The sequence below is a fragment of the Nostoc sp. ChiSLP03a genome (assembly GCF_034531215.2).
In the GTDB taxonomy this organism is placed as follows: domain Bacteria; phylum Cyanobacteriota; class Cyanobacteriia; order Cyanobacteriales; family Nostocaceae; genus Nostoc.
Window position 1 is genome coordinate 1 of record NZ_JAVRBQ020000153.1, and the last position, 57,671, is coordinate 57,671.

At 41.1% G+C, this 57,671-nt stretch carries 40 protein-coding genes (1 of these 40 running past the window's edge); 19 read left to right on the plus strand and 21 right to left on the minus strand.

The window, feature by feature from the left end; genetic code table 11:
• Window positions 1–453: 453 nt before the first annotated feature.
• On the plus strand, window positions 454–2,205 hold the full coding sequence (locus tag RMY32_RS25775) for a serine/threonine-protein kinase (protein ID WP_322710754.1): 1,752 nt from the start codon (window positions 454–456) through the stop codon (window positions 2,203–2,205).
• A 180-nt stretch (window positions 2,206–2,385) separates the two neighbouring features.
• On the opposite strand, the gene RMY32_RS25780 is transcribed toward RMY32_RS25775, so the two are convergent.
• The gene (locus tag RMY32_RS25780; RefSeq protein WP_322710755.1) at window positions 2,386–3,126 is read right to left on the minus strand and encodes an SDR family oxidoreductase; all 741 of its coding nucleotides are present in this window, start codon (window positions 3,124–3,126) and stop codon (window positions 2,386–2,388) included.
• A 324-nt stretch (window positions 3,127–3,450) separates the two neighbouring features.
• On the opposite strand from RMY32_RS25780, the gene RMY32_RS25785 reads away from it, so the two are divergent.
• On the plus strand, window positions 3,451–4,407 hold the full coding sequence (locus RMY32_RS25785; RefSeq protein WP_322710756.1) for an aldo/keto reductase: 957 nt from the start codon (window positions 3,451–3,453) through the stop codon (window positions 4,405–4,407).
• A gap of 59 nt (window positions 4,408–4,466) precedes the next feature.
• Here RMY32_RS25785 and RMY32_RS25790 read toward each other — a convergent pair whose 3' ends face one another.
• Window positions 4,467–5,123, minus strand: a complete 657-nt coding sequence (locus RMY32_RS25790; RefSeq protein ID WP_322710757.1) for a class I SAM-dependent methyltransferase — start codon at window positions 5,121–5,123, stop codon at window positions 4,467–4,469.
• A 402-nt stretch (window positions 5,124–5,525) separates the two neighbouring features.
• Here RMY32_RS25790 and RMY32_RS25795 point away from each other — a divergent pair, with 402 nt between their 5' ends.
• Both RMY32_RS25795 and ftsH4 read left to right on the plus strand, forming a co-directional pair.
• Window positions 5,526–6,608: a peptidoglycan-binding protein gene (locus RMY32_RS25795; protein WP_322710758.1), complete on the plus strand. Its 1,083-nt coding sequence runs from the start codon at window positions 5,526–5,528 to the stop codon at window positions 6,606–6,608.
• A gap of 644 nt (window positions 6,609–7,252) precedes the next feature.
• Entirely contained in the window at window positions 7,253–9,118 is a 1,866-nt protein-coding gene (gene ftsH4, locus RMY32_RS25800; protein ID WP_322710759.1) for an ATP-dependent zinc metalloprotease FtsH4, read from the plus strand.
• An 84-nt stretch (window positions 9,119–9,202) separates the two neighbouring features.
• Here ftsH4 and RMY32_RS25805 read toward each other — a convergent pair whose 3' ends face one another.
• The 3 genes from RMY32_RS25805 to RMY32_RS25815 form a co-directional block, all read right to left on the minus strand.
• Entirely contained in the window at window positions 9,203–10,402 is a 1,200-nt protein-coding gene (locus tag RMY32_RS25805; protein WP_322710807.1) for an MFS transporter, read from the minus strand.
• 184 nt (window positions 10,403–10,586) lie between these two features.
• Window positions 10,587–11,759: a molybdopterin-synthase adenylyltransferase MoeB gene (gene moeB, locus RMY32_RS25810; RefSeq protein ID WP_322710760.1), complete on the minus strand. Its 1,173-nt coding sequence runs from the start codon at window positions 11,757–11,759 to the stop codon at window positions 10,587–10,589.
• 141 nt (window positions 11,760–11,900) lie between these two features.
• The gene (locus RMY32_RS25815) at window positions 11,901–12,359 is read right to left on the minus strand and encodes a M67 family metallopeptidase (protein ID WP_322710761.1); all 459 of its coding nucleotides are present in this window, start codon (window positions 12,357–12,359) and stop codon (window positions 11,901–11,903) included.
• A gap of 288 nt (window positions 12,360–12,647) precedes the next feature.
• On the opposite strand from RMY32_RS25815, the gene RMY32_RS25820 reads away from it, so the two are divergent.
• From RMY32_RS25820 to ptsP, 4 genes are all read left to right on the plus strand, one after another.
• On the plus strand, window positions 12,648–16,547 hold the full coding sequence (locus RMY32_RS25820; RefSeq protein WP_322710762.1) for a calcium-binding protein: 3,900 nt from the start codon (window positions 12,648–12,650) through the stop codon (window positions 16,545–16,547).
• A 993-nt stretch (window positions 16,548–17,540) separates the two neighbouring features.
• Window positions 17,541–21,668, plus strand: a complete 4,128-nt coding sequence (locus RMY32_RS25825; RefSeq protein WP_322710763.1) for a calcium-binding protein — start codon at window positions 17,541–17,543, stop codon at window positions 21,666–21,668.
• 635 nt (window positions 21,669–22,303) lie between these two features.
• Window positions 22,304–23,212 (plus strand): phosphodiester glycosidase family protein, encoded by a 909-nt coding sequence (locus RMY32_RS25830; RefSeq protein ID WP_322710764.1) that lies wholly within the window; start codon window positions 22,304–22,306, stop codon window positions 23,210–23,212.
• Between the two features lie 61 nt (window positions 23,213–23,273).
• Window positions 23,274–25,790, plus strand: a complete 2,517-nt coding sequence (gene ptsP, locus RMY32_RS25835; RefSeq protein WP_322710765.1) for a phosphoenolpyruvate--protein phosphotransferase — start codon at window positions 23,274–23,276, stop codon at window positions 25,788–25,790.
• 76 nt (window positions 25,791–25,866) lie between these two features.
• Here the strand turns inward: ptsP and RMY32_RS25840 are convergent, their stop codons facing one another.
• Complete coding sequence (locus RMY32_RS25840) at window positions 25,867–26,256, minus strand: hypothetical protein (RefSeq protein ID WP_322710766.1); 390 nt, start codon at window positions 26,254–26,256, stop codon at window positions 25,867–25,869.
• A gap of 438 nt (window positions 26,257–26,694) precedes the next feature.
• Here RMY32_RS25840 and RMY32_RS25845 point away from each other — a divergent pair, with 438 nt between their 5' ends.
• Window positions 26,695–27,924, plus strand: a complete 1,230-nt coding sequence (locus RMY32_RS25845) for a DUF4336 domain-containing protein (RefSeq protein WP_322710767.1) — start codon at window positions 26,695–26,697, stop codon at window positions 27,922–27,924.
• Window positions 27,925–27,961: 37 nt separating this feature from the next.
• Here RMY32_RS25845 and RMY32_RS25850 read toward each other — a convergent pair whose 3' ends face one another.
• Window positions 27,962–28,612 carry a GNAT family protein gene (locus tag RMY32_RS25850; protein WP_322710768.1) on the minus strand — a complete coding sequence of 217 codons (651 nt, stop codon included), beginning with the start codon at window positions 28,610–28,612 and terminating at the stop codon, window positions 27,962–27,964.
• A gap of 169 nt (window positions 28,613–28,781) precedes the next feature.
• Complete coding sequence (locus tag RMY32_RS25855; RefSeq protein ID WP_322710769.1) at window positions 28,782–30,116, minus strand: 50S ribosome-binding GTPase; 1,335 nt, start codon at window positions 30,114–30,116, stop codon at window positions 28,782–28,784.
• Window positions 30,117–30,340: 224 nt separating this feature from the next.
• Here RMY32_RS25855 and RMY32_RS25860 point away from each other — a divergent pair, with 224 nt between their 5' ends.
• Window positions 30,341–31,210, plus strand: a complete 870-nt coding sequence (locus RMY32_RS25860) for a hypothetical protein (protein WP_322710770.1) — start codon at window positions 30,341–30,343, stop codon at window positions 31,208–31,210.
• 266 nt (window positions 31,211–31,476) lie between these two features.
• Here RMY32_RS25860 and RMY32_RS25865 read toward each other — a convergent pair whose 3' ends face one another.
• From RMY32_RS25865 to RMY32_RS25875, 3 genes are all read right to left on the minus strand, one after another.
• A complete protein-coding gene (locus tag RMY32_RS25865; RefSeq protein WP_322710808.1) occupies window positions 31,477–31,683 on the minus strand; it encodes an addiction module protein in 207 nt (68 codons plus the stop codon).
• Window positions 31,684–31,773: 90 nt separating this feature from the next.
• Window positions 31,774–34,386 (minus strand): PAS domain S-box protein, encoded by a 2,613-nt coding sequence (locus tag RMY32_RS25870; RefSeq protein ID WP_322710771.1) that lies wholly within the window; start codon window positions 34,384–34,386, stop codon window positions 31,774–31,776.
• Between the two features lie 291 nt (window positions 34,387–34,677).
• Entirely contained in the window at window positions 34,678–35,376 is a 699-nt protein-coding gene (locus tag RMY32_RS25875) for a rhomboid family intramembrane serine protease (RefSeq protein ID WP_322710772.1), read from the minus strand.
• A 263-nt stretch (window positions 35,377–35,639) separates the two neighbouring features.
• On the opposite strand from RMY32_RS25875, the gene RMY32_RS25880 reads away from it, so the two are divergent.
• Window positions 35,640–37,772: a tetratricopeptide repeat protein gene (locus RMY32_RS25880; protein WP_322710773.1), complete on the plus strand. Its 2,133-nt coding sequence runs from the start codon at window positions 35,640–35,642 to the stop codon at window positions 37,770–37,772.
• Between the two features lie 121 nt (window positions 37,773–37,893).
• Here the strand turns inward: RMY32_RS25880 and RMY32_RS25885 are convergent, their stop codons facing one another.
• Window positions 37,894–38,685: an ion transporter gene (locus tag RMY32_RS25885; protein ID WP_322688305.1), complete on the minus strand. Its 792-nt coding sequence runs from the start codon at window positions 38,683–38,685 to the stop codon at window positions 37,894–37,896.
• A gap of 88 nt (window positions 38,686–38,773) precedes the next feature.
• On the opposite strand from RMY32_RS25885, the gene RMY32_RS25890 reads away from it, so the two are divergent.
• Complete coding sequence (locus RMY32_RS25890; protein WP_322710809.1) at window positions 38,774–39,199, plus strand: nucleoside deaminase; 426 nt, start codon at window positions 38,774–38,776, stop codon at window positions 39,197–39,199.
• Between the two features lie 135 nt (window positions 39,200–39,334).
• Here RMY32_RS25890 and RMY32_RS25895 read toward each other — a convergent pair whose 3' ends face one another.
• Both RMY32_RS25895 and RMY32_RS25900 read right to left on the minus strand, forming a co-directional pair.
• Window positions 39,335–39,997 (minus strand): response regulator transcription factor, encoded by a 663-nt coding sequence (locus tag RMY32_RS25895; RefSeq protein WP_322710774.1) that lies wholly within the window; start codon window positions 39,995–39,997, stop codon window positions 39,335–39,337.
• Window positions 39,997–41,262 (minus strand): sensor histidine kinase, encoded by a 1,266-nt coding sequence (locus tag RMY32_RS25900; RefSeq protein WP_322710775.1) that lies wholly within the window; start codon window positions 41,260–41,262, stop codon window positions 39,997–39,999. Before RMY32_RS25900 ends, RMY32_RS25895 begins: the two co-directional genes overlap by 1 nt.
• 361 nt (window positions 41,263–41,623) lie before the next feature.
• On the opposite strand from RMY32_RS25900, the gene RMY32_RS25905 reads away from it, so the two are divergent.
• The 3 genes from RMY32_RS25905 (at window position 41,624) to RMY32_RS25915 (ending at window position 43,199) form a co-directional block, all read left to right on the plus strand.
• Window positions 41,624–42,136, plus strand: a complete 513-nt coding sequence (locus RMY32_RS25905) for a P pilus assembly/Cpx signaling pathway, periplasmic inhibitor/zinc-resistance associated protein (protein ID WP_322710776.1) — start codon at window positions 41,624–41,626, stop codon at window positions 42,134–42,136.
• 205 nt (window positions 42,137–42,341) lie between these two features.
• Entirely contained in the window at window positions 42,342–42,584 is a 243-nt protein-coding gene (gene sipA, locus RMY32_RS25910) for a regulatory protein SipA (RefSeq protein WP_322682666.1), read from the plus strand.
• Window positions 42,585–42,641: 57 nt separating this feature from the next.
• Window positions 42,642–43,199, plus strand: coding sequence for a peroxiredoxin (locus RMY32_RS25915; RefSeq protein ID WP_322710777.1), 558 nt, complete (start codon window positions 42,642–42,644; stop codon window positions 43,197–43,199).
• Between the two features lie 282 nt (window positions 43,200–43,481).
• Here RMY32_RS25915 and modA read toward each other — a convergent pair whose 3' ends face one another.
• Together modA and RMY32_RS25925 are read right to left on the minus strand one after the other, a co-directional pair.
• A complete protein-coding gene (gene modA, locus RMY32_RS25920) occupies window positions 43,482–44,291 on the minus strand; it encodes a molybdate ABC transporter substrate-binding protein (RefSeq protein WP_322710778.1) in 810 nt (269 codons plus the stop codon).
• Window positions 44,292–44,451: 160 nt separating this feature from the next.
• Window positions 44,452–45,420, minus strand: coding sequence for a TauD/TfdA dioxygenase family protein (locus tag RMY32_RS25925; protein WP_322710779.1), 969 nt, complete (start codon window positions 45,418–45,420; stop codon window positions 44,452–44,454).
• Between the two features lie 985 nt (window positions 45,421–46,405).
• On the opposite strand from RMY32_RS25925, the gene RMY32_RS25930 reads away from it, so the two are divergent.
• Window positions 46,406–48,019, plus strand: a complete 1,614-nt coding sequence (locus tag RMY32_RS25930) for a glycosyltransferase family 39 protein (RefSeq protein WP_322710780.1) — start codon at window positions 46,406–46,408, stop codon at window positions 48,017–48,019.
• A gap of 188 nt (window positions 48,020–48,207) precedes the next feature.
• The gene (locus RMY32_RS25935) at window positions 48,208–52,140 is read left to right on the plus strand and encodes a DUF2157 domain-containing protein (RefSeq protein ID WP_322710781.1); all 3,933 of its coding nucleotides are present in this window, start codon (window positions 48,208–48,210) and stop codon (window positions 52,138–52,140) included.
• Between the two features lie 171 nt (window positions 52,141–52,311).
• Here RMY32_RS25935 and RMY32_RS25940 read toward each other — a convergent pair whose 3' ends face one another.
• The 4 genes from RMY32_RS25940 to RMY32_RS25955 all read right to left on the minus strand — a co-directional run bounded on the left by RMY32_RS25940 (window position 52,312) and on the right by RMY32_RS25955 (window position 54,602).
• A complete protein-coding gene (locus RMY32_RS25940; RefSeq protein ID WP_322710782.1) occupies window positions 52,312–52,704 on the minus strand; it encodes a hypothetical protein in 393 nt (130 codons plus the stop codon).
• 63 nt (window positions 52,705–52,767) lie between these two features.
• Window positions 52,768–53,823, minus strand: a complete 1,056-nt coding sequence (locus tag RMY32_RS25945) for a hypothetical protein (RefSeq protein WP_322710783.1) — start codon at window positions 53,821–53,823, stop codon at window positions 52,768–52,770.
• Between the two features lie 67 nt (window positions 53,824–53,890).
• Window positions 53,891–54,016, minus strand: a complete 126-nt coding sequence (locus RMY32_RS25950; RefSeq protein WP_322710784.1) for a hypothetical protein — start codon at window positions 54,014–54,016, stop codon at window positions 53,891–53,893.
• A gap of 349 nt (window positions 54,017–54,365) precedes the next feature.
• Window positions 54,366–54,602, minus strand: coding sequence for a hypothetical protein (locus RMY32_RS25955; protein ID WP_322710785.1), 237 nt, complete (start codon window positions 54,600–54,602; stop codon window positions 54,366–54,368).
• A gap of 832 nt (window positions 54,603–55,434) precedes the next feature.
• Between RMY32_RS25955 and RMY32_RS25960 the strand changes: the two genes are divergently transcribed.
• Window positions 55,435–55,818 carry a hypothetical protein gene (locus tag RMY32_RS25960; RefSeq protein ID WP_322710787.1) on the plus strand — a complete coding sequence of 128 codons (384 nt, stop codon included), beginning with the start codon at window positions 55,435–55,437 and terminating at the stop codon, window positions 55,816–55,818.
• Between the two features lie 120 nt (window positions 55,819–55,938).
• Here RMY32_RS25960 and RMY32_RS25965 read toward each other — a convergent pair whose 3' ends face one another.
• Window positions 55,939–56,898: an NAD-dependent epimerase/dehydratase family protein gene (locus tag RMY32_RS25965; RefSeq protein ID WP_322710788.1), complete on the minus strand. Its 960-nt coding sequence runs from the start codon at window positions 56,896–56,898 to the stop codon at window positions 55,939–55,941.
• Between the two features lie 703 nt (window positions 56,899–57,601).
• Here RMY32_RS25965 and purD point away from each other — a divergent pair.
• Window positions 57,602–57,671, plus strand: the 5' portion of a protein-coding gene (gene purD / locus RMY32_RS25970) for a phosphoribosylamine--glycine ligase (protein ID WP_322710789.1). It continues 1,208 nt past the right edge of the window; only the first 70 of its 1,278 coding nucleotides appear in the window; it begins with the start codon at window positions 57,602–57,604; its stop codon lies off the right edge, out of view.

A 57,671-nucleotide genomic window follows, 5' to 3' on the forward strand; every position in this document is an offset into this window, starting at 1 on the left:
CTTTCTTTATCCGGCAAAAACCCTAGCTTTTTGGCAAATACTTTTTCCACGTGATAGATCGTCGATGAAGCTAAAAAAGTAAAACTCCTGTCCTACAAAGGTTTCAGATTAAGCGATCGCGTTGTGAAAAAAATGGATAAAGTCGAGCTAAGATGATGTCTGAAAAGTTATTTTATATACATTTAGCCCTTGGAGATCCCCCTAAATCCCCCTTAAAAAGGGGGACTTTAAGATTCTTATTCCCCCCTTTTTTAAGGGGGGTTAGGGGGGATCAATAAATATTTGATACTTCTCAGACATCCTCTAAAAAAATATTTTTTATACGCAAAAATACTTAAAGAAATTAACTTATATTTTAGTGTCAAAATTCTGGTTATTTATTTCTAAAGTATTCCGGAAATAGGAGGGAATGTCAGAAAAACTAGATAAAAGGACTTACTGAGTAACCAGGTCATGACCCACCACATAATCGGTAAATTACTACAAGGGCGTTACCAAGTTGTCCAAAGCCTCGGTGCAGGGGTGTTTGGGCAAACATACATTGCTGTAGATGTAGATTATCCAGACAATCCCAAATGCGTTATTAAGCAGATTAAAGTTAGCAGTTCCGAATCCGGCTATTTGGAGATGCTGAGGTTACTGTTTCTGACTGAAACCCAAACCCTCAAGCTTCTAGGAAGTCATGACCAAATTCCTGAATTTATCGCCTGTTTTGAAGAAAACGAGCGATTTTATATAGTGCAAGAGTGTATTGAAGGACATGCGCTGACTGCGGAATTGCCCATCGATCGACATTTCGGGTGTCTGTGGAGTGAGAGCGAAGTTGTAGAATTTTTGATAGATGTCTTAGGTATTCTAGAATTTGTCCACTCTCAAGGCGTGATCCATTGCGATATCAAACCGGAAAACTTGATTAGACGTACTGTTGATAACAAGTTAGTTATGATTGACTTTGGCTCAATCCAGTCGATCGATTTTGGCATAGGTGCGGAATTGCCCATTTATAGAATTCCCGTCACTTCATTGGGATACATACCGCCAGAACAATTTATTGGTCAAACACAGCCCAACAGTGATATTTATGCTTTGGGTATGATTGCTATCCAGGCTTTAACAGGGCTAGAACCACTACAATTAAAAACCGATCCTTCTACTAATGAAATTTTTTGGCGTTCTCAAAACACGCCAGTTAACGATTATTTAGCTGCTGTTCTCAGCCAGATGATCCGCTATAATCACCAAGACCGCTTTCAGTCTGCGGGTGAAGTATTGCGAGTACTCAAACAAATAATCTGGGAACCTCAGCCATCAGAAACATTACAGGAAGATTCTCAATTTTCTCTAGAAGTAGCAAAAAATCCTGCGTCTGGAAAATTATCCCCATTATTAACGGGAATGAAAGTAGGGCTAGCAGCTAATTCTTTATTGATGGGATTTGGTGTATATTCTTTAGTTAATACTGCGCCTGCATATTCAGAAACAGATACATTATATAAAGCAACAAAAGAATATCAAGCAGGAGATTTGGAAGAAGCGATCGCACTCGCTAAATCAATTCCTTCTCACAGCAATGTTTATCCAGAAGCGCAAGCCACAATTGAAGAATGGCAAGAACAATGGCAAGTAGCTGCACAGCAATACGAAATAGCACAACTAGCTTTTCAAGAAAACAGATGGTCAGATGTTCTTCATGCTGCTGCCAAAGTTCCAAAGATTGCATATTGGCAATCTAAAACAGATAAAATAGTTCAGCAAGCATCTGTCAACATTGAATTACAGACGCAAGATTTATTAGCAAAAGCTTACGAAAAAGCTGCTGACAAAGATTTTTCTGCCGCCTTACAATATCTACGTCAAATTCCTCAAGAAAGTCGTGCGGGTGCTTTAGTTCAAGACAAGTTAGCTGAATATAATCGAAAGCGGCAGATCAGAGCAGCCTACTTTTTACAGAAAGCCTATAAAAAAGCATCTATTGGTGATTTCGATCGAGCTGTAAAATTTCTCAGAAATATTCCCCAAGATACTCTAGTTTATGCTCAAGCTCAAGTCAAATTGAATGAGTATACTCAAAAACAACGCGCGGTAGCTGACTATCAAAAGATAGCTTCTGCAAAAAGAACAAATTTATTTGTTCCGAAAAAGTCAGTTACTAAGATTGAATCTCTTCAAGAAGTAAATTACTTGCAAGAGGTTAATATTCGGTAGATTTGGTAATTCGTAATGACGCTCCTGCGTCGCTAACGCTTCGCTAACGTAATTTGTAACACTTTGTACGTCCGCGTAGTATGTCGTCGCAAACAGACACTGCACTTAGCTTGCTTTCCCGTAGAGGTACGATGGGATAAGGGAATAAGGGAAAAACCCATGCCCAATGCCCTCTAGTTTTTACCAAGGAACCACACCGTTTTCATCAAAAAATCCTCCGCTAGAACCATCATCAGGTAGAGTAGCGAGTCTTACTGCTGCGATCGCACCCTGTTCAATAGTGCGATACCCTTGGTATTGATTAATGTCAGTTGCTGTAAAACCAGGATCGGCAGCATTGATTTTAATTGGGGTATCTTTAAGTTCGGCAGCCAATAAAACTGTGATTGCATTCACTGCTGTTTTGGATGAGTTATAAGCAAGAAACTTAAAATCAGCGAATTCGTAATTGGGATCGGAGTTCAGAGTCAGAGAACCTAAACCACTTGATAAATTCACTATTCGCCCTGCTTTTGATTTCTTTAAAAATGGCAATAACGCTTTTGTAACTGCAAACACTCCAAATACATTCGTTTCATAAGTATGTCGTAGTGTTTCAATATCAACTTGGCTAGGTGGAAGGCGGTCGCCATCACTCATTATTCCAGCATTGTTCACAAGAATATCAAGTTTTCCAAATTCGCTCTCGATTTGTTTAGCCGCAGAGCCGATTGTTTTTTGGTCGCTCACATCAAGTTGAATTGTTTGGGCATCGATCTGGCTAAGACGAAGTTTATTCGCCGCTTCTTCACCACGTTTTATATCTCTTGAACCAACAAGAACAGTAGCACCTCTAGAACCTAATTGACGGGCAATCTCATATCCAATACCTTTATTTGCGCCTGTGATCAGCGCAACTTTGCCTTTTAAATCTTCTGACATATTACTTCTCTATTTTGATTGACACTGACAACTGTTACTATCTTTGAGCAAGTTTAGTATACAAGTAGTGTGTATCAACACAATATTCAAGAGTAATTGCAATACAGTTCGGTTAAAGAGAAAAGGGAAAAAGATGAATTCAAACCTTTACCCCTTACCCTTTGCCCAAACCACAACGGATATGAAAAGTGCTTATCCGAAGCGTATTGAGAGCGATCGCCTGTTATGTTTGCACCAGTAGTAATTCATACTTAAGATAGCTGTTGAGAGAATATTTGCAGCTTAAAGTAGCAATTGACTCAAAAATTCTTCAAAAAGGTAGATATGCAAACCAAACAGCTGGGCAATTCGGAGCTTAACATTACCCCAATCGGCTTTGGTGCTTGGGCGATTGGTGGCGGTGAATGGGCTTTTGGCTGGGGAGAGCAAGATGATCAAGAATCGATCGCAACGATTAATCGCGCTCTTGACCTCGGCGTTAATTGGATTGACACAGCAGCTATTTATGGTTTAGGGCATTCTGAAGAGGTTGTTGCTAAAGCACTCAAAGGTCGATCTAGTCGCCCTTACATTTTCACGAAATGCTCAATGATTTGGGATGAAAAGGGCGAAATTAGTCGCAGTCTGAAAGCGGATTCTCTGCGGGGGGAGGTTGAAGCCAGTCTGCGCCGACTAGACATTGAAACCATTGACCTCTACCAAATTCACTGGCCCAACCCTGACTCAGAAATCGAAGAAGGCTGGACAACTTTGGCCAAGCTCAAGGATGAGGGTAAGGTTCGCTATATCGGAGTTTCCAATTTCAATGTCGAACAGTTGAAACGTATCCAAGAGATTGCACCAGTTACGTCATTGCAACCGCCTTATTCCCTGGTAAAGCCGGATGTCGAAAAGGAGATTCTGCCTTTTTGTAAGGAAAATAACATCGGTGTGATTGTTTATTCACCTATGCAATCTGGCTTGCTCACAGGAAAGATGACACCTGAACGAGTTGCTAATTTCCCAGATAATGATTGGCGCAAAAACAATAGTCAATTTCAGGAGCCACGTCTATCTCGTAACCTGAAGCTAGTCGAGGTGTTGCAACACATTGGTCAACAACACGATCGCTCTCCAGGCGAAGTAGCGATCGCTTGGACTTTAAATAATCCGGCGGTGACTGCGGCGATCGTTGGCGGACGCAATCCCAAGCAGGTAGAAGGAATCATTGGTGCTGGAGAATTTCGTCTCAATCAGCAGGAACTAAATGATATTGATACTTTCCTGCGCGAGAATCCATAAAATCTCTGGTGGAAAACCTGATAAACCCCACGACTTTAGCCGGGGGTTTATTCATACTTTTATTTTGTTGCTACGCCGATAATATCAGGACTAACAATTGGCAATTGCGCATCAAATCGCTCATAATTGATGCTACTAAAACCAGCCTTTCCTAATGCTATCCAAATTTCTTTATTTGGATGACAACCATCACCTATTGCTTTCCCAATTGGACTAATTGTGTTTTGTACTTGTCGCAATAAACTTCCTTCAGGTGCGGCGACATGTTCAATAAATAAGAAGCGTCCGCCTGGTTTAAGTACTCTTAAAATTGCCTGCAATGTATAATCTATATTCGGCACAGAACACAACAATAATGTACTAACAACAGTATCGATGCTGTTATCTTCGGCATCTAACCATTCAGCATTACCAATGCGGAGGTCAATATTTAAACCCAGTTTTTCTGCATGTTTTTGAAGAGAAGAATGCCTATGTGAATTTGGCTCGATTCCTATCCAATGGATATCTTTAGGATAGTAGGGTAAGTTAGCGCCTATTCTGGGGCCAATTTCTAAAACTTTACCTTGGAGATTAGCAAAAAGAGAACGTTGGCGATCGCTGACAATTTTATCATATTTGCTACTACTTGAAGCCATCATCCAGGCAAAAAAATGTTTACCAAGGTTTGCAAAAATATTATTTTTTGAATCTCCAATAATTTGGTTTACATTCATTATCTACTTCCTAATTTTTGAGCCGAGAAATTGGGGTGCTAAACAACCATTTGATAGCCTCAAGGTACAATACTTGGTGTTTGTTGTACCTCACCCATTAGACTCACCTGATAGGATGAATTTAATTAATGTATTACGCGTAGCATAGGAACCGTAAGATATCACAGAAAGAACAAAAGGATAGAGGCGTTTATATATACGATGATCAGCGATCGCCTGAGAAAAGCTAATATAACTGCGGATGTTATAATCCAAAGTGGGTTTTGCAAAATAGCGTTTATTGAACTCCAATCGCTCTCATGAAGTACGAGATACCAAATTGGCAGCGGTAGTAACTTAAATTATACGACCAATAGTGACAGAGAAATTAACTCAAAAAAATTGTTTCATCCAAGAAAAACTATGAGCTTTAAACTTCAAGCTTTGCAACTTCCGACTCTCCAGAAAAAATCCGAAGGGCCAATTGTAACTGCTTGGCAGAAATTTCTTTTAGATTATGACTTCCCGATTGCTGCCGTTGATGGGGATTTTGGGAATATTACAGCCCAAGCAACGCGTGATTATCAGACTAGTAATGCTTTAACAGTAACGGGAATTGTCGATACTGCTACTTATAAAAAAGCGCTAGAGCAAGGTTTTGCAATTTATTTTGCTATCTACACCGATGCCGCGAATAAATTCTTAACTTATCTTAACTTTGGAGTAAATGAGGTCAAAGATTTACAAAAAAGTTTAACAGCGATCGGTCGTTTAAATCCGCCGTTAGTAGCTGATGGAGACTTTGGCCCCAACAGTACAAAAGGACTAGCCGAAACTTATAAAATCAGAGACGTAAATTTTCGAGCCGAGTTAGCTCAACAGCTTTCTAATACAACAAAAACCAAGCTTGGTATTGATTTGGAGTTGGCTTTAGACAACATCACTGAATACGCCAAAAAATTAAGACAACGACTGAGTGGAAAAGCCTGGGTTAATTTTTTCCCAGACAGCGACTCAATTGATGATTTAGCTTCTCCCTTTCGTCAAAAAGTACAAGCTTTTGAGCAAGCCTTAAAAAATGCCGGAGCTAATATCGATATATCTTCAGTATTTCGCCCTTCAGAACGAGCTTATTTAATGCACTATGCTTTCCGTATTAGCAATAATGAAATTGCTGCCAAAGATGTTCCACCGATGCCTAATGTAGATATTAATTGGCTACATTACACCAATGCTGGTTCTGTCCAAGCTGCTAAAGAAATGGTGTCTGCTTATAATATTGCTTTTCGACCTGTTCTTACCTCTCGTCATACCCAAAGATTAGCAATTGATTGGGAAATTACTTGGTCAGGAACCTTAAATATCAAAAACGCTAACGGAACGACAGTTAGCATTAATCAGCCACGAACGAGTTATGAAAATCCTACTTTATGGCAAGTTGGGCGTTCTTACGGTGTGATTAAATTATCTAGCGATCGCCCCCACTGGTCGCATGATGGACATTAATGGGTAGAGGAACCGCATATATGGAGAACGCAGTTCCAAAGTTCAGAGTAGAATGACTTGATAAAAATTCCAGATTGAAACAAGGAAAACTCCACAAAGGCTTCAAAATAACTCTTTGTGGGGGATTTCTATTTGCGTCTCCCAATCTCTGCATATTTTTTGAGTACGGTAAACCGTATTTGCTCGTTAGTTCACAAAGATTAATTAAATTGTTAAGTTTAGTTACATAAATAAGTAAAAAAATGCTGCAAACATTGCTAAATCGGAGAAATTATGAGAAACAGTAGTATACTTAAAGACCGAGACAAGCCGAACAACTTTGCCTTATTGTTAGCGAGTCTTCTCCCAAAGCAGATGCAAAGCAGATGCAAGAGCTAACGATCATCATGAGCCTTACAGCCCGTCGTAGACATTGCTTAGATTGGGCGAATATATCAGCATTCTTGACCAGTCTTTAATCAAGTTTCTCAAAACCTTAAGGGAAATAAGGAACAGGGGAAGCAGGGGAGCAGGGGAGCAGGGAGATAAACAAAACTCCTAACTCTTAACTCTTAACTCCTAACTCAGCACTCAGCACTCCTAACGCCCAATGCCCCATACACAATTTTCAACTTAGTTTCATTATTTCAGGATTGGTAACATTTATGGGAATTAAAGAACAGCCTAAGTCACCTCGGTTTCGGATCGTTGCTAATATTTTACTGGCAGTATCAGGACTATTCCTGCTCTTGAATTTATTTTTGCCTAATTTATTTGCTTCTGGGCCGACTGGTGTTCCTTATAGCTTATTTATTCATCAAGTACAGGAAGGGGAAGTCAGCCGAGTTTCCGTTGGTCAAAACCAGATTCTTTACCAAACAAAAACAGAAAATTCCCAACCGGGCCAGGTGTTTGCAACGACACCAATCTTTGATTTAGAGTTACCCAAACTGCTAGAAGAAAAGGGAGTTGAATTCGCTGCTACACCGCCACCCAAAAATACTTGGTTTACAACCCTCTTAAGTTGGGTGATTCCACCACTGATTTTCATTGGTATTTGGCAGTTCTTTCTCGCCCGTGGTGGTGGCGGTGGCCCCCAAGGTGCGCTTTCCATTGGTAAGAGCAAAGCTAAGGTTTACGTTGAAGGCGAATCTGCGAAAATCACCTTTGCAGATGTGGCTGGGGTAGAAGAAGCAAAAACTGAGTTAGTAGAAATTGTAGATTTCCTCAAGACTCCGGCACGGTTTACGCAAATCGGCGCTAGGATTCCCAAAGGTGTGTTGTTGGTTGGCCCTCCTGGTACTGGTAAGACACTTTTAGCAAAAGCCGTAGCAGGAGAAGCAGGAGTTCCATTCTTCAGTATCTCTGGTTCCGAATTTGTCGAATTGTTTGTCGGTGTCGGTTCTTCCAGAGTCCGGGATTTGTTTGAGCAAGCTAAAAAACAAGCTCCTTGTATTGTATTCATTGATGAATTGGACGCGATCGGTAAGTCTCGTAGTAGTAATAGCTTCTACGGTGGTAACGATGAGCGAGAACAAACGCTCAACCAATTACTAACAGAGATGGATGGATTTGCAGCTGGGGATGCAACGGTGATTGTGCTAGCAGCTACTAACCGCCCGGAAAGCCTAGACCCGGCATTGCTGCGTCCAGGTCGCTTTGACCGCCAAGTGTTGGTAGACCGTCCCGATTTATCTGGTCGTGAAGCAATTCTCAAGATTCACGCTCAAAAGGTAAAATTAGGAGATGATGTAGATTTAAAAGCGATCGCTACTCGTACCCCCGGTTTTGCTGGTGCAGATTTGGCAAACTTGGTAAACGAAGCCGCATTATTAGCAGCGCGCAATCTGCGTGAAAAGGTTGCTCAAGAAGACTTTGCCGAAGCAATTGAGCGGGTAGTCGCCGGTTTAGAGAAGAAGAGCCGCGTGATGAACGACACTGAGAAAAAGATTGTTGCATACCATGAAGTTGGTCACGCAATGGTCGGAGCGCTGACAACCGGAAACGGTCGTGTAGAAAAGATTTCGATTATTCCTCGTGGGATGGCTGCTTTAGGCTACACTCTGCAATTACCAACTGAAGACCGCTTTTTGCTGAATGAAGATGAATTGCGGGGTCAGATTGCAACTCTGTTAGGTGGACGTTCCGCCGAAGAGGTTGTGTTTAACAGTATTACCACAGGTGCTTCCAACGATTTGCAACGAGCAACTGATTTGGCAGAACGGATGGTAACAGCTTATGGTATGAGCAAAGTCTTAGGGCCATTAGCTTATCAACAAGGACAACAGGCAGCATTTTTGAGCAATGGTGCTACTAATCCTCGGAGATTGGTAAGCGAAGATACAGCGAAAGCGATTGATATCGAAGTCAAAGAAATCGTGGAAACAGCCCACGAGCAAGCCCTAGAGATTCTCAGACAGAATCGAGACTTGCTAGAAGCGATCGCTACTCAACTCTTAGAAACAGAGGTCATTGAAGGCGAAAAACTGCACGATTTGTTAAGTCAAGTTAAACCTGTAACTCATTCGTAATTAAGAAAGTCAGATTTCATCTATACAGGTACGCAGAGAATAACTTTGCGTACCTACCCTGCGGGAAGGCGAAACGCCTATCCGTTAAACCTCTGCGTTCCTCTGCGTTTCAGAAATGCCACTCACCGCAATGCAAACACCAGCCAGGAAAAATGCTAATCCACCTCCAACAGCACCAAAAAAAGGTGTTATTTGTTGCGGTTGAGCAAATATAACGCCAAACAAACTCATCCCTAAAGCAAACCCACCAAAATACATCCCAATTCCTAATCCCGCCCACCGCTGCGGTACTAACCCTAAAGCAAAAGGAATTGCCCCATTGACAATTAAACTAAAGCTGGCAACGATTAATACAATTATCGGAATTTGTGCCCCTAGAGATATCATTATCAATAACGAAGGAATGATTGCACAGATTCCACAAAGCATTGCTTGACGATTACCAATTTTAACGGCGAAGATTCCTGCTGGGATGCTGGCAATTGCTATCGCTATTCCAATCCACACCATCAGCACATCAATATTATCAGTATTGAGTTGGGCTTTCAGCACTTTTCCCAAGACATCCATGAGAAATCGGATACCCCACGCAACGCCGAAACCAGTTCCTAAAATCAAAACCAATTTCTGTAAGGGCAACTTTACCGTTTCTGCTTGATGTTTATCCACTGGTGCTTCTGGGGGATTGACTAACCGCAATACAGCCGCCGCCCCCAGCATCACAAAAGAACCAATTGCAAAGGTATAAACTGGCCCTAAGCTTAGAATAAACTTGTAGCTTATCGGTCTAAAAGCCCCAATCACACCGCCTGTTAAAGTGACAAAACTGACTGCTAAAGGTAACTGGGCTGGTATCGAATACATCCCCAATAGGCACATAACTGGAGAGCGAAATATTGTCATTGCCAATGCCCAAGCTACCAATACTATAGGTAAGAGCGATTTCATCACGGTAGTGGGCGGGATCAAACTTACAACGCATGGTATGGCAATAAACAAAGCCGATGCCAGAATCATACCTACTGAAATAAAAGGAAACCGAGTTCCTACCCAGCGTCTAGCTTGGTCTGAAAGTCCACCCATCACTGGTTCCAGCACCGCACCCAAGGCATTTTCGACTAGCACCAAACCAACTGCTAATGAAGCCGGAAAACCAAACTGAGTCAGAAGTTGCGGCAAATAAATATTATAAATTAACCACGAGAGGGTAATTGCTCCCTGCACTGCTGCCAACACCCAAACTTGCACCCATAAAATATTCAGATGAGATTTTGAGGTAGTCATAAGGAGATGGGCATTGGGAATTCGGCATTGGGCATTGGGCATTGGGCATTGGGCATTGGGCATTGGGAATTCGGCATTGGGAATTCGGCATTGGGCATTGGGCATTCCTGCCCCTCTGCTCCCCTACTCCCTGCTCCCTGCTCCCTGCTCCCTGCTCCCTGCCTTCTGCCTCCTGCCTCTCTTGTTAATACTCGGGAACTGACGGATCGATTTCTTTACTCCAAGCGGTAATTCCGCCTTTAACATTCGTCCCGACAATGCCGGCTTCCTTGAGAATAGCTAGGGCTTTTGCCGATCGCCCGCCCATTTTACAATGAGCAATTAAACGATGACCGTTTAATATTTCCTTCACCTTAGCAACACCATTGCCATTTTCAATGTCTGGTAAGGGCACCAACACTGAACCCGGAATCTTGGCAATGTCGTACTCATGGGGGTTGCGGACATCCAGCAGTACAAAATCCTTTGCACCGCTATCTAACAACTCCTTCAAATCCTTGACGGTCATTTCTTGACTTTCCATCTGCTGTTTTGCCTCCTCTGCCTTAGCTTGTGGAATCCCGCAGAATTCTTCGTAGTCTATCAGCTTTTCAATCACTGGGCGAATCGGGTTCGGACGCAGTTTCAACTCCCGAAATTTCATATCCAAGGCGTTGTATAGCAGCAATCGCCCACTAAGAGTGTTGCCTTGTCCCAGAATGATTTTAACAGCTTCGGTTGCTTGGATTAAACCAATAATTCCTGGCAAAATTCCCAATACACCACCTTCTGCACAAGAAGGAACCATTCCTGGTGGTGGTGGTTCTGGGAAAAGGTCACGATAATTCGGGCCACCTGCGTAATTAAATACAGTAGCTTGCCCTTCAAAGCGTAAAATTGAACCGTAGACGTTGGGCTTATTCAGCAATACGCAGGCATCGTTAACTAGATATCTGGTGGGGAAGTTATCAGTACCATCCACGACGATATCGTAAGGTTGAATAAGTTCTAGGGCGTTTTCGGAAGTCAGACGAGTTTCGTATAAATCAACCTGACAATAGGGGTTAATCTCGTGAATGCGGTTTTTTGCCGATTCAATCTTAGGTTTACCCACCCAGGATGTCCCGTGAATTACTTGACGTTGCAGATTAGAAGTATCGACAACATCAAAATCGACAATTCCGATGCGTCCAATACCCGCCGCCGCCAAATATAAAAGTAGTGGTGAACCGAGTCCACCTGTACCGATACACATTACACTAGCGGCTTTCAGGCGCTTCTGTCCTTCTAGTCCTACTTCCGGTAAAATCAGGTGTCGGGAGTAGCGTTCGTAATCGTCTTTGCTTAACTGGATTTCGTCCAGATTGGGATTGAGCATAGCAGTTATGATGTAGGAAAGCGGAATATTAATCCTATCGAAAAACTGGATCTTATATAGAGATAGGAGTGGGAAAGACGAATTTTCATCTGTGCTGGCGGCTAAAACCGCTACGAGTGACTATCTTTAAACTTAAGTCAGTTATTTTATATTTTCAATTTCCTCTATTTGAAACTGATGAGTATCATCAAGGCTCCAACTTTTGAGTTCTCCAGCTTTGCCGTTTTGGACGGAAACTATTATATACGAGTATCCCTGCCAAGCGTATATGCGATCGCATTCTGAGGGTATAGCAGGATGATCTGGATGAGAGTGAAAAATGCCGATAATGTTCAGTGAGCGATCGCGTGCTTCCCTTTGTGTTTTTAACATAACTTCGGGTGCGATCGTATATTGCCGTCTTTTACTTTCTGTTGTGCGTTCCCCTGGAAATTCAGCCGCCGCTTCTGTATTCCAAGCATTTTCTGTTGGCATGACCTCTACCACAGTTTTGCCCTCATTAGCCAGATAGCCCAAAATTATACCACAGCACTCATCTGGATAGGTGCTTTCGGCATGGGTGCGGATAGTTTGCAAGTGTTCTTGGCTAAGTTGGATCATGTCTGCGTTTGTAATTTTAGCAACTTCTAACAATTCTTGCTTAATGCGTATGCTAGCAAAAACCGCAGGCGATCTTAGATAGTTAAGAGAATAGTTGGATAATTACTACGTAAAAGCCTTGAAATAAGGTGAATCGTAGAGAAATATTACTTTTCTTCAAGAGGGAAGAAATGAAAGTATGCCAAAAATGTCAAATTTCGCTAAATTCTTTGTACCCTAAAAATGTACAAACCGTAGGTTTAGAACTGAAAGTTACTGAAAAAATCGATTTAGATAGGTAGAAAGATTATGGCAAATATTAATGGCACTAACGGTAATGATACTCTCTATGGGACAACGAGTGATGACCTGATTAATGGTTTAGCAGGTGACGATAAACTATATGGTAAGAGAAGCTACGACATCCTCAACGGCGATGCTGGTAACGATTACTTGAATGTTGACTATTCATCAGGCAATACTACCCTCAACGGTGGCACTGGTGATGATACATTAAATGCTGAACATTCATCAGGCAATAACTTGCTCTTTGGAGGCGATGGTAATGATACTTTTTTGACCTCTAACGATATTGTCTCAACCTCTAACTCCTATATTTTCTATGGTAATAACACCCTTAACGGTGGCAATGGGAATGACACCTTTTATTACGATAAGGTAATTAGTTATGTTAATGACTTGACAACTGGTGGCGGCGGCAAGGATAAATTTGTTTACGCTGGCGGCAAGGGCGCTTCTGGTATCATTACCATCACTGATTTCGGTGGCATTGGTAAAAACTCAAACCCCTTAGCATCGGTAATTGCTGAAGCAGATACCTTGCAATTTACAGGAGATGAGCAATTCACTGCCAGAAATTTGCAATTAACTCAAAATGGTAAAAATTTAGAAATCACCTTTGAAGGGAAAGGTGGTGTCAAAGTAGTCTTGCAAAACTTTGCCCTGGAAAACCTAGACAATTTAGCCCAGGTTGGCAATATCGTGTTTGATGGGCAAACTAGTATCACAGACAGCTTTGATGTCTTCAATGCCGACTCTACCCAAAGCACTATCTTTAACAAGAACACAGTCACCTTCCTTAACGACCTCGACAACAATGTCAATGGCTTTGACAACTCAGATGATGTGATTAATGGTCAAGGAGGTGATGACATCATTGACGGTAAAGGTGGCAATGACGTTTTGAGGGGTGGTGTAGCAGGAAATGATACTCTCATTGGTAGTGCTGGTGACGATACCTTGAGTGGTAGCGATTCATCAGGCGATAAGCTACTGAATGGGGGCGATGGCAATGATTTTCTCTCCGTCTCTAGCTCCTCTCCCGATCAGCAATACTCCTTCCCGCAACAAGACTCGGCTGACAAAAACACCCTTAACGGTGGTACTGGTGAAGATACCTTGGATGCTAGCAATTCACCAGCCGATAACCTGCTCTTTGGGGGCGATGGCAATGATTCTCTTTCCGTTTCTGGCGCTTTTGGTAATAATACCCTCAACGGTGGTAATGGCGATGATATCCTCATAGATGGCAATGGCAAAAATATCTTCACAGGTGGCGGTGGTAAAGATAAATTTGTTTACAATTCTTTCCTTTACGACAATAGTAAGATTGCTGATTTCAGTGCCGTAGGTAAAGGGACAAACCCGACAGCAGCAGTCATTGCGGAAGTAGACACCCTAACATTTCAAGGTGTAGGCTTGACTGCCAAAAATCTGCTGTTGACTCAGAATGGCAACAATCTGGAAATCACCTTTTCTGGGGTGTTTGGTAGTCGCAAACTCATCCTGGAAAACTTCGCTCTGGAAAACCTGGATAACCTAAGCTTATCTACAGGAGCCACTGTAGACGTGGGCAATATTCTTTTTTATGGGCAAACTACCATCACAGATAGCTTTGATGTCTTCAATGCCAACTCTACCCAAAGCACTATCTTCAAAAAGAACACTGTCACCTTTCTTAATGACCTCGACAATAATGTTAACGGCTTTGACAACTCAGATGATGTGATTAATGGTCAAGGGGGTGATGACATCATTGATGGCAAAAGTGGCAACGATCTTTTGAGGGGTGGTGCGGGCAATAATACTCTCAACGGTGGTGCTGGTAATGATACCTTGAATGTTGACTATTCACTAGGCGATAATTTGCTCTTTGGGGGCGATGGCAATGATTTTCTCTTTGCCTCTGGCTACCAGTACGACTCCGGCCCCTTGTACGCATACGATCTTCTCTTGTTAGGTAATAATACCCTCAACGGTGGTGCTGGTAACGATACCTTGAGTACTAGGGGTTCAAAGGGCGATAACCTGCTTTCTGGGGGCGATGGTAATGATTATCTTGACATCTCTGGCTATGAGTCTGGAAATGGCGGCGTGTACTACTACACCTCCACTAACTCTGTCTCATCTGGCAATAACACCCTCAACGGTGGCGCTGGTGACGATACCTTGGGTGCTAGCGGTTCAAGAGGCGATAATCTGCTCTCTGGGGGCGATGGCAATGATTTTCTTAACATCTCTGGCAATCAGAGTGGAAGTGGCGACACCTTCACTAACTCTGTCTCATCTGGCAATAACACCCTTAACGGTGGCGCTGGTGATGATACCTTAGATGCTAGCGGTTCGACAGGCGATAATCTGCTCTTCGGGGGCGATGGTGATGATTCTTTCTATCTAAGATTCCCATCCGTAGATTATTATATCCCCTATGATTTAGTGACACAAACGGTAGATGGGGGTAAGGGTAACAATGTATTGTCAGTCAATTTTGGCGATCCTACTAGAGGAATCACAACAACATTCAATGCCACTACTAACATTAGATCGATTACGGCAGGCAAGTATAGCGTTAACTACAAGAATATCGAACGATTAAATATCTCAGGTACAAAGTTCGATGATTTTATTGTGGGGAACGATGGCAACGATACGCTCTCCACAGGCGATGGTGGCAAAGATACGATAGATGGCGGTAAGGGTGACGATTTGTTGTCCGTCGATTACAACTATAATGCTACAGGGGCGATTACAACGACATTCAATGCCAGTACTAACGTTGGTTCAATTACGGCGGGCACTAATAGCGTTAGCTACAAAAATATCGAACGATTAAATATTTCAGATTCACAGTATGATGACAACATTGTGGGGAACGATGGCAACGATAGAATCTCCACCGGCTATGGTGGCAAAGATACGATAGATGGCGGTAAGGGTGATGACCTGTTGTCCGTCAATTACAGGTTTGGGTTTCCTACCAAAGGAATCACTTCGACATTCAATGCCAGTACTAACATTGGCTTAATTACGGCGGGCACGTATAGCATTAGCTACAAGAATATCGAACGATTAAATATTTTAGGTACAGAGTCCGATGACAACATTATGGGGAACGATGGTAACGATAGTCTCTCCACTGGCAGTGGTGGCAATGATACGATAGATGGGGGTAAGGGTGACGATTTATTTTTATTCTCCGAACATTATTATATTGCAGGAGGGATCGCAACAACATTCAATGCTACTACTAACGTTGGATCGATTACTGGATTAACTACCGCAGGCACGTATACGGTTATCTACAAAAATATCGAACGATTAAATATCTTAGGTACAGAGTTCGATGACAACATTGTGGGGAACCGTGGCAACGATACGCTCTCTGGCAATGGTGGCAATGATACAATTATTGGCGGTGCAGGTAATGATAGTTTGAGTGCTGGTGGTTCAAAAGGTAATAACCTACTCTCTGGGGATGATGGCAATGATATCCTCACAGGTAGCAAGGGTAATGATAGCCTTTATGGAGGAGCTGGTACTGATACGTTTGTTTTCAATAGTTATAATGAAGGTGTTGATACTATTTATGACTTCAACGCCACCAATGAAATAATTCAGATATCGGCTGCTGGTTTTGAGAAGGAGTTATCGCAGTCATCGTTATCATTAACATACGGTAGTCCGTTTATAATCGAAACATCTCCAAGGTTCTCAGTAGGTTCACTTTTCGCTAATCAATTTACAATCGGAACATCTGCAACGACAATTAATCAACGATTTATCTATGACAATATTACGGGTGCATTGTACTTTGACGCCGATGGCAATGCGGATGAATTTACTCAGGTAAAATTTGCACAATTTTTGGGTAGTGTGACACTAACCGAAAAGAATTTTGTGGTTGTTTAATCTTAAATTAGCGCTCTAAAATCGCTCTAGGCATCAGATGGGAGATACTTAAAATAATACCTCCCATTCGATTTTTCAATGCAATTAGTACAAACAGAGAGTAGATGTTGGGTTTGGTTCCTTAACTTTCGGCATGAGTGCGGATGGTTTGCAGTATTCTTGGTTAAGTTTGTTTATGTCTGCGTTGATAATTTTTATAACCTATAGCGATTCTTGCACAGATATATATTGGCAGGCGATCGCTCTTATCGTAGTATAAGTTAACCAAGGCGTAGCTAGCAAAAACCACAGGCGATCGCAGCCTTCAAAAATAAATATATGTATTTTTTATCACTTTATAAAATATTTCTCTACTAGGTTCTACTTTCTTATTGCCTAGACACAGAAGAATATGAAGAATATACAAAGCTCAATACTTGTGTATAGATTTTTCAGGAAGTAATGTGAAGAGTATGCAAAGATGAGTATTTAAGTAGAAACATCTAAGTATGATATTGACTGTGTAGTTCTTTTGAGGTTCTTGAGATGTTCTCTATTTTCAAGCTAGACACCCACGGATAACAGCCTACAAGGAAGGCATCAAAATCTTTTTCTCGATTAAGAGTCAACTGTTGATTATTTTATATTCTAGTAAGACTTAGGCGCTGGCAAAAAAAATAAATATGAAGAAAGAATTTTAGGTATTGAAGCTGAATTTTTTGGCACTTAAAAGAGTAATTTTTACTCAAAAAGGATGATAAAAAACCTGAAATGACTAGTTTTCGCAAATTCACACGCTAATTAATTTGTACAGTGCTTAAGACTTAAATAGTTTGAGATAAAAAAGTATGCGTAAAAACCTTTAAATTGGGTAAATTTTCGAGAAATTTACTGTTTTTCAAGGGTGACGTATAAAGTATGGAGATTTCGGTGAATTTTTGCGCCCTTAAACAGCACAATCTACAAATTGACAACTGAAATTACTGAAAAAAATGATTTAGAAAGGTAAAAGTTATGGCAAATATCATTGGAACTAACGGTGATAATATCCTACAGGGTACTTATGATGAAGCGGATACGATTAAGGGTCTTGCAGGCAACGATATCATATATTCTAACGGTGGCAAAGACACCTTAACTGGTGGAAGCGGCAATGATAAATTCGTCTACTACTACAACAGCAACAACAACGATACTGCGATCGTCACCGATTTTGGTGGTGTAGGTAAAGGGACAAACCCGACAGCAGCAGTCATTGCCGAAGTGGATACCCTAGAATTCCAGGGCACTGATGCCATAGCCCAAAATTTGTTGTTGACCCAAAAAGGCAACAATTTGGAAATCAGCTTTGCAGGAGATGCTTATACAAGGTTTTTTGAGAACTCAGTTATCCTGCAAAACTTTGCCCTGGAAAACCTGGAAAACTTGAGCAAATCTACAGGGGCCACTGTAGACTTAGGCAATATCTTATTTAATACACAAACTAGCACCACAGATAGCTTTGATGTGTTCAATGCCAACTCCATTCAAAGCACTATCTTCAATAAGAACACAGTCACTTTTCTTAATGATCTGAACAATAATGTTAATGGCTTTGATAACTCAAATGATGTCATCAATGGTCAGGGTGGGAATGACCTCATTGACGGCTTAAGTGGCAACGACACACTCAGAGGTGGTGCAGGCAACGACTCCCTCATTGGTAGTGCGGGGAATGATATTCTCATAGGCGGTACAGGTAATGACTCTTCCACAGGTAATCACTCCCTCGTGGGTGGTGCGGGCAATGACTCCCTCATTGGTGGTACTGGTAACGATCGCTTAGATGTTGAATTTTCAACAGGCGCTAACACCCTCAAGGGTGGCGTTGGTGATGATACCTTGGATGCTGGGGCAACATCCGGGAATAACTTACTTTTTGGGGGCGATGGTAATGATTCTCTTTCCACTTCTAATGCTTATAGCAGCTTCAGCCCTAACATTTATTACCCCTCCTCAGGTAATAACACCCTAGAAGGAGGTGCTGGTGACGATACCTTGAATGCTCAGTCTCCATCAGGGAATAACTTACTTGCTGGAGGCGATGGCAATGATTCTCTCTCCACCTCTGGAATTACAACTTATAGAGGAGACCCTAATTTTAAGGCATCAGGCAATAACACCCTCAACGGTGGTGCTGGTAACGATACCTTGAATGCTGGCATTTCAACAGGCAATAACTTACTGTCTGGGGGTGATGGTAATGATTCTCTCTCCGTATCTGGCGATGTTATCAACTATAGCGGTCGAGAGTTTTATTACCTTTCTTCAGGCAATAACACCCTTAATGGTGGTGCTGGTGACGATACATTGACTGCTAATTATTCAACAGGCAATAACTCGTTCTCTGGGGGTGATGGCAATGATTCCTTTTATCTAAGCACCACATCCTCAGATACTCCTTCCTCTGATTTAGCAATTCAAACGATAGATGGGGAAGCAGGTGACGATTTTTTATCCGTTGATTACAGTTTCGCTACAGCGGGTATTTCAACGACATTCAATGCCACTACAAATAAGGTAGAAATTACGGCGGGCACATATCGGGTTAATTACAAGAATATCGAACGATTGAATATCTTAGGTACAGCCTATGATGACAATATTGTGGGAAGCAGTGCCAACGATACGCTCTCTGGGGGGTATGATGGCAAAGATACAATCGATGGAGGAGCAGGTGACGATCTGTTGTCCGTTGATTACAGGTACAGTAATCCTACAGGGGCGATCGCAACAACATTTAATGCGACTACAAACCAGGGAGTAATTACCGCGGGCACAAATCAGGTTAACTACAAGAATATCGAACAATTAAATATCTCAGGTACAGCTTTCGACGACAATATTGTTGGCAATAGTGGCAACGATACGCTTTCAACAGGCAATAGTGGCAAAGATACAATCGATGGGGGAGCGGGTGACGATGTATTGTCCGTTGATTACATCTCCAATGTCAATAATAGTACAAAGGGGATCGCAACGACATTCAATGCTACTACTAACATTGGCTCAATTACGGCGGGCACAAATCAAGTTAACTACAAGAATATCGAACGATTAAATATCTCAGGCACAGCTTTCGACGACAACATTCTGGGGAATAGTGGGAACGATACGCTCTTTGGGAGCTATGGCAAAGATACGATTATTGGCGGTGCAGGTAATGATATCTTGGCAGGTGGGAGTGGGAAGGACACCCTAACTGGTGGCACGGGCAATGACAAATTTATTTATAGCTTGAGCGATAGCTCCTATGACGGCACTAACACTGATATTATCACCGATTTCGGTGGCATAGGTAAAGGTTCAAATACCTCAGCAACCGTAATTGCCTCCTTAGACACTTTGCAATTTATAGGTTTTACTGCTCAAAATCTGCAATTAACTCAAAATGGTAACAACTTAGAAATTACCTTTGAAGGTTTCGGTAATGACAGGAAAGTTATTCTACAAAACTTCAAGTTAGAAAACCTGGATAATCTCTCAGCAACTTCTTCACGACCAGCTATTGGCAATATCCTGTTTGATGGACAAACCAGCATCAGCGACAGTTTTGATGTGTTTGATGCTGATTCCACTCAAACTACTGTGTTCAACAGGAACACTGTTACCTTCCTTAATGACCTCGATAACAACATTACGGGTTTTGACAACTCTAATGATGTCATCAATGGTCAGGGGGGTGACGACATCATCGACGGGTTGAGCGGTAATGACTTGCTCAGAGGTGGTGCGGGAAATAACACCCTTGACGGAGGTATTGGTGACGATACCTTGAGTGCTATCAATTCAACAGGCGATAACCTGCTCTTTGGGGACGATGGTAATGATTCTCTTGATATCTCTGGCAGCATATTCAACGACACATTCAGTGGCACATTCGACAAATTCGACTCTCGCTCATTAGGCAATAACACTCTCAACGGAGGTGCAGGTAACGACACGTTGAGTGCTAGCGGTTCAAAAGGTGATAACCTGCTCTCTGGGGGCGATGGCAATGATTCTCTTGACATTTCTGGCAGCTACAGGAATAACTACGGCTACATCTCCGACTCTCGCTCATTAGGCAACAACACTCTCAACGGAGGTGCAGGTAACGACATCTTGAGTGCTGGTGGTTTAAAAGGTGATAACCTGCTTTCTGGGGGCGATGGCAATGATTCTCTTACCATTTTTGGCGGCTACAACGAGAATAATCCCACAGACTCTTCGGACTCTCGCTCATTAGGCAATAACACTCTCAACGGAGGTGCTGGTGACGATCGCTTGAGCGCTGGTGGTTCAAAAGGCGATAACCTGCTTTCTGGGGGTGATGGCAATGATGAGCTTGATATCTCTGGTGACTACTACAGCTACAACTCCAACGACTACTCCGACTCTCGCCCGTCTGGTAATAACACGCTAGAAGGAGGCGCTGGTGACGACAAGTTGAGCTTCAGCAATTCAACAGGTGATAACCTTCTGTCTGGGGGCGATGGCAATGATTCCTTCAATCTAATCATTAACTCCCTAGATCCTGACCTGTCTAATTTAGTGACTCAAACGGTAGATGGGGGTAATGGTGATGATTCGTTGTTGACCATTTACAACTATGCTTCTGGAGGAATCACTTCGACATTCAATGCTACTACTAACACTGGAACAATTACGGTGGGCATGTATCGTGTTAACTACAACAATATTGAGCAATTAAATATCTCAGGTACGAGCTATGATGACAATATTGTTGGGAGCAATGGCAATGATATCCTCCAAGGTGGAAACGGTAATGACAGCCTAATTGGAGGGGATGGGACTGATACCTTTGGTTTCTATAATTACAATGAGGGTGTTGACACTATTTATGACTTCAACGCTACTAATGAACTGATTCAAGTATATGCTAATGGTTTTGGTGGCGGGTTATTAATAGGTTCACTCTCGGATGCTCAGTTCACCATCGGAACATCTGCAACGACAAGCAATCAACGATTTATTTATGATAATTCTACAGGTGGATTGTTCTTTGACCAAGACGGCAGTGCATCTGGGTTTACTCAGGTAAAATTTGCACAACTATCTACTGGACTGTCACTAACCGAAAAGAATTTTGTGCTTGTTTAATCGTCATTAAATTCTCTAATCGTTAAGCGACAAGGGTTATGAGGTGCTTACAAAAGCACCTTGCAAACGATAGTGTTCAATGCAATTACTGTTAACAAAGAGTAGATGTTGAGTTTTATTTCTCAACTTTCGATATGAATCTGGATGGTTTGCAGGTGTTATTGGCTAAATTTGATTATGTCTGCGTTTTTAATTTTAATCGCCGCCGTTGCATATTTGCGAGATAATTTTGTTAATTTTGTGGGATGGGCCAAAAGCCCGTCCTTTGTATTTCAGGGCGCAGGCATCAAAACTCATTAGCCTTAAAGTAATAACAACAACTTATTGTGGGATTGCGATCGCGAGACGATGAATGCTCTAATTAATTTGCTGCTTTTTTTGCTGCCGATTCTGAGTAGCTTTTGGATTGCCCAAACTTTCAACCCTTTATCTTCTTATCAACCTCTCCAAACTGTAGACGGTGCAGCTTTATATAGAAAACAATTAACGAATGGTAACGAAGCCTACTTACAAGTTATCGACCTGGGCAAAATGCATATAGACCAAATTATTGGAGAGGTAGATAATATGGGTCTAAATGAAGGGAAATATTATCAAGGAGAAGGTGAATATTACAGCCCTTTTTCCAAAATAAGTTGTTTTCTGATGTTACAGACGAATATCAAAAACTTTACGCAAACAACGTTTTTTCGACGATCAATTGTTCTTTTTTTGAACAATACCAATCTAGTACTCAATTATCCTTTCCGATTAAACTCAATGGTGTAGTCATCACTGGTGGCACTAGCCCTTATGGCCCAATCAAAGAACCAAAAAATAAATATTATCGTAATATTCGTCTCAAAACCTTAGTCTGGGATGATAAACAGGCGTACATTAACGATTACAACCAAGCTAGTGGTGCGCCTCTTAACCAAAAAATAGTCAAGAATGCGATTGTTACTTACCGATATAGCGATCATCCGGCGAAAGTATTAGCCCAAAACCAAGCGAATAAATATCAAGTCATCGGTACTCTGAACAAAGATGGTGTTAAAGGTGACGAGCTTTTGTTGATTATGACGGTGAACCAAGCAACTCTGGATGAGGCAGCCGATTTATTACGTAAATTAGGAGTCAAAGGCGATATCATTACCGTTGACGGTGGCAGATCGACTTATTTGTTCAATTCCCAAAAAGGAAACATTATTGTTCCCCAACTGTCTAATCTGCAAGAAAATCCTACTTTCCGACATCTACCTCATTATCTGGGATTCCGTAAGAAAAGCACAAATCAGATTGTGCCAAAAATCTTGATCGCTCAACCAGTTGGTAAAGTACTTCCAAAGAAAGATCAGCCTTTTTTAATATTGTGGCGGGATAATTTTGATGGCGATGTCTCGATTAAGTTGTACGATGGGAACAAACTTATCCAAAACATTTCTTCCCGTACTGCTAGCGATGGAGTTTATGAGTGGAAACCACGTATTTCCGTAAAAGAAGGCTATTTTATTCGTATTTCTAGCTGGAAAGACCGGAATATTTTCGGGCAGTTGCAATTCTAGCGGAATGGGAAAATGAAATGGATAACTAGCTAAACGCAAACCTCTTAACAAGGTTGACGGTGTGGCCGCGATCGCAATTGTTATCGTTTCTCACAGTAAACAACTAGCTTTGGGCGTGCGGGAACTCGCCGCGCAGATGGTTCAAGGCCAAGTTCCCATTGCTGTTGCAGCAGGTATTGAAGATCCTGAAAATCCATTGGGTACCGATCCGATTCAGGTTTATGAAGCGATCGCTTCTGTTTTTTCTGATGATGGTGTCTTGGTGTTAATGGATTTGGGTAGTGCTTTGCTGAGTGCAGAAATGGCAATCGAGTTTTTGCCAGAAGCACAGCAGCAGAAAGTGTATTTGTGTGAAGCACCTCTAGTAGAAGGAGCGATCGCTGCTGTAGTAGCGGCGGCGGCTGGTAGAGATATTCACCAAGTTATGGCGGAAGCACGCGGCGCACTCCTCGCCAAAGCAACTCAATTAGGTGTGGTTACTAAGCCGTTGTCTGTTGTCAGCCCAATAACAACCAATATAGAATTGCCAACGCGAGAAATTCGGCTGATTGTGAGCAATCGCTTAGGATTACACGCCCGCCCCGCCGCCCAGTTTGTGGCAACCGCAGCCCGATTTCAATCTCAAATTCTGGTACAAAATTTCACGAGAAATACTGAGCTAGTCAGAGGTGACAGTATTAACCAAGTCACAACTTTAGGAGTGCGTCAAGGACACGAACTGCTGATTACTGCCACTGGTTCTGATGCAGATGAGGCGCTGGCAGTATTGCAAGGATTATTTGCCAATAACTTTGGTGAAGATCGTGTTGTTTCGCAGTCTCCAGCAGCATTTCACCATGAAGTTACACCAACAACTTCCGGCGAACTTTCGGGGATTGCAGCTTCTGGTGGAGTAGCGATCGCACCTGTTGTTCGTTATCAACCCACTCACATTACAATTACGGAATACCACGTAAACGATCCTGATGCAGAGTGGCAACGGTTACAATCAGCGATGAATACTGCCCAACAAGAAATTCAAGCAGTTTTCTCACAAGCATCTCTGCAAATTGGTGATGCTGAAGCCGCCATCTTTGATGCCCAATTACTATTTTTAGAAGATCCAGTACTGTTAGAAGCGGCTCATCAGCGCATTTTAGACAACCATATAAATGCTGAAGCCGCTTGGCAAGCTGTAGTTGATGAAGTAGTTACTTCTTACCACGCTCTTGAGGATTCTTATCTGCAAGAGCGAGTTGACGATGTTGTGGATGTTGGGCAAAGAGTGTTGCGATTACTGGCTGGAAATGCCCCTGCGAACCTGCATCTTGAGTCACCAGCGATTTTGGTGGCGACTGATTTAACTCCCTCAGATACGGCAGGACTAGATCCGACAAAGGTGTTGGGTATTTGTACAACTTCAGGTAGTGCAACTTCTCACAGTGCCATTATCGCCCGGACGTTGGGTATTCCGGCAGTTGTGGGAGTGGATGCCCAGGTGTTGCACTTGGCAGATGGTACAATGATGGCACTTGATGGTGAAAGTGGCAAAGCTTGGGTAGAACCAGAATCAGACATCTTGGATTTACTGGCAGCAAAGCAAGAAGCTTGGCAAACTGCCCAACAGGAAGCACGAGCTACGGCACATCAGCCAGCGATTACTCGTGATGGTCGGCAAGTTAGCGTCTTCGCCAATATTGGTAGTATCAATGATGTGCAAGTTGCGGTGGCTAGCGGTGCAGAAGGTGTGGGACTACTCCGCACTGAGTTTCTGTATTTAGATAGGACAAGCGCCCCGACTGAAGAAGAACAATTAGCAGTCTATCAGGCGATCGCTCAAGTTTTAGATAATCGTCCGCTGATTATTCGTACCTTAGATGTCGGTGGTGATAAGCCGCTTCCCTATATAAAACTAGGGTTAAGAGAAGCTAACCCTTTTTTAGGTTGGCGGGGAATTCGTTTCTGTTTAGATCGTCCCGAACTCTTCAAAACTCAGTTACGGGCAATTTTGAGAGCTAGTGTCGGACACCAAATTAAGATCATGTTGCCGATGATTGCGACTGTAACTGAAGTACGTGCAGCTAAGGTAATTTTGGGTGAAGTGCAGGCTGAACTAAATCAAGCTGGTATCGCATTTGATGTCGCGATGAAAGTAGGAATTATGGTGGAGGTTCCGTCAGCAGTAGCGATTGCCGATCGATTAGCTGCGGAAGTAGACTTCTTTAGTATCGGGACTAACGATCTGAGTCAGTACGTCATGGCTAGCGATCGCACTAATCCCAGCGTGGCAAATTTGGTTGATGCACTACATCCAGCCATATTGCGAATGGTGCAGCAAACTGTCCAAGCTGCCCATGCGGCGGGAATTTCGGTAGGATTATGTGGAGAATTGGCAGCAGATACTTTAGCAACACCAATTTTATTAGGTTTAGGGTTGGATGAATTGAGCGTAAATCCCCAAAGTATACCTGGAGTGAAACAGGCGATCGCTCGCTTAAGTTTAGTTGAAAGTGAAGCGATCGTGGCATCGGCATTACAACAAGATTCCGCAGAGCATGTTAGAGAACTAATCTCAACTTCAATTACTCCCCCTGCATAATGAATTCGCAATTGATAATGACGCTCTCTCGGAGATACTGTGCGAACGTCATTACGAATTACGAATTACGAATTAGTTAAAATCTTATTCCCAGTTGCCCGTTAAAGCCGCGAATAGAATTGTAACCAGCGCCAACAAAAACGTTATTAGTAGCACCTACCTGAACGCCACCTGAAACTGCAACGCCTTTATCCTCTGAATAAAGTCCAATTCCTACATAAGGTGAAATTACAGGTAAATTGATAAATTTTAAAACATCGACTCCCGTAGCACCATCAGCGCCAGTTCCCACTTCAACCCCGAAATTCAAAGCCCTAGCTCCGACAGCATAAGTTATGTCACCATCTTTTCCACCGACTGAAACCCAAGGTTGCGGTATCAGTTGAGCCGATGCTTGACTTGGGGCAAACAAAGTTAATAAACCTATAGATGTAATTAATGTTTTAGCAATAATCGCTATTTTCACGTTATTCTCCAATTAATTGTTTTTAGGACTGATACCAATCCTTTATGAGGACGCATAAAAAGAATCTCAGTGCCTTGGCATCTCCCTTTGGTAATACTATTTCACTTTCAGGTTGATACAAATAGCCAGTAGGGCAGCATGAGGAAAGGTTAAAGGGAAAAGGGTAAAGGTTTTTTCTTTCCCTTTTCCCCAAAACCCAACAAGTATTGAGCTAGGTTATATCATTTGCAAAAAGACATACAGATTCAAAGCTGAAAATCCAGATGAAATCTAACTCCTCTTAATTACGAATTACTACTTACGTAGCTTGCTTCTTGCCTTTGGAGAGTAGTACGAATTACAAATTGGTATTATTATCTCAACAATTTGCTAAACTCCAACTTCGTGGAGAGCAAATAAAAACAATTTGAGTATTGGGAATTTGGAGGGGATTGCAGAGTGGCTGATGAACGCATAGTCAATACACAACAGATTTATCCAAAGGATTTTTCCTGGGGATTATGGCCTGTTGTGCCACTCTACCCCTACGGTAGGCGGCAGACAATTCGTCAAGAAGTGCTTAAAGACACAATCTGGAATTTTGACCAGATTCAAGGCATTTTCTACGTTGTTGTGCCGATTCGCATGACTGTTGTGAGGCTGGAAACCGGGGGTCTTCTCGTCTATGCGCCTGTTGCACCAACGCTAGAGTGCATCAGACTTGTGAATGAGTTGGTGGTGAAATATGGCGAGATTAAGTACATCATTCTGCCAACTATCTCTGGTATAGAACACAAGGTCTTCGTTGGCCCCTTCGCCAGATACTTTCCGACTGCACAGGTGTTTGTAGCTCCCCATCAGTGGAGTTTCCCGCTAAATCTGCCCCTTAGCTGGCTTGGCTTACCCCCAAAACGAACTCAAGTACTTCCAGAAGATAGTAGCAAAACACCTTTTGCTGACGAGTTTGATTATGCAATGCTGGGCCCCATAGGTCTTGGGCCTGGAAGGTTTGCAGAAGTTGCTTTTTTCCACAAGCGATCGCATACTCTTTTAGTCACGGATTCTGTACTTTCGATCCCAGAAGATCCACCTGCGATCGTTCTCTTAGATTCATATCCTTTATTATTCCATGCCAAGGATTATGCTTCTGAGATTGTTGCAGATAGTCAGGTAAATCGCCGTAAAGGTTGGCAGCGTATTTGTCTGTTTGCTTTATACTTTCAACCACAGGCATTAGATATACGCCGATGGAGTCAGGTCTTGCAAGATTCTTTGAAAGCCCCAGAACGCTCAAAAAAAGCTTATTTTGGATTGTATCCCTTTAAATGGCAGTCAGATTGGCAGCGATCGTTTGATGCCCTGCGAGGTGATGGGCGTTTATTTGTCGCACCAATTTTACAAACGTTGATTCTCAATCGCGCACCACAAGAAACCATTGACTGGGCTGATAAAGTTGCAAGTTGGGACTTCGAGTGGATAATTCCCTGCCACTTTGATTCACCAATTAAAGCTAAACCGCATCAGTTTCGCCAAGCTTTCTCTTTTTTAGAAAAGCAGCCTGCTTTCAGTGGAGGTTTCATCGGCAGTAGCAGCTATCCTTTACCAGAGGAGGATTTTAAAGCACTTAGGGAAATCGATGCAGGTTTAAATAAGTTTGGCATCGTGCCAGCAGCAAAGGAGAAGTTGTAAGAGATTTTTAGTAACTGCTGTGTTAAAGAATGTGAAATTAGCTATTGTTTAGTTCCATTAATGAAACATTTTCGTGCGAATAAAGCCATTTTTCAAAATTGCTTTTACAGCGCGACCATTCTTTATCTGTCATTGCGAACCAATCAGTATCTCTGTTTTTTCCACGAACAAACATGTGTTGTCGAAAACGACCTTCATAAATAAATCCCATTCTGGTAGCGGTAGTTCGACTCGCATGGTTGAGGGAATTACATCTCCACTCAACTCGACGATAAGAATGACGATCAAAAAGATGCTGAAGTAGCAAAAACTGTGATTCTGTATTAACTTTACTTTTGTGGACTGCGGGAGTAAACCAGACATTACAGATTTCAGCACGACCATGATTTGGTGAGATACTTCCTAATGCCACAATGCCTACCTGAATATTTGCTGAGTTTTCAAAGACTGTCCAAGCAAGAGGGTCGGAGGATTTACTTACTATGTTTTTTTCCATCCAGTCTTTCATCGTGGAAGGGCTATCAAATGGGCCGTATGGTAGATAATTCCATACAGCTTCTTTTTCAGGAGTGCCGTGTGAAGCTACATACAAGGTTTCCACATCCCTTTCTGGAATCAGGGGTCTGAGTGTTACAAATTGACCATTGAGTTGAAGAAATCCTGGTGGCTGCCAAGTTCGGTCTTGCATGATTTTATTGCTTCCCTACAGACAGATAATCTCTCATCAAAAGCAGACGAGCGTTACTCGCCTTCTCCTCATATACAATTATCATTTTCATGAAAAATATTTTGAGAATTTTAACTGATTGGCAACAGGTGCTTTATCTTTTCTCATTTGTGAAAGGGATTCTTGAGTATTAACGTTTGATTCCCTTAAACCGTTCTTGCGCGGCTTTAAATGCTTCTTGCATCACTAACTGAATTTTTTGGGGATCGGGTTTCTTGCCTCCCATGAGATCGCCAAAGTAAACACAGGCAGCTTCGCCTAGTGCCCAAGTATAGGCGGCTGCCCAAGAAGCGGCGATCGCACTCCCAAAACCTGGGATAAATTTAATTAACTCTCGTGCAATTGCCTGTGCTAAAAAACCACCTGCGATCGCACTCACAACGCCTCCCGCCTGAGATGGAGTAACTGTCTGCCCATATAATTTACCCAACAGTCCCACCATTGATACTTGCAAAGCAGTCAGTACGGGCATTGTGGCAAATGGTAGAGGTACGGCAGCCAGAGTTGCAGACATGATCGCAAATGGCAAAATATAACGGCGTGCAGTATCTCGGTAAAGGTTGCCAATTTGCTTGCCAACTTCTTCTCGATCTAATAGCTGATAAATCGCTTGGGCTTCTGCTTGTGGGAGTAGTTCTGCTAAAGAATCTCGCAGTGCTTCTAAGCCATAAAATACTTGAGTGTAGCCATCTTCTTCTAAGGTAAAGTCAATCAGTACAGAGCGATCTGTTATTCCTGCGAAGGCTTGTTGGATTGCGGCAAATGCGCGGTTGACTTCTTGATAATCTGGCGGATAGGCGGGATGATCGACGGTATCGCCAGGATAAACTTCGTGCAAACAGGTAACTACCAGCAGACAGGGAATGTCTGGATACTTCTGGCGCAGTTGTTGAGCAATTTGTCGTAGGGTATCAGTTGCAAAGTCATTAATTTTAACCGTCAAAAGTAGGATTCTGGCGGAACGAGTTTCCTGTTGTAAATCGCCAACTAACTCCTGAATAATTTTTTGAGTATCTTGTTTGACATCACCCAGCCCCACTGTATCAGTAAAAATCAGTAGCGGTAGGTCATTGGAAGGATAGGCATAGCGCTGGGTGTGTTGCGTGTGTGGGCGAAATCCTTGACCGATAATTTCAGCAGAAACTCCCGTCAATCCCCGTACAATGGAACTTTTTCCGGCTTGGGGTTTACCAATTAAGAGGGCTTCTGTGGTTGGCAGTTCGGCTCGGATTTTTTCTAAAATCTCTGCAACCTGAGTATCGCTCACACTAAACCATTCGACAACTGTCTGTGCCAGTTGTTCTACGGGTAGGTGTTGTGTTAGACGTGTTGTTGCTTTGTTCCATACGCCAGCAATCTGATTTGTCCAGGAATTATCGGCCGACTTGATAATTGTTTTGTCGGTCGGTTCGCTCAATTGCTGAGAATCAGTTGATGGTAAATCAGCATCACGTTGCTCAGTCATTTTCATCCAAATCTAGAAGACCCTTTTTGTCATCTTATAGCGATTCTCAAAGGGATAACTAGTACCTTTAGTAGTGTTCCTGAGCGATCGCGTTTTTTGATTACCTTACTAAATAAAGGTGAAAACAACACTGCCTCTTCACCGTATCTCCATGTTTGAAATCACACGGAAGCTCCGAAGTATTTGTTATGACAGATCATCAATTATGAGTGAGATGTCATTTTATGTTTGGCTTGCTTTGCCTAATTAACATCACTTCGTTTATTGCCTTTGGAGTTGGGTTGATTAGTCCAAAACTGGTGCTTCGTGGAGAAAAACGCACTCGGCGTAAAAGCTCTGAAGTTTATCTGTCCGCGTTTGTGCTTTCCTTTGTTGGAATGATCGTCTTTGTTCCAAAACCTCAGCCAGCAGTGGTAATCGCACCAGCGACAAAACTAAAAACTGAAGTACAGCTAGCGCCTGCCCAAGAGGTAAAATTACCAGCCGCAGATGTAGCAAAACAGGAGGTGAAGCCGTCACCAATTTCTACACCAAAACAGCAGGTAACACCAACTCCAACACCCATAGAAACACCTGCATTCGTCGCTTTTGACCCTAGCGTGTGTAACACAGATGCTTATCTCCCAATTAACGGAGCCAGTATCGCACTGTACACGACCTGCCAGTACATCAAAACCGATTTAATTAAACCTGAATCGGTTTCCGTTGTCACTGGCGCAAACGGTGACAGCAACCCATCAGTACTAGAGTTGCAAGCTGAATCAGGCTTTGAAAAAGTCATGTGGAGAGATTACACTATTGCACCGGAATCAGGAAAAGATGTATGTGTTAACTATAAAGACAAATCCGTATCTTGCTTGGCGTTTTCCAATCCTGACGAGACGGCTGAGGTGCAAGATCAGCCACAAGTTACCACAAACATTCCAACAGGTAGCAAGTGTGACAGCTTTGCCACCCAAGAGGAGGCGCAAAAAGCCCTGCCATCTAACCCACAACTGGATAGAGATGGTAATGGGACAGCCTGTGACTCACTCGTTTCTGGAGGTAGCGGTAGCTCACACTCCTATACAGTCCGTCGCCGTAGAAAAAAGTAGTACCAGCAAATTATTAGACCTCTTGCAAAAATCTCTAACACCCCACCCCCAACCCCTCCCTGCTCTTCGGGAAGGGAGACAAAGCGTAGCTTTGGCGGGGTGGGGTTCTTTCTTATTTTTGATTTATGCAAGAGGTCTATTGTTTCGACTGACAATGCGATTGCATCGGCTTGTATTGTTAACGAATGTCTTGGTCAACAACAGCCTAGCGAGTCACAACTTTCGGCCGTTTATTTATATCAGCTTGGCTTATATTACAGCGATTGCTACTCCAAAAGTTGTCTTACTCTAGCTAACGCTTCCTCTCCAGGAATGGGTGAAACTGCACCGCTACGAACTTCATCTCTACGCTTCTTGGCTTCATCTGTCCACAGTGTTTGAAGTGTTTCGTCTACATCAAATTCAAGACTTTCAATCAGCTTTTCTGCCAACAATGCTCTCGCTGCACTCGGCAAAGTTAAGGCTTCTTTCATGATTTGCTCAACAGAAGTTTTTTTCTGCAACCAAACACTCCGTATGTACCAAAAAACAATGACTAATGACCAATGACCAATGACCAATGACTACTTTATCAAATCAGCGATCGCTTGTACCAATACATCTGGATCTACTGGTTTAGAAATATGCATTTGAAATCCTGCGGCTAATGCTTGCTGTTGATTCATTTCCCCAGCATAAGCTGTCAGAGCGATCGCGGGTACGTTTCCTCCTTGTTCAGGGGATCGCGATCGCACTTCCCGCATCAGCATATAACCGTCTGTTTTTGGCATTCCAATATCACTAATTAAAACATCTGGTATCGACTCAGATAGCGCTTGTAGTGCTTCCTGTGCTGATGATACGGCGGTTACTTGCACGCCGTAGTCTTGTAAAATAAAGGTAACTAAATCGCGGATATCTGGTTCATCGTCCACTACCAAAACTTGAGTGTCTGCAAGCAGCGAGGATTCCGGCTCTGAATATGAAGACTGATTCTTTTCGCCCCAAACCTGTTCGCTTCTCACCAAAAGCGGTAACTCGACAGTGAAGGTTGCACCCAATCCTTCTCCAAGACTTTCGGCTTGAACATTTCCCCCATGCATTTCTACAACCTTACGCACGATCGCTAGTCCTAAACCTAGTCCACCAAATGTGCGTGTACTTGTGCCATCAGCTTGACGAAAGTAATCGAATACATAAGGCAAAAAGTCTAGGCTAATTCCCTTACCTGTATCGCTAACCTGAATTTGAGCCTGATTACCAGCTTCCATGAGTCGAATTTCTACTCGTCCTCCTGTTGGTGTAAATTTTACCGCATTAGAAAGTAAGTTCCACACAACTTGTTGCAGTCGATTGGGGTCGCCCATCACTTGTCCCAAATTGGCATCAAATAAGGTCTGAATTTGAATTGACTTGGCTTGTGCTGCTAGTTTTACCGTTTCTAGTGCTGCTTCAACTACCATTACCAAGCTGACAGGACAGATATTCAAATTTAATTTTCCTTGGAGAATGCGTGACACATCCAACAAATCTTCAATTAGCTGGGTTTGTAACTTGGCGTTGCGTTCAATGGTTTCTAAGGCGTGATGAGTAGTTTTTTCATCAAACTTCCGAGTCCGCAGCATTTTTGACCATCCCAGAATGGAGTTGAGTGGGGTTCGCAGTTCATGGGAGAGAACCGCCAGAAATTCATCTTTAATTTTGTTGGCGATTTCTGCTTGTTGTCGTGCTGTCTTTTCGCGCTCAAGTAGGCGATCGCATTCTTGTTCAGCCAATTTGCGCTCGGTGATGTCCAGTACAAAAGCAACACCATGTTCTTGGGAATCATTCAGCAAAGCTATTCCTAAAACAATGGGTACTCGCTTACCGTTGCGGTGGATATATTCTTTTTCATAAATTTTGGAAACTCCAGTGGTTTGCACCTCCAAAAAGGCGCGATCGTCTAAATCTTGATACTCAACAGGAGTAAGTTCTTTCCAATTAATTCTGCCTAGAATAGCAAACTCATCACGAGTGTAACCAGCTAGTTGCAGAAAGGCATCATTGGCATCAATCACGAAGCCATGCACGTTCCAAAAAGCGACCCCAATCAAGTTAGATTCAAACAAACGCCGAAATCGCGCTTCACTTTCACGTAAAATTTTTTCTGCCCGTTTGTGTTCGGTAATATCACGAGCAACAGTGATTACGCCTTCAATAGTTTGGTTTAAATTCCGTAATGGTGTAAGGATATATTCATAATAATGTAACCCATCGGCGCTAACATATTTACACTCATCTTTAATCGGTTGCCCAGTTTTCATTACAGCAAGTCGTTGATTCTCTACCTGGGTTATTAAGTCGGTGGGGAAATCCATTTCTGGCAAAGTTTTGCCGATAATATCTTGAGGATTTAAATCTAGTATAGTTGCTCCATCACGGCTAACATACTGATAACAACCTTGGCGATTAAAGATATAAATATGATCGACTGAGGCAGTGAGGATGGCATTTAAAATATTTGCCTGCTCTTGGACTTGTGATGTCAGTTCGCGAGTACTTTCTTTTGCTTGCTGACACACAGTAGTTTCCATACAAACGCCGAGCATTCGCACCGCTTGCCCTTGAGCGTTATAGATAAATTTTCCGTTTGCAGAAATCCAATGTGTACTTTGGTCTGAGCGAACTATGCGAAATTCATCATCGTAGTCAGTTTTTTGAGTGAAAGCGTGGGCGATCGCTTGCATCACAGATTGGCTATCTTCAGGATGAACGCATTTTTTAAATGTCTCATAAGGGCTATCAAAACTACTTGGATGTAGACCAAAAAGCAATTCATAATTTTCCGACCAAATGACTTGATTGGTAACAATATTCCAATCCCACAAGCCCATCTGCGATACCTCTAGAGTCAGCCTCAGCCGTTCTTCACTCTCTCTAAGAAATACTTCTAGCTGCTGACGCGCCGCACTTTCTTGTTGAAGTTGCTCTAAAATTACTTCTACCTCTGTTGGCAGATGCACAGATGTTTCTTTAACTTTAATATAAGGCTTTTCTACTTCTACTGCCAGCTTTCTTTTTAGTTCTGTTAATTGTTCTTCAAGTGCTGCTTGTCTTTGTTGATAAAATATCTCTGATTGCTCTAACTCAGCTACCCGCTGCCGCAACACTACTAATTCATCAGTAAGTTGAAAGTTAATTTGATCGGCATTTTGCATATTGTACACCGCTAATATTTAACAATATCGACTTGAAGAGTAGGTTTTTCCTAGTACCGCAAGGCGGAATTAAATAATTAAATAAAAATTAAAATTTCATCCAACAGCGTAAGCGTTTGATTAATTATGCTTGATTAAGCAAAAAAATTTATATATTTCAGTCGAAAGGTATATATGAGTTTCAATAACTGTAGGGTAAGCATTGCCAAAAATATCAAAATTGAGCTTTGCGACACTAGTCAGTTAATAGTGCCCACCCTAGAAATAATAGCTAGATAGCTAAATTCAAATTTATTTCTTTAATCGGATGAAAGCTGCACCAATCAATAATGCCACAACCTGCCCTAAGACGACAACACCCGATTGATTTACGCCAACAGGAGGAATATTTAAACTGCCAATACCATAAAATAATTGTTGTACAAACCACCAAAATATATAGAAAAGGGCTGGTAATTGGATCGGGATATACAAGATTATTAGCGGCAAAACAGTGTCAATTGTAGCTTTAGGAAACTTCATAACGTATACTCCTAAAATAGCAGCGATCGCACCATTTGCCCCAATCAATGGAACTGTCAAACTCGGTTCAAGCAGAATTTGTATTACACCTGTCACTATCCCAGCAGCCAGATAAAATCCTAGATAGCGTCTGTGTCCTAGAAGATTTTCTACAGTTTTCCCAAAAACCCACAAAAATAGTAAATTTCCTAATATTTGACTAAAACTGCCGTGCAGAAATATCCCAAAAAATAGGGTAAATAGCCGCCAAATAACAACTATCCAAGCAGCAGAGTTGAGAAAAAGAGCATTGGTAACTGCTCCACTAATCTGCGCTGGAATCACACCCCAAGTATTCACAAAATAGCCTAATTGACCGCTAAACTCTAGTTGAAGTTCCCATAAAAATATAACCAGGTTAATGGCAATCAACCAGTAATTAATAATTGGTTTATTTCGACAACGAATGTTATCACTAATAGGAATCATATATATTTGTCATTTGTCATTTGTCATTTATCATTTATCATTGGGCATTGGGCATTGGGCATTGGGCATTGGGCATTGAGTATGGGGATTGAATCTTCAATTTTGAATTTTGAATTTTGAATTGATTTCTCCTCTGCTCCAACTCATTACTCATTACTCATTACTCCTCTGCTCCCCTGCCTCCCCTGCTCCCCTGCCTCACTTCTCCTTAACGTGTGGCAAGATTGAAATCAGATCGCATCGCACTTAACTAGGCAAACAAGATGCTAGGAAACACACTTGTAGGAAGATACCAAATTATTAGTAACTTGGGAGGTGGGGGTTTTGGTGAAACTTTTGTGGCTTGTGATACCCAATTACCTGGTTCACCTCTATGTGTTGTGAAAAAACTCAAACCCCAGGCAAGCGATCCGGTAACTTTGGAAACAGCTAGGCGTTTATTTGATACGGAAGCACAAGTTCTGTATAAATTAGGAACTCACGATCGCATTCCCCAACTTTTAGCTTACTTTGAGGAAAATGCCGAATTCTATCTTGTACAGGAATTGATCGAAGGTCATGACCTGAGTAAAGAATTAACATCAGATAAAATCCTCAGTCAAGAAGAAGTCATTTCACTTTTACAAGAACTTTTGACAATCTTAGAATTTGTCCATCAACAGAATGTAATTCATCGTGATGTCAATCCTCACAATATTCTTAGACGCCAACCAGATGGCAAACTAATTTTAATTGATTTTGGTGCAGTTAAACAAATTGCGACTCAAGTTATTACTCCCCAAGGTCAAACTCTTGCAACAGTAGCTATCGGTACGCCGGGATATATTCCTAGCGAACAAGCTCATGGTACGCCAAAATTAAGCAGTGATATCTATGCTGCGGGAATAATTGCTATTCAAGCTCTCACTGGATTATCACCAGAGGAAATAGTAAAAGATGCTGAGACTAATGAAATTATCTGGCACGATAAAGCCACGGTAACACCAGAATTTGCTCAATTCTTAGATAGAATGGTGTGCTACGACTTTCGGCAACGCTATCCTTCGGCAACGGTGGCATTACAAGCGCTGAAGGAGGTAACACGACCATCTGTTCAAACAATAGCGTTAACTCCTTCTCCACCAAAAAATATCAACAAACCTGAACCAAAAAAAGGTATTTTAGGTAAAATTTTACTAACAATATTTTTCTTTGCTGTTGGGGTAATAGCATCAATATTTATTTGGCATTACATTAATTCAAATAATGCTATAGAGTTATCTAAACAAGGAAATACGTTTTTTGATTTACAACGCTATCAAGACGCGCTAGAAGTATATGAAAAAGCCGTTAATCTTAGACCAGATTATGCTCAAGCTTGGAATGGTCAAGGCAAAACACTAAATAAATTAAGAAAATACAAAGACGCATTAGTGGCGTATGATAAAGCAATTCAAATTCAGCCAGATTATTTAGATGCTTGGATTGGACGTGGTACTGTATTGGGAAATTTACAGCGATATCAAGAAGCGATCGCCTCTTTTGACAAAGCCTTAGAATTAAAGAATGACAACTCAGAAGTCTGGAATGCTAGGGGTGAAGCTTTCAGCAATTTAAACCAATATGACCAGGCAATTAAGTCTTATGAAAAGGCAATTGAACTCAAACCAGATAATTACGAAGCTTGGTATAAAAAAGGATTAGCTTTGCAGAATTCTAGGCAATATGAAGAAGCGATCGCCGCTTATCAAAAAGTCGTAGATTTAAAACCAGATTACGAGCAAGCCTGGTATAATTTGGGGAATGCACTAGTCAATTTAAAACGCTATCAAGATGCATTTACAGCTTATGATAAATCGGTGCAATATCAGCCAGATTATTACCAAGCTTGGTTATCTAGAGGTAATATACTGCTGAATTTACGACGTTATCCAGACGCGATTGAATCTTTTAATCAAGTAATTAAATACAGTCCTAAAAACTATCAAGCATGGTATAATTTGGGATGGTCGCTGCATCAAAACCAACGCTATGAAGAAGCAATAAAAGCTTATAATAAAGCGGCAACAATTAAGCAAAATGACTATCAACTCTGGTATAATTTGGGAAATTCACAATACATATTGCAGAAATACGAAGATGCGATCGCGTCTTATAATAAGGCAGTTCGTTATAAACCAGACCATTCCGAAAGCTGGTATAGTAGAGGCAATGCTCTATTAAATTTGAAACGGTTTCAAGATGCGATCGCTTCTTACGATCGAGCAATAAAATACAACCCTAACTACCAACAAGCAATAGAGGGCCGCAATCAAGCCCAAATTCAACTGCAAGGCGAAAAAACAAAGCCTGTACCTGTAATTGTACCAACTCTTCCATTTCCTAATTCCCCCAATCCACCGCAGACGACACCTTAAACTCAACCTGGGTTTTCATCAAGGGAGATATCCTAATAGGAGTTAAAAAGAATGGAGAGACGTAGCAGTGCTACATCTCTCCAAGGATCGTGGATAATAGATATTTAATTTCACCAGATGTTTAATCAATCCTGCGACTAGGTAACTTAGTCCCGCACCTCTGACAAAACCCAGCATTTACATCATGGAAAGCTAAACCACAACCCGAACAAACTATTTCTACCTGATTAGCAGTTTTCACTACTTGCTTAATTAAATCCCCCACTTGCCAAGGAATCAATGCAATTCCGGTAAAAATCATCAATACTGTTAGCAAACGTCCTGATTCCGAAATTGGAATAACGTCACCAAATCCTACAGTTGTCATTGTGACAACAGAGAAGTAAAATGCATCCAAAAATGTACCGTAATTTTCAGGATTAACCGGATGCTCGACTTGATAAATTAAGCCAGAATAAATAAAAACAATTGCAAATAATGTAAATAATATTCGCGCAAAAATCATCCCATCTTCACTGCTGATACTAGCGAATAAAAACTTTCTATCTATAAATCTAATTAATCGTAAAATCCGAAACCATCGTAATAGTCGGATAAAGCTAATATCTACCATACCGAGAAAAAATGGCAGAATCGCCATTAAGTCAATAATCGAATAAAAGCTAAAAATATACTTAATTTTGTTTTCCGCACTCCACAGGCGAAGCAAATATTCCACAGCGAAGATGATGACGATCGCAGTATCAGCTACATTTAACTGAAACCGCATATCATCAGGAATATTATATGTTTCTGCCACAAAAATTCCTGATGATATTAGCACCAAAGAGGCAAGGGTTAAATTAATTGCTTTACCTATTGGTGTTTCTAGGTCTTCTAAGTAAAACTCTGTTTCTTGTCTGCTCAGTAACATATTCGACCATTAAAACATCTTAATTCCCAGTTATAACATTAGAAATACGATATGATTAACCATTATCCTTATGTTAACCTCAGCTTATATGAACCCAGAATCTTTTATGCGTTTAGCATTGGCAGAAGCAAAAAAAGGCGATGCACCCTACGGTGCAGTGATTGTTAAAGATAACGAAATCGTTGCCATAGCTCATAATACTGTAAAGAGAGACAACGATCCATCAGCCCATGCAGAAATCAATGCTATTCGTAATTTAACAGCTAAACTGAAAAACCCCTCTTTAGAAGGTTATAGCATATATACAACTGGCGAACCTTGTCCGATGTGTGCAACAGCTTGTGTTTGGAGTGGTTTATCAGAAATTATATATGGTGCTTCAATTCAAGATTTAATTACTGTAAATCAATCACAAATTAATATATCTTGCGAAGAGGTAATCGATAAGTCATCTCAGAAAATCAAAGTCACAAAATACATTTTAAAAAATGAATGTTTGGAATTATTTAAATAATTTGAATTTAGATTCCTGACTTATTTAAAGTCGGGAATCTACGAGTTGCAATTTTCAACACTAAAATAGAACTACTATAGAGCTTAAAATTACGAATTACGAATTACGAATTACGAATTACGAATTACGAATTATTTAACTAGGTTCATTCAAATACGATAAATATGTATTTGCCCAAATCGCTGCTTGAGTGCGATCGCGCAGATTCAACCTGTTTAAAATATTCGTAACATGATTTTTCACCGTCCCCTCAGAAATGTAGAGTCCCTGAGCAATTTCTCGGTTACTAGCGCCTGTAGCAATTAACCGTAAAACCTCTTTTTCTCTAGGGGTAAGTTCAGTTAAATTAGATGGTACAGGCGGCGAATGAGTTGGTGCAACAGGAGAAAATTGAGTCAACAGCTTTTTAACTATACCTGGGCCTAAGTGAGTATATCCTTTATGAACGGCACGAATAGCAACAGCTAATTCTTCTGATGGTGTATCTTTCAATAAATAACCCATAGCTCCATTCTTTAAAGCTGCTGACACATATTCATCATCATCAAAAGTCGTTAGTACTAAAATCTTAGTTTTAGCAAAACGTTTTTGAATCTCCTTTGTGGCTGCAACTCCATCCATAATCGGCATTCTGATATCTAGCAATATGACATCTGGCTGAAATTCTGCAACTAAATTAATCGCTTGTTCGCCGTTTTCTGCTTCTCCAACTATTTCTAAATCTGGTTCTAATTCCAATAACGCTCTTAATCCTTGGCGAATTAAACTTTGGTCATCTACCAGCAAGACTTTAATCATTATGTTAACCTTGTTAATGGAATATTAACTGTAATTTTGCAGCCAGAGCCAAGAGCGCTATTAATATTAAACTGACCCCCAAGTGCTAAAGTGCGATCGCGCATACTATGAAGTCCAAAACCAGTTGTATTTTGCCCGACATCAAAACCTTTACCATTATCTTGAATTATCAATTGCAAATTGCCTTTAGTCGTAGTGAGTTCCAATTTTACCTCTGTGGCATACGCATATTTAGATATATTAGTTAAAGATTCTTGAGTAATCCGGTAAATCGCAGTATTTATTTCAGGTGGTAGAGAATATTCCAGGTTTATTTTATATATTGGTAATATCCCATTAAAGCGATAAAAATTTTCTGAAAGACTAGCGATCGCATCTTCTAAAGATTGTTCTTGTAATGGATTAGAACGCATAGTAGAAACAGACTGACGAACATCTTTTAGCGCTTTTGAACCTAATTCCTTTGCAGTTGCAAGAAATGTTTCAGCCTTACCTGGATTAGATTGCCATAGTTTTAAAGCAGTTTCTAATTGCAGATTTAAAGCAGTTAGAGAATGTCCTAATGAATCATGAATTTCACGAGCAATGCGGTTACGTTCTTCTAAGGTAGCTTGATTTTCAATTTGCATGGCATATTGACGGAGTTTGTCGTTAGCAAGAGCTAGCTTTTCTCGACTTTGCCGTTCAGACAAAACTGCATTCATCATCAACAACACAAAAACCAAACTTAAGCCAAATACTAACGACGAATTCAAAATCAAAAATCGATATCGCTCTTGTGCCTGCGGCGATGCTTGAAAATTGAATAATTGATATTTTAGTTGTGTAGTAACTAAAAATAAAGCAAATGACAAACTTGTAACAAATAAGCGCCCATTTAACTGAAAAATCAGACAACTACGAGTCACTAAAATTATATATAGAAAAGGAAAAAGCCGAGCAAATCTTTCCCCAAAAAGTCCAATGATTAAAATTAATAAAATTTCAATGACTGTATATATTACCTTAGTTGTCTGATTCTTTCTGGGTAATGTTAAGCCCATTGCCGCAAAAATAATCAGACTATAAATTGATAGTTCTGGCAATATACTACAAACTGACAAGTCTGGAAATGCACCACAAATTGATAGCTCTAGAGGCTTGGGACGAAATCGCCGTAACGGAGGTGGTATAACAGCTGTCAATGCGGTGATTGCCAGTAATGTCCACTCCAGATAAAGCAGAGACGGAAAAGGATGTTTCTTAATTTCAATTGGACGACTCATTAGTCGCGTTGCTCCAGTTAGAAGTGATGAGTTATGAGTTAGAAGTTAGGAATTAGAAGTGAATAATTCCGAAGATTTTAGCAGATGCTTTCACCGCATAATTTGTTCCTTGATTGAGAAATTAAAAGCAAATTCAAAGAACAAATCCGTTAGGTAATCAGCTAAATAATGACTGATAAAATCATCATAATCAAAATTTTCATAATTTATAACTCCTAACTCCTAACTTCTACCTCTTAACTATCTCTTGTCAATCATGACTAAAGTCATGGGTAAAACCATGACTTTCTCCTCATGTAACTGCTGAAGATAAGTTCTTATGATGGTGGCATCCAACCAGGAAAAACCCACCAGATAAGTAATGAAACTCAAAGCATTATCGCTAGTTGCTTCCGCGATCGCTCTCACTTTAACTGCAACCTCCTTTGCTGTTCACGCTCAAACAGCCTCTCCTTCACCTTTGTTACTGGCACAAACTCCACAAAAAGAAAGAGGGCCTTGGAAAGAGTTGGGTCTAACAGATACCCAAAAAGCCCAAATTCAGACGATTCGTCGCGATAGCCGCGCCAAATTTGAAGCAGTTTTGACCCCAGAACAAAAAGCAAAATTAGAGGCAGCGAAACAAGCACGGCGAGCTGAATGGCAAGCGCGTAAAGCTCAAGGGCAAACAGATCAACGGCAACCCGGTCAACGTCGAGGAAAGGGTGGTTTTGCTGACTTAAATCTAACTGAAGCCCAAAAAACCCAAATGCGACAAATCCGCGAGTCTGAGAAACAACAGATTCAAGCAGTCTTAACCGCAGAACAGCGTCAAAAATTAGAGCAATTCCGTCAAAATGCTCCTTCACGCCGTCAACAAGGCAATCCTCAATAATCATCTTTCAAAAAATAATAATTCTGGGGTGGGCAGTACTCGCCCATCTCAATCCCAAAATAGATTATATAGACTTCTTGCAGAAGATGCGGAAAGGGGAAAAACTTCATCCCCTTTCCCTTTCCCTATTTATTCCCCTGCTTAATTTAGTAGACTTTCAAGCTAGTTTTGAGTTATGAGTTAATCAAAACTCCGCTTGATTAAAATGTCAAAAGAATTCGCAATTGGTAGTAAAGTCCGTGTTGTGGCGCTACCAGCTTATGTCAAAACTGCTGAACCTATGCCCATGCTACGCCCCCCTAATGTAATTCACATGGGCGAAGAAGGTATAGTCATTGACCGCAGACCCGGTGGATATTGGGGGATTCGCTTTGCTAGGGGTGTCTTTCTCCTAGATAGTCAATATATCGAAAGTACAGATACCCCTGCCGAATCTCACTTAGAATAAGATTTCTCGCAACCAAGAATTGTAAACTTGTGTAAAGTTGTGATTCTGGTTTACACCATGATTTCCCGCCGTACTTTTTTAAGCATATTATTTGCCAGCTGTATTTCTATCATCAGCTGGCTGAATTTTACCCCTGCTGCTGATGCTATGGGTGGTAAACTTCCGGCAATTAATCAACCCGCACCTGAGTTTACTTTGCCAACCAACACAGGTGATGGCAAAATTTCCCTCTCTGACTTGCGCGGTAAATGGCTAGTCCTGTATTTTTATCCTAAAGACTTTACCTCTGGTTGTACTATAGAGGCTCGTCGTTTTCAGCAAGACTTAGCCCAATACCTCGAAAAAAATGCTCAGATAATTGGCGTTAGTGTTGATGACATTGATTCCCACGCCAAATTTTGTGATTCAGAAGGACTAAAATTTCCCCTGTTGGCTGACACTGATGGTTCAGTGAGCAAAGCTTACGGTTCGTGGCTCGGCTTTTTATCTATGCGCCACAGTTTCATCATCGATCCTCAAGGCGTCTTGCGCGAGACTTTTGTCAAAGTCAACCCAACTATTCACAGTTCAGAAGTGCTGGCACGACTAGAACAATTACAGTCCACAGCTTCTTAAATGAGTAGCCTAAGTTAGGGATTTGTCTCCTTGGCTTAGGCTAACAATAATCAAGCGGTTAATTCAAAATTAGCTATTGGAAGAACTTGCATACATCTAAATTCTCCCCCTTAAAGGCTATTCATTACTTGGATCTTTCTTAAAATTTGTCAGAGCGATCGCTAAAGAAATAGAGTGATACCAATTCAAAATTCAAAATTCAAAATTCAAAATTAAGAAAGCCAGACATCACAAAGGTATGTCCGTATGTATCTGTCGCATTCTTTTTTCAAATTGGTGTGATTATTTTTTATTTCCTTCGGGCACAATAAAACCATATTTTTTGAGTACAGTTTTGACTTCACCGCCAGATAGAAACTGAACAAATTCTTTGGCAGCAGAAGGATTTTTACTGCTTTTAATTATTGCTACCGGATAGACAATTGGGGAATGAAATTTATCATCAGCAGCAACTGCGACTTTTACCTTGTTGGAAATTTTGGCATCAGTGGCATAAACTAAACCCGCTTCGGCGTTACCACTTTCTACTGCTGCTAAAACTTGACGCACATTGTTAGCAAAGACCAATTTCGACTTGAGGCGATCGTAAAGTTTCAATTTCTTCAAAACTTGCTCGCCATATTGACCGGCGGGTACGCTTCTGGGTTCACCGATCGCAATTTTTTTAATCTTACTATCTGTTAAATTGTAGAAGCTATTGATGCCAACAACATCCTGAGCCACAATCAAAACTAGACGGTTATTTGCTAGGTTAGTACGACTACCTGGTAGCAACAGTCCTTTTTGTTCCAAGGCATCCACTTGCTTTTTGCCAGCAGAAATAAAGATATCCGCTGGCGCACCTTGCTCAATTTGTTGCTGCAAAGCACCAGAAGCCCCAAAGTTATAATTAATATTGATATTTGATTTACTTTGTTGGTATAAAGGCTTAATTTCTTCCAGCGCCTCTTTTAAGCTGGCAGCTGCGGACACGAGTATGTTTGTGTTCGACTGTGCTATTACAGGAGAAGGAGTAAACAACGGTAAACCAATTGCTAGCAGCAAGCCAGCGATCGCTATACCCAAAAAGCCAAAAATTTGTCTTCTTTTCATAGAAAAGGCGTTTGAAGGGTTTCTTCCATAAAATTGATGTTAGGTAAAATAGTACCAAAGATACCAATATATAACCAACTATATCGGTAAAAATCTGCTTAGAAAAGCTTCAGTAGGTATGGGCTACGAAGAGCGTAGCCCTTGTTTACCGCTCTGTAGCTTATGAAAGTGCTGATACTGCTTCTAGTTTCTCAGCTTTGTTCTTCAATACAGTTGGTAGTTCGCTGTTGAACGCCTCACCTTCAACCACTTGCGATCGGAAACCATCGGGCCCAACTGGAACATCGCCCGTGATCGTGGTGCGATAGAGAACGCGCTCGACTTCCAGGTGATCCAAGTCTTGAGGGGCCAGATGGGAGGTGGCGCGGTTATCCCAGAATGCAATGTCACCGTTATTCCAGCGGAAGCGGGTGGTGTAGGCGGGCTTGGTAATCTGGTTGAAGAACAACTCAAGCAGCAAGTCGCTTTCTTGTCGTGATACGTCGAGAATGTGCGAGGTGAAGCCAGGGTTGACGTACAATGCGCGTTCACCAGTTTCAGGATGAACCCTTACTACTGGATGGATTGAAACCAAGGGATTGGCTACGATGCGCTGGGCAATCTTGCTGTTGCTGGGCAAATTCAAACGCGCATTGAAACGATGTTCGGCCTTTAATGTGTCTGCTAATGCCCGTAGGGGTGCTGACAGACCCTCATAGGCTGCAACTAAATTTGTCCATTGTGTGTCACCACCGAAGCTAGGGACATTAACCGCACGCAAAATTGATGCCGCAGGTGGGTTGACAACTGCTGTAACATCGGTGTGCCAACGGCTCTCATAGCTGGAACGACGCAGACCATTGCGCCGCTCGTAACGGCTACGGTCAATGGGCAAGATTTCTGAGAAGCCTTCAATCGGCTCGTCTTCGTGGGGATGTGCGTAAGTCACTTCGCCAAAACGAGCCGTGAATGCAATCTGTGCCGCATGATCGATGTTTTGACCGCGAAAGAACACGACTTTCCATTTCAATAGTGCTTGACGAATTTCTTTGACTGCATCATCGTGCAAAGGACGTGACAAGTCTACGCCGCTGATTTCGGCACCGATGAAACCTGCTATCTGTTTGACTTCAATGTGTTTGTTGCTCATCTCAATTCTCCATAGTTTGATTGATCGGGCGGTGTTCGCACTCGTCCGTTTACTTGAGATATGTTGCTTGCGCTTAATGGCTACATACCAAAGGAAGCGATCGCAATTTTAACATATTACTATAAATTGATCGACTTATCGTAGTATATACTTACCGTATTTTAGACTGCTGTAACAATGGTCGATTTAGTCCGGTAAAGGGTAAGTAAAAATTCGGAACACAGATATTAAAAAGCTTCTCAGAAATCAGTAAGTCGGGGTTAATAATTAATATTTATATTTCTTCATATACATTGCTTTTTTTCTCGCCGACTTAAGCTGTGCCACAAATAAACTTGCATAATTAGGGCGGGCAGGATGCACACCTCACAAGAGTGATATAAATTTTAGATATGCAAACTAGATGTGGTTTAGCTTACTTAGTGTCTCTATGTTATTTGCTACTCACAGGTGTACTTGTAGTTATTTCATATAAAGTTTATTAAATCTTTTTATTTTTCACACAAGTATTTGATTTCTTGATTAATTTATACTGTAGGATGACAAAGAAACAATTATTATAATTACGTGTTGTAAAAAACTGCAAAATCAATATTTAAATAATTATATGAAGTAAAAAAGTTTTAATTAAAATGTTTATAGACAATTTGATACGTAAGAATTCAGAAGGACTAAATAGTTAAAGAATCAGGAAAACATTTGATGACTAAATATACCAATTATTCTAGATTCATGATAAATTCTGGCTCCTGACCGGAGGCGGAGCATCTCCGGCTCCGCTCCTGGGTGCTGAATTCTTACTTTGATACTGGTTAATAAAAAATAAGACCTTGTATTTAATTCGTAAATTAGATAAATTTTAATGTTAATCTACTCTTGTATTCAGAGATACTAATTTGCTTTTTTCATTAAAACAGGCTAATAAAAAATTATCAGTTGATTTTTTACCAAGGTTGATTAAGACCTTGAGGAGATCGAAAACTACATGAAAAAGGAATTACCACAAAAGAAAACGCAGATATCACATAAATGGACTATTTCTAAATATTGGTTACGTTTTTTAATTATAATTTTATTAGTAATAGGTGTATTTTTTCGCTTCGTTAATATTGATAAAAAAATTTATTGGGGTGATGAAGTTTTATCCTCATTACGCATATCTGGCTATACGCAGTCAGAAATGAAGAAGCAATTAGGTAATGGTCGTTTGATTGGCATAGAAGATTTACATAAATACCAGTATCCTAATTCTGAAAAAAATGCAATTGATACAATTAAAGGAGTTATTGTAGAAGACTCCCAGATTTTGCCACTATACATCTTGATGACCCGGTTTTGGGTAGAGTACTTTGGCAATTCGATAGCAGCGATCAGAAGTTTTTCGGCATTTATTAGTCTGCTTACCTTTCCTTGTCTTTATTGGCTATGTCAAGAATTATTTGAGTCTTCACTAGTAGGGTGGATAGCCATCGGGTTGGTAGCTGTTTCACCTATTCATATCGTGTATGCACAAGAAGCGCGATCGTATAGTTTAGCAATAGTAGCCATTTTAATATCGAGCGTAGCCCTGCTGCGAGCTATGCGCCTGAAAACAAATGTTAATTGGTTTATTTATGCAGCAACATTATCAATAGGGTTTTATACTCATCTATTTTTTACCTTGGTTGCTTTTGCACAAGGAATTTATGTAGTTACAATCGAACGCTTCCGATTGAGTAAAACATTAATTTCTTACCTGCTATCATCGCTTGCGGGTTTTATGACTTTTGTACCTTGGATTTGGATTATTATTACCAATCCTCAGCCAGAAGCAGTCACTTGGGCGAATATTAAACAAACAGTATTTATATCAGCTGCAAGGTGGGCTGGTATCTTTAGTCGTGCGTTTCTTGATTTAGGTATTAGTCCTAACGAGCCTGGAAAACTTAAGTTGTTCTTAATTCCTTTTATTTTGATTCTTTTATTTATAATCGGCTACTCAATCTATTTTTTATGTCGAAGAACCTCTAAAAAAGTTTGGTTATTTGTTTTAACCTTGATTGCATCAGTAGGGCTTCCCTTACTGATAATAGATTTCGTCTTTTTAAGACGATATGCTACTAGTCGATATACGCTTCCTTCTGTTTTAGGGATACAGTTAGCTGTTGCTTACCTATTTACCACTAAGATTACGTCTATTTCTACTAAAGCTTGGCAAAAAAAGTTTTGGTCACTTGTAGCATTTATGCTAGTTATAGGCGGGGTTGTATCTTGTATGGTTCACTCTCAACCGCAGATTTGGTGGAACCAATTCCCTGAAAAATACCAAGAATATCCTCACATTGCTCATATTATTAATCAAGCTAAGAAACCGCTTTTAATTAGTGATGAGGATAACATCATTCCACCACTACAAGTACTTAGTAACTTAATCGAGCCAAAAGTGCAATTCCAAATTGTAGGAAAAAATCAGTTACCAGAGATTACTAATGGCTTTAGTGACATATTTTTATTCTTGTTCGAGCCATCTGATTTCTTAAAAGCTGGAATTGAAAAAGTTTATAACTCAAAGTTACAGCAGGTAGACCACTTTCTCTGGAAAATAACAAAAGCTAATTAAACTAAGGATACGGGCACATCTACCGCTTGAGAGACTGCAAGTGGAAACTAAAAGCAGCTAGTTGGCATTTGAATCTCGCTTGGCGGTTAAAAATTAATATCAATTAGCCTGATAAGTTGCACAGTTAGAGCAAAAATATACTTTAATTAAACAAATAATTTAAGTATATACTTGTACTGCTGCCGCTTATGTCATCGCCCCTTGAGCGCCCGCTAAAAATTGAAATCAGACTGCCATCTTCCCATCCTCACTTATTGGAAGGACTGGATATATGGTTGCGTTTAGGTTTGATATCTGATGCCCAAGTCAGGCAGTTATGTAGAGAGTTTCTGGTGTGTGCGGTGGTGTTGCAACCCCAGGCTGAAGCTCACACAAAGGTAGTATTTGCAACTTCCGACCCCGTGCAGCAGTTGCCTGTAGCAGCTTTACAATCTAGTAGCGGTAAACAACCACAACAAAAACCAGCTAAACCCAACTTCATCGGCACAATGTTGCAGTCCTTGGGGGCAGAACTGAGTGTGCGTTGGCTACTTTTTCTAGGGGTTTTTTTGGTAGTTGTATCCTCTGGGGTACTGGCTGCTAGTCAATGGGCGAGGTTTCCGGCTGCTGGACAGTACGGGGTTTTATTTGCTTATACTTTGAGTTTTTGGGGATTAAGCTTTTGGGCAACTAGGCAAAATAACCTCAGATTGACGGCTCAGACATTGCTGATTGCCACTCTTTTGTTGGTGCCAGTGAATTTTTGGGCAATGGATAGCTTTAAATTGTGGCAAAATCCTGTGGATTGGATTGTAGTTGCGATCGCCTGTCCTACCCTGACTGCTATAACTGTTCTACTCTCCAAAAATCGAACTATTTTTACCAATTTACATACTGGCAAATTACCTCTGATAAATATTCTAGGGCTGAGTTATCTGCATTGGGGTTGGCAGTTTCCAGGATTTCCCTTAATTGCTGTTTATCTGGCAACGATCGCCACAACTATCATTACTGTTTATTACAATCTTTTCCAACAGCCTCGTACTGTCAGCGACGATCGCCGTAGGTTAAGTATTAGTTTACCTGCTGCTGTAATTATTTATTCTTTAATAGTATTGTTGGTGCGGGCAATTTTTGTTACCAAGGTAGATGTCGCACTGTTGGGGTTAGCTATTGGCATTTGCGGCTGGTTGATGACTTGGTTAGCAGAGCAGAGGAGCAGGGGAGCAGAGGAAGTAACATTAATATCCTCCTCGTCTCCCTTGTCCCCCTTGTCTCCCTTGTCTCCTTCATCCCTCTTACTCTGGGAAAGACTTGGGGGCGTTTTACTCTTTTTGGGTTGGGTGGTATCGGTAGTAAATTATCCTTGGCAAGCAATAGCTGTCAGTAGTTTGGGTTTGTGGTTTGTGGGGAGTCGCTTGTGGCGTTACAGTTTAAAGCGAGACTTTGCAGGGGCTTTTGTCATCGGCTTAGAGACGATTTTGCTAGGTTGGCGATTAGTACCTGATAACTTACAGAAATTAGCGATCGCCACTACTACCCAACTCACCAATTCTCAAAATGAACCTTGGGCGCTACTGGGTATAGTTTTATTTCCCTACGTAATTTTGATGGTGGCGCTTACAGATAATTTGTATCGCCGCCAAAAACGAGAATTAGCTAAATTTGGCGAACTGCTTACCCTGTTATTTGGAGCTTTTTTAACAACGATCGCTCTTGTAAATCCTCCATTGCGATCGCTAAATCTGCTATTTTCTACCGCCACTCTGGCATTTGTTACTCAACGCCGCTCCCCCTCATCCCTTCCCCTGGTATACCTAACTCATATCATGGGAGTGCTGACATTTTGCTTTACGATTAATTGGTTATTCCCCAGCCTGACTCAACAATGCTGGGCAAGTATTTTATTGGCTCTCATGGTTGCAGAATGGCGATTTAGCTTGCAGGAAGGACTATGGCAACGTAGCGCATGGGATATCGGTTTAGGATTAGCCGCAGCGAGTTTTTTCCTGTTGTGGATGAATTCAGAATCATCTTGGTATGGCATCACTGACGAGCGATCTGATTGGGGAGTTTTATGGCTAGTTACGCCTTTAGCTCTGACGGGTGTTGCCAATGCCGCAATTATAGAGCGACGGCTTACTAGCCGTTACTTGAGTGTCTTGGCTGTAATAATTGCCCAGTTACTAACTTTACAACTACCAGGAATCAGATTAATCGGTTTGGCTGTAGGTGCTGGATTGATGTTTGTAAATACCCGCTATTTGCGCAACCAAGTATCTGCGGTAATTACAAAAGGATTTGTTTTAAGTTTCATTGGCGTGCTGCTGTGGACGGGTGTACCTGGTTTACCTCGGCTAGCGGTAGCTGGTTGGTTTGTTGTCGGAGCGATCGCAACTCTCAGTCTATGGTTAGCGCGGACAGTTTTCAACCGACGCGGTAACGAATTAGCAGTTATCTATGCAGCCGCTAGCGATAAATGGGCGATCGCTTTATGCAGCATTGAATTATTCAGTTTGACGCTGCACTCAGTGTTGATTTACCAAGGGTTTACGACTTCAGGATTTCTGTTCTTAATTGCCACTGTAATTACCTTGGCAGCCATTGTTTATCGCAGTTGGCGCGAACCGACAAATTGGGCATTTTATGGTACTGGTTGGTGTTTGGAATTGTTGATTGCCCAAGGGTTAGGGTTGGGGGAACGTTCAATTGTGAGAATTGCAATTGCAAACATCGCCTTGGGTTTAATTACTCAACTTGTCGGCGAGTGGTGGCGGCGACAACATCAATTAGAAAGGTTTCCTAGCAGTCTGCATATTTTGCCATTAATTTATGGTGCATTTAGTGTATTGCTGCGTTTGAACACCTTCACCGAGTGGACAGGTTTGTATTCCTTGGGTGTAGCTTTAATTATTATTGGCGTAGGGCGACGGCACGAGAGCTTCAAACCCTTGCTGTATTTAGGAATCATTGGCGTATCAATTTCTGCTTATGAACTTTTGTTCTATCAAATGTCACAAGCTTCAGGAGGAGCATTAGGTGATGGATTAATTGCCATGTCTGCCCTTGGCGCGAGTATCATGTATGCTTACCGCATTTTATCGCCAAGGCTAGTCAGCTACTTACACCTAACTCCTCAAGAATTGAAAAGAATTGCTCATATTCACTGGGTTTGGAGTAGCTGTTTATTAATGGCTGCCATTCCTGTTCCCATTGCAGTTAACCGTTTGGTGGGATTGGGAACGGGAGTATTTTTGATTCGCTACGCCGTCTTTCAGGGACGAAATTCACCCACTTCCCCCAGGATCTTAGGAAGAATTACAATCGCCGAGATGTGGGTTTACCTTGGTTTATTAGAGGTAGCCGGGATGAGGATTTATTGGCGAGAGACAGCAGTAGGGCGATTTTGGGCTGGGCCATTAGTTCCTTGGAATGGTGCGATCGCTTGTGTGGTAGCCTACTTTTTGTACATCCTACCTTGGGAAAGTTGGGGTTGGTCTAAAAGACCTTGGCAACAAGCTGCATACATCACACCACTGATAATTTTATGGGAAACCAGACTGCAAACTTACCCCATAACCTTGATAATCGCAGCTGGATTTTACATCTTCTTAGCAAAAGTAGGTGAAAACATCCGTTTCACCTATATTAGTGTGGCGTTGATTGATTGGGCACTTTACCGTTGGTTTGATTCTTTACACCTGACTGATGCTTTATGGTATGTAGCACCAATTGGGTTATCGCTGCTTTATATTGCTCAAGTGGATACCCAACTGAAGCTACCAGAGTACAAAACATCTCGTCATCTTCTGAGAGTGCTAGGGAGTGGCTTAATTTGTGGGTGGGCAATTTTATTTAATCAAAATACAGCTTGGATTCCGGGTGTTTTTAGTCTCATCGCTATTTTTGCTGGATTAGCTTTACGAGTGCGCGCTTTTCTCTACATTGGTACAGCCACTTTTTTAATTACGACAATCTATCAATCGGTAATTTTCAGCTTGCAGTACTCCTTTTTAAAATGGGTTGTTGGCTTGTTAGTTGGCATTTTACTGATTTACATCGCCGCTAATTTTGAAACCCGTCGCGCTCAAATAACTTCCTTAATTCGTAGCGCTATCGATGAATTTCAATCATGGGAATAGTAGAGAATGGCACTACGAAAAGATATAGCCCTTGCCCTGACTGGTTAAGAGCCTAAAGGCTCTTAATCCATTCTGCGAGGCTCCGCCTCCAGTACCTTGACAAGAGGCAGCAACAAAGACGTAAAGTTTGATGCAGAACCCCTATATTACACTCAATATTGCACTTTTACTTTAGGTATTAAGCTGATCACCAATACCTCTAAGTTGTTTAGCTAGATTGCCGATGGTAGCTACACTGCTGTTTGTAATGGCGCTTGGAACAGCTTGCACTAATTGGATTAGGGGACTTAAAATCTCAAAAAACTTCTGGGCATCTTGAATTTTTGCAGCCGCTTTATCAAGAGAATCAGTAGCATTTTTTATTTCTTCGGCTGCTTTCTCCATCTCGGTGAAACGGTCATTAAGTTCTATACTATTAATCTTTTTAGCAAGGTTCAAAATTGTTTGACAGTCATTACTAATTGAAGTCAATTGACTAGGCTTAATTATTTCAGCTTTGCAAAGCTCTTTTGCTCTTTCGTGAAGAGTGGACTGTAGATCTATTATCTGCTTACTCAAGGACATAAACAATAACTCCCCTTTTTTAAATAATGAGTTGGCGATTGGAGACGATTAGATAAAACTTAGTTAGAAAGCCCGATCAACTTGCTCTACTAAAGGTTTAACTGAGGCGACGTATTCATTAAGAATTTTTTGAATACGTTTCATTTTTTCATCATCTATTTTCTTGAATGAAACTTTAGCATTCACCTGACATAATCTTTCAATATCTTGGGGTTTCACTCCTTCTTCAAATTCTTTTCTTAGTTTATTATGAGTTCCGACCGTATTCAAAAGAATTTGATTATAAGCCCTAGCTGCTTGTTCTTTCTCAGCCACTATTTCCAGAGATTTATTGTAGTCTGCTGTTAACCTGTCACCTACTGTAATTTGATCAACAAATAGTTGATAATTACTTTGATTAATTTTTGGAGCATCTAGCTTATTTAAAATAAGAAAATAATCTTCATAGTAATTATTAATTGCATCTGCTTCTATGCGTAAAGTTCCTTTAATATAGTTGTCTTCTACAATAAATGTTAAGCCTCCTGTCGCAGGTTCATAAAGATCAAAACCATTTTGATCGGTTGCTGGAACTGAATTACCAGTCACATATTTATGGATAGGCTCATTGGTACAAACAATCGCTTTTTGGAGAGCATTCCCTCGAATCTTTTTGGTCACTAAATCAGATAATACTTTGAGGATTTGACTGCCTCCCTCCACTACATTCGCATTTGGTTTTTCGCCGCGAATGGAGAAATCTTTGATACTTTGTCCTAAGTTCTCTATTGAGTTATCTAAAGATAAGTCTTTTCCGCTTGCTATAGCGCCTAGAGCCTCCATGTAGTTAATTAAAATACTTACTGCACTTTTGAACTTCTCAGAATCAGGTCGCTCAGTTGTTTCACAACTCTCTCGCAGAGTATTGCGAGTAGAGATCCCATTATTGGCAACTAAGTTGACATATCTAGTACGTCGTAAACAAGATTGATAAATATCTTCAGCAAAATCATTAGAAGCTTGTTCAACTATTTTTCTAGTCTTGCTAAAGTTTTCTACAGACTGAAAATTAGCTCCACAACTTGCTAACAAAACAGCGGCAGGAATAACGATACTGATTAAAGATTTTTTTTTGAACATTTTTACTTACCCTCGCACTATTGGGAAAATCGCTGTTATTTCCTTCTAAACTCCCCAATTAGTCAATTTAGGAATTTTGCGATCGCATTAGAGATTTTTTTCTAAACTCGATATCTTTCACTGGCAGCATCAAGTAATTTATCAACTGCATTGGCATATTCATTTCCTGCTTTGGCAAATTTTTTGTATTCATCAGTTGAGCGACACCCTGTTGTTAGCGTTGCAATTACTGTAAATACAACGACGGTTTGACAAAAAGCCTTTTTTATAAACTAATGATTGTTCGCGTTATTCTTAACTTTGGAGGTGAACGTTAATACCATAAGCTTACCGGAAGCAAAACACTGCTATTTGTGAATAGGAAAAAGCAAATTTGTTTGACATATGCATAAGAGGTTGTTTGAAAAGGGTCGTTTGAGATGATAATTAGTACATCTAGGCATCTGAATATAGGATTAAAACCTTGATTTACCATTGCAGTTGAGGCTAATTATCAGGGCAAAATTATACCTTAGCAGACTTTTCAAACATCCTCTAGTTGATTACGTTAGTTGAATTCCTATCTGATTAGCACGGAGATGAATAATTTGCGCCAGCCTAGTTTGCGTTATTATTGCAGTTTGATCGCCTTGCCATTTTTGGTAATTAGCACGAACTGAGTCTAATTCTTGCTGTAAATTTTCTTTACTAGTCATTGCCATAATTCTGCTTTCAATTGGGTTAGTACTGTTAGGACTGGGATTGGGTTTGCTATTTTCATTCGGAATTAGAAAATTCATAGAGCCTCCAGAAGGATAATATTAGGATTAATTGACACAACTCTCGAATGTGTTTTTACTTACCGTTGCGATATTAGTAAAATCGCTGTTATTTCCTTCTCCACTCCCCAATTAGTCAATTTCGGAATTTTGCGATTGCGTTAGAGATTTTTTTTGAACTCGATGCCTTTTATGAAACCAATCTCAAACACGAGAATGCTTTTACGCCTTCTTCTACCTCCCTTTCAAGGGAAGTCCTTATACTTTGTTAATGCACACTACAAAAGCGGCGATCGCGATCGATTTGTGCAAAATCTTGGACAATCCCTGCAAGATTGGATAATTTATCTGTTGCAAGTCCCTAATATAGCAGGAGGCAGAAGGCAGGAGGCAGGAGGCAGGAGGTGAAAGTATTACTATTCCTAGCCTTGAGGTTTTCAAAATGTCCTAACCTATGTGGCTACGGCTATACATCAAAAAATATTGCTCCAGGGTTGACGTTTCGGTGTTTTGCGCAGTTTGTAGCAGCTTCCGCCTTCCCTGTAAGAACTTCCGCTTTCACGTTTCCGTGTTTTGCGCAAGCTGTAGCAACTTCTGCTTTCACGTTTCCGTGTTTTGCGCAAGCTGTAGCAACTTCCGCTTTCACGTTTCCGTGTTTTGCGCAAGCTGTAGCAACTTCCGCTTTGATGTTATGTCAATTTGTAATTGGTAATTCAGAATTATTAATTACGAATTAGTATAAAGAAAATAAATTTTGGGCTTTTTCAGAAAAATCAACAATTCCACGTATGACAACCTTTTCAATAATTGTCCACTATAGAGTTATAAGAAATTGACAAAATGAGTATTAATTATGGGAAGGCGAAAACGCAATTCACGTACTCTTGGCAAAGCTGAACTACGTCTAGCAAGCGTTAAATATATTAGTCAAACTCTCGATGTTGGAGAGGGGTTAACAGTCAAAGATTACACTGAAAAAATCGAAATGGTGCGGCAATCTCTAGAAGCATACAATACCACCCTCTCTACTATTGATGTCTTACTAACCCAGCTCGTCGAAAATGAACAGGATTTAGCAGACTATTCTGAGAAAATTTTGCGTGGTGTTGCTCATAAATATGGTAATAATAGCCATGAGTATCAGATGGCTGGGGGTACTCGTAAAAGCGATCGCAAGCGTGCTACACGCCAAGGTGTTGTTTTGACTACCAGTTATAGCAACAGTCAAGGTGGTTAGGACATCAACAGACGATAAAACTTAGACACAAAAAGGCTTTTCACCCAGTCCCCAGTCCCCAGTCCCCAGTCCCTTGCTATAAGGACAAAACGGTTAAACAGATAAAGAGAATCAGGAAAATTAGGAAGATAGGGAATACAAAGATTTCACCCACTCCCATTCCTGCGTCAAACCCTCTTTTAGAGAGACTTGCGGTTGATATCGGAGAATTTTCTGTGCTTTAGATACATCAGCAGCCGTGTGGCGCGCGTCTCCCATCGCTTTTTCAATGTGGTTTCTTTTGATTGGCTTCCCAACAATTTCTTCAATCGTATTTAAAACTTCTGCTAAAACCACCCTACTCCCACCACCGATATTAAAGATTTCTCCCACTGCTTGGGATGCGGTAGCGGCGGCTAAATTAGCGGCGACAATATCACTAACAAAGGTAAACTCCCGCGTTTGCTGGCCATCGCCGTAAATAGGAATCGCCTCATCGTGCAAAATGGATTGAAAAAATTTATGAAATGCCATATCTGGGCGCTGTTTGGGGCCATAAACTGTAAAATAGCGCAATGTCACACAGGGCACACCAAAGTTTTTGTAATACAATTCACACAAAAACTCTGCTGCTAGCTTGGTAATGCCGTAAGGAGAAACCGGTTGAGGACAAATTTTCTCGTGGGTAGGTAATGTTTCTGCATCACCATATACACTAGATGAAGAGGCAAACACTAATCTTTTTAGGTCTTTAGCATCCTTAGCTGCTTCCAGCAAAACTTGTGTAGCGTTAACATTTCGTTCTGTATAGCCTCGAAAAGCTTTACCCCAACTTGCTCTGACTCCTGCTTGTGCCGCTTGATGGTAAACTACATCAACATCTTTTAGGAGTTTCTGCCAATCTAAAAACTGCATATCTCCTTCAATTAATGCAAAACTAGGTAAACGATACAAGTGTGCAACATTGTTTCGTTTTAACATCGGATCGTAATAATCATTAAATTCATCAATCCCGATTACTTCGTTTCCTTGTTGTAGCAATGTTTCTGCAAGCTGAGAACCAATAAAGCCTGCGACTCCAGTAACGATAATTTTAGCCATGTTGCCGATTTTTTGTATCCTGATTAACCGCGATATTCACAAGTTAATAATTATAATCAAAAATCGGTTATTAATTGAAGATTATTTGATAAATAGGTTGAATGATATCAGCAGAAAAGATAATTAAAATAATATATTTATGCTAAAAATGTGTTATGAATTTGATGGAGTAATTACTAATAATAAAAACTAAAATTTTACTAATTAGTGAAATTTAATTTTTAAAACAAATGCAGTTGGAATTCAATAACTAAAATAGCTGATTAACCAAAGTTTACCCCACCCTAAGAGGATGTTTGAAAAGTCCTCTTGTCGGTATAAAAAGTTTTAGATACCCCTAAATCCCCCTTAAAAAGGGGGACTTTGACTCCGGCTCCTCCCCTTTTAAGGGGGGTTAGGGGGGATCTAAAGTGCCTAAAGTCACAGCGAAACACTTTTCAAACAACCTCTAACCCTCCCCTTGTAAAGGGGAGGGAACAAGATTTCTTATTTCCCCCCTTTATAAGGGGGGTAAATCCAGGGTTTGTGTGTACACCGTAGCTCAATATATCGGGGGGATTAAGGGGAGTGGAATCTTAGGGACTTTTACAAAAGGTATAATAAATCATCAGAAACTTGCACAAGTGTGAGAATTGATGAAAAAATTGATCCGCGAGAGTCGAATCAGGTATTCTCATTTTGCAAGGAACGCACGAGGAAATCAGTGAAAGTTTTAGTTGTCGGTAATGGAGGGCGCGAACACGCTCTGGCGTGGAAACTGTTGCAATCTAAGC

What these genes read in the sequence shown, in the direction of transcription:
- moeB (WP_322710760.1), bottom strand. Translation starts at nt 11,759, where the DNA reads ATGCTCAATCCCAATCTGGACGAAATCCAGTTAAGCAAAGACGATTAC.
- RMY32_RS25930 (WP_322710780.1), top strand. Translation starts at nt 46,406, where the DNA reads ATGAAAAAGGAATTACCACAAAAGAAAACGCAGATATCACATAAATGG.
- RMY32_RS25905 (WP_322710776.1), top strand. Translation starts at nt 41,624, where the DNA reads ATGAAACTCAAAGCATTATCGCTAGTTGCTTCCGCGATCGCTCTCACT.
- RMY32_RS25885 (WP_322688305.1), bottom strand. Translation starts at nt 38,685, where the DNA reads ATGTTACTGAGCAGACAAGAAACAGAGTTTTACTTAGAAGACCTAGAA.
- RMY32_RS25955 (WP_322710785.1), bottom strand. Translation starts at nt 54,602, where the DNA reads ATGAATTTTCTAATTCCGAATGAAAATAGCAAACCCAATCCCAGTCCT.
- RMY32_RS25940 (WP_322710782.1), bottom strand. Translation starts at nt 52,704, where the DNA reads ATGTCCTTGAGTAAGCAGATAATAGATCTACAGTCCACTCTTCACGAA.
- RMY32_RS25960 (WP_322710787.1), top strand. Translation starts at nt 55,435, where the DNA reads ATGGGAAGGCGAAAACGCAATTCACGTACTCTTGGCAAAGCTGAACTA.
- RMY32_RS25880 (WP_322710773.1), top strand. Translation starts at nt 35,640, where the DNA reads ATGCTAGGAAACACACTTGTAGGAAGATACCAAATTATTAGTAACTTG.
- RMY32_RS25900 (WP_322710775.1), bottom strand. Translation starts at nt 41,262, where the DNA reads ATGAGTCGTCCAATTGAAATTAAGAAACATCCTTTTCCGTCTCTGCTT.
- RMY32_RS25855 (WP_322710769.1), bottom strand. Translation starts at nt 30,116, where the DNA reads ATGACTGAGCAACGTGATGCTGATTTACCATCAACTGATTCTCAGCAA.
- RMY32_RS25950 (WP_322710784.1), bottom strand. Translation starts at nt 54,016, where the DNA reads ATGAATACAAAAAATTTGCCAAAGCAGGAAATGAATATGCCAATGCAG.
- RMY32_RS25790 (WP_322710757.1), bottom strand. Translation starts at nt 5,123, where the DNA reads ATGAATGTAAACCAAATTATTGGAGATTCAAAAAATAATATTTTTGCA.
- RMY32_RS25915 (WP_322710777.1), top strand. Translation starts at nt 42,642, where the DNA reads ATGATTTCCCGCCGTACTTTTTTAAGCATATTATTTGCCAGCTGTATT.
- RMY32_RS25870 (WP_322710771.1), bottom strand. Translation starts at nt 34,386, where the DNA reads ATGCAAAATGCCGATCAAATTAACTTTCAACTTACTGATGAATTAGTA.
- RMY32_RS25875 (WP_322710772.1), bottom strand. Translation starts at nt 35,376, where the DNA reads ATGATTCCTATTAGTGATAACATTCGTTGTCGAAATAAACCAATTATT.
- RMY32_RS25775 (WP_322710754.1), top strand. Translation starts at nt 454, where the DNA reads ATGACCCACCACATAATCGGTAAATTACTACAAGGGCGTTACCAAGTT.
- RMY32_RS25865 (WP_322710808.1), bottom strand. Translation starts at nt 31,683, where the DNA reads ATGAAAGAAGCCTTAACTTTGCCGAGTGCAGCGAGAGCATTGTTGGCA.
- RMY32_RS25820 (WP_322710762.1), top strand. Translation starts at nt 12,648, where the DNA reads ATGGCAAATATTAATGGCACTAACGGTAATGATACTCTCTATGGGACA.
- modA (WP_322710778.1), bottom strand. Translation starts at nt 44,291, where the DNA reads ATGAAAAGAAGACAAATTTTTGGCTTTTTGGGTATAGCGATCGCTGGC.
- RMY32_RS25780 (WP_322710755.1), bottom strand. Translation starts at nt 3,126, where the DNA reads ATGTCAGAAGATTTAAAAGGCAAAGTTGCGCTGATCACAGGCGCAAAT.
- RMY32_RS25815 (WP_322710761.1), bottom strand. Translation starts at nt 12,359, where the DNA reads ATGATCCAACTTAGCCAAGAACACTTGCAAACTATCCGCACCCATGCC.
- RMY32_RS25935 (WP_322710781.1), top strand. Translation starts at nt 48,208, where the DNA reads ATGTCATCGCCCCTTGAGCGCCCGCTAAAAATTGAAATCAGACTGCCA.
- RMY32_RS25925 (WP_322710779.1), bottom strand. Translation starts at nt 45,420, where the DNA reads ATGAGCAACAAACACATTGAAGTCAAACAGATAGCAGGTTTCATCGGT.
- RMY32_RS25795 (WP_322710758.1), top strand. Translation starts at nt 5,526, where the DNA reads ATGAGCTTTAAACTTCAAGCTTTGCAACTTCCGACTCTCCAGAAAAAA.
- RMY32_RS25825 (WP_322710763.1), top strand. Translation starts at nt 17,541, where the DNA reads ATGGCAAATATCATTGGAACTAACGGTGATAATATCCTACAGGGTACT.
- RMY32_RS25805 (WP_322710807.1), bottom strand. Translation starts at nt 10,402, where the DNA reads ATGACTACCTCAAAATCTCATCTGAATATTTTATGGGTGCAAGTTTGG.
- RMY32_RS25945 (WP_322710783.1), bottom strand. Translation starts at nt 53,823, where the DNA reads ATGTTCAAAAAAAAATCTTTAATCAGTATCGTTATTCCTGCCGCTGTT.
- RMY32_RS25785 (WP_322710756.1), top strand. Translation starts at nt 3,451, where the DNA reads ATGCAAACCAAACAGCTGGGCAATTCGGAGCTTAACATTACCCCAATC.
- RMY32_RS25895 (WP_322710774.1), bottom strand. Translation starts at nt 39,997, where the DNA reads ATGATTAAAGTCTTGCTGGTAGATGACCAAAGTTTAATTCGCCAAGGA.
- ftsH4 (WP_322710759.1), top strand. Translation starts at nt 7,253, where the DNA reads ATGGGAATTAAAGAACAGCCTAAGTCACCTCGGTTTCGGATCGTTGCT.
- RMY32_RS25890 (WP_322710809.1), top strand. Translation starts at nt 38,774, where the DNA reads ATGAACCCAGAATCTTTTATGCGTTTAGCATTGGCAGAAGCAAAAAAA.
- RMY32_RS25850 (WP_322710768.1), bottom strand. Translation starts at nt 28,612, where the DNA reads ATGCAAGACCGAACTTGGCAGCCACCAGGATTTCTTCAACTCAATGGT.
- RMY32_RS25965 (WP_322710788.1), bottom strand. Translation starts at nt 56,898, where the DNA reads ATGGCTAAAATTATCGTTACTGGAGTCGCAGGCTTTATTGGTTCTCAG.
- sipA (WP_322682666.1), top strand. Translation starts at nt 42,342, where the DNA reads ATGTCAAAAGAATTCGCAATTGGTAGTAAAGTCCGTGTTGTGGCGCTA.
- RMY32_RS25860 (WP_322710770.1), top strand. Translation starts at nt 30,341, where the DNA reads ATGTTTGGCTTGCTTTGCCTAATTAACATCACTTCGTTTATTGCCTTT.